The organism is Winogradskya consettensis, assembly GCF_018332715.1.
GTDB lineage: Bacteria > Actinomycetota > Actinomycetes > Mycobacteriales > Micromonosporaceae > Actinoplanes > Actinoplanes consettensis.
In genome coordinates this window covers 170,976-225,573 of record NZ_BOQP01000043.1, presented here as the reverse complement: position 1 = coordinate 225,573, position 54,598 = coordinate 170,976, and the positions used below count along the sequence as shown (strand labels likewise).

62 protein-coding genes (2 of these 62 only partly in view) are annotated in these 54,598 nt (G+C 70.4%); 29 read left to right on the top strand and 33 right to left on the bottom strand.

Going from position 1 to position 54,598, the window contains the following annotated elements; all coding sequences use genetic code 11:
- A protein-coding gene (locus Aco04nite_RS36030) for a hypothetical protein (RefSeq protein ID WP_438874971.1) crosses the window boundary here: on the top strand, positions 1–420 show its final stretch. The gene continues 444 nt to the left of window position 1, outside the view; 420 of the gene's 864 nt are visible here — the last part of the coding sequence; the start codon falls outside the window, past its left edge; it ends in the stop codon at positions 418–420.
- Here Aco04nite_RS36030 and Aco04nite_RS36025 read toward each other — a convergent pair.
- A complete protein-coding gene (locus Aco04nite_RS36025) occupies positions 389–883 on the bottom strand; it encodes a DUF3093 domain-containing protein (RefSeq protein ID WP_213001697.1) in 495 nt (164 codons plus the stop codon). The two genes, Aco04nite_RS36030 and Aco04nite_RS36025, sit on opposite strands and share 32 nt — an antisense overlap.
- 78 nt (positions 884–961) lie before the next feature.
- Here Aco04nite_RS36025 and dut point away from each other — a divergent pair, with 78 nt between their 5' ends.
- The 4 genes from dut (at position 962) to Aco04nite_RS36005 (ending at position 3,488) form a co-directional block, all read left to right on the top strand.
- On the top strand, positions 962–1,429 hold the full coding sequence (gene dut, locus Aco04nite_RS36020) for a dUTP diphosphatase (RefSeq protein WP_244876535.1): 468 nt from the start codon (positions 962–964) through the stop codon (positions 1,427–1,429).
- 20 nt (positions 1,430–1,449) lie between these two features.
- A complete protein-coding gene (locus tag Aco04nite_RS36015) occupies positions 1,450–2,169 on the top strand; it encodes a DUF3710 domain-containing protein (RefSeq protein WP_213001695.1) in 720 nt (239 codons plus the stop codon).
- Between the two features lie 117 nt (positions 2,170–2,286).
- Positions 2,287–2,667, top strand: coding sequence for an OB-fold nucleic acid binding domain-containing protein (locus Aco04nite_RS36010; protein ID WP_213001694.1), 381 nt, complete (start codon positions 2,287–2,289; stop codon positions 2,665–2,667).
- Complete coding sequence (locus Aco04nite_RS36005; RefSeq protein ID WP_213001693.1) at positions 2,664–3,488, top strand: DUF3159 domain-containing protein; 825 nt, start codon at positions 2,664–2,666, stop codon at positions 3,486–3,488. Before Aco04nite_RS36010 ends, Aco04nite_RS36005 begins: the two co-directional genes overlap by 4 nt.
- Positions 3,489–3,490: 2 nt before the next feature.
- Here the strand turns inward: Aco04nite_RS36005 and Aco04nite_RS36000 are convergent, their stop codons facing one another.
- Positions 3,491–4,171, bottom strand: a complete 681-nt coding sequence (locus Aco04nite_RS36000; protein ID WP_213001735.1) for a potassium channel family protein — start codon at positions 4,169–4,171, stop codon at positions 3,491–3,493.
- Positions 4,168–4,833, bottom strand: a complete 666-nt coding sequence (locus tag Aco04nite_RS35995; protein WP_213001692.1) for a potassium channel family protein — start codon at positions 4,831–4,833, stop codon at positions 4,168–4,170. Before Aco04nite_RS35995 ends, Aco04nite_RS36000 begins: the two co-directional genes overlap by 4 nt.
- Before the next feature lie 113 nt (positions 4,834–4,946).
- Here Aco04nite_RS35995 and Aco04nite_RS35990 point away from each other — a divergent pair, with 113 nt between their 5' ends.
- The 9 genes from Aco04nite_RS35990 (at position 4,947) to Aco04nite_RS35950 (ending at position 17,638) form a co-directional block, all read left to right on the top strand.
- Positions 4,947–6,998, top strand: a complete 2,052-nt coding sequence (locus Aco04nite_RS35990) for an APC family permease (protein ID WP_213001691.1) — start codon at positions 4,947–4,949, stop codon at positions 6,996–6,998.
- Positions 6,995–8,257, top strand: coding sequence for a class I SAM-dependent RNA methyltransferase (locus tag Aco04nite_RS35985; RefSeq protein WP_213001690.1), 1,263 nt, complete (start codon positions 6,995–6,997; stop codon positions 8,255–8,257). Before Aco04nite_RS35990 ends, Aco04nite_RS35985 begins: the two co-directional genes overlap by 4 nt.
- Positions 8,258–8,447: 190 nt before the next feature.
- A complete protein-coding gene (gene dxs, locus Aco04nite_RS35980; RefSeq protein ID WP_213001689.1) occupies positions 8,448–10,373 on the top strand; it encodes a 1-deoxy-D-xylulose-5-phosphate synthase in 1,926 nt (641 codons plus the stop codon).
- Between the two features lie 85 nt (positions 10,374–10,458).
- Positions 10,459–11,757 carry an outer membrane protein assembly factor BamB family protein gene (locus Aco04nite_RS35975; protein ID WP_213001688.1) on the top strand — a complete coding sequence of 433 codons (1,299 nt, stop codon included), beginning with the start codon at positions 10,459–10,461 and terminating at the stop codon, positions 11,755–11,757.
- A complete protein-coding gene (locus Aco04nite_RS35970; protein WP_244876534.1) occupies positions 11,733–13,076 on the top strand; it encodes an outer membrane protein assembly factor BamB family protein in 1,344 nt (447 codons plus the stop codon). The genes Aco04nite_RS35975 and Aco04nite_RS35970 overlap by 25 nt, the downstream gene beginning before the upstream one ends.
- 4 nt (positions 13,077–13,080) lie before the next feature.
- Positions 13,081–14,352 (top strand): AsmA family protein, encoded by a 1,272-nt coding sequence (locus Aco04nite_RS35965; RefSeq protein WP_213001687.1) that lies wholly within the window; start codon positions 13,081–13,083, stop codon positions 14,350–14,352.
- Entirely contained in the window at positions 14,349–15,644 is a 1,296-nt protein-coding gene (locus Aco04nite_RS35960) for a hypothetical protein (protein WP_213001686.1), read from the top strand. Before Aco04nite_RS35965 ends, Aco04nite_RS35960 begins: the two co-directional genes overlap by 4 nt.
- A gap of 87 nt (positions 15,645–15,731) precedes the next feature.
- Positions 15,732–16,412, top strand: a complete 681-nt coding sequence (locus Aco04nite_RS35955) for a response regulator transcription factor (RefSeq protein ID WP_213001685.1) — start codon at positions 15,732–15,734, stop codon at positions 16,410–16,412.
- Positions 16,409–17,638 (top strand): sensor histidine kinase, encoded by a 1,230-nt coding sequence (locus Aco04nite_RS35950; RefSeq protein ID WP_213001684.1) that lies wholly within the window; start codon positions 16,409–16,411, stop codon positions 17,636–17,638. The genes Aco04nite_RS35955 and Aco04nite_RS35950 overlap by 4 nt, the downstream gene beginning before the upstream one ends.
- A gap of 556 nt (positions 17,639–18,194) precedes the next feature.
- Here Aco04nite_RS35950 and Aco04nite_RS35945 read toward each other — a convergent pair.
- The 5 genes from Aco04nite_RS35945 to Aco04nite_RS35925 all read right to left on the bottom strand — a co-directional run bounded on the left by Aco04nite_RS35945 (position 18,195) and on the right by Aco04nite_RS35925 (position 24,408).
- The gene (locus tag Aco04nite_RS35945; RefSeq protein WP_213001683.1) at positions 18,195–18,944 is read right to left on the bottom strand and encodes a flagellar basal body-associated FliL family protein; all 750 of its coding nucleotides are present in this window, start codon (positions 18,942–18,944) and stop codon (positions 18,195–18,197) included.
- Between the two features lie 530 nt (positions 18,945–19,474).
- Positions 19,475–21,544 carry a 3-hydroxyacyl-CoA dehydrogenase NAD-binding domain-containing protein gene (locus Aco04nite_RS35940; RefSeq protein WP_213001682.1) on the bottom strand — a complete coding sequence of 690 codons (2,070 nt, stop codon included), beginning with the start codon at positions 21,542–21,544 and terminating at the stop codon, positions 19,475–19,477.
- Positions 21,541–22,737: a thiolase family protein gene (locus tag Aco04nite_RS35935; RefSeq protein ID WP_213001681.1), complete on the bottom strand. Its 1,197-nt coding sequence runs from the start codon at positions 22,735–22,737 to the stop codon at positions 21,541–21,543. Before Aco04nite_RS35935 ends, Aco04nite_RS35940 begins: the two co-directional genes overlap by 4 nt.
- Before the next feature lie 75 nt (positions 22,738–22,812).
- Positions 22,813–22,971 (bottom strand): hypothetical protein, encoded by a 159-nt coding sequence (locus tag Aco04nite_RS35930; RefSeq protein ID WP_213001680.1) that lies wholly within the window; start codon positions 22,969–22,971, stop codon positions 22,813–22,815.
- A gap of 117 nt (positions 22,972–23,088) precedes the next feature.
- Positions 23,089–24,408, bottom strand: coding sequence for an HRDC domain-containing protein (locus tag Aco04nite_RS35925; protein WP_213001679.1), 1,320 nt, complete (start codon positions 24,406–24,408; stop codon positions 23,089–23,091).
- Between the two features lie 170 nt (positions 24,409–24,578).
- On the opposite strand from Aco04nite_RS35925, the gene Aco04nite_RS35920 reads away from it, so the two are divergent.
- Together Aco04nite_RS35920 and Aco04nite_RS35915 are read left to right on the top strand one after the other, a co-directional pair.
- Positions 24,579–25,577 carry a S1C family serine protease gene (locus Aco04nite_RS35920; protein ID WP_213001678.1) on the top strand — a complete coding sequence of 333 codons (999 nt, stop codon included), beginning with the start codon at positions 24,579–24,581 and terminating at the stop codon, positions 25,575–25,577.
- Positions 25,555–26,292 carry an ElyC/SanA/YdcF family protein gene (locus Aco04nite_RS35915; RefSeq protein ID WP_213001677.1) on the top strand — a complete coding sequence of 246 codons (738 nt, stop codon included), beginning with the start codon at positions 25,555–25,557 and terminating at the stop codon, positions 26,290–26,292. The genes Aco04nite_RS35920 and Aco04nite_RS35915 overlap by 23 nt, the downstream gene beginning before the upstream one ends.
- Positions 26,293–26,363: 71 nt before the next feature.
- Here the strand turns inward: Aco04nite_RS35915 and Aco04nite_RS35910 are convergent, their stop codons facing one another.
- Positions 26,364–26,933, bottom strand: coding sequence for a DUF3000 domain-containing protein (locus tag Aco04nite_RS35910; RefSeq protein ID WP_213001676.1), 570 nt, complete (start codon positions 26,931–26,933; stop codon positions 26,364–26,366).
- 86 nt (positions 26,934–27,019) lie between these two features.
- Here Aco04nite_RS35910 and hemE point away from each other — a divergent pair, with 86 nt between their 5' ends.
- Positions 27,020–28,048: a uroporphyrinogen decarboxylase gene (gene hemE, locus Aco04nite_RS35905; RefSeq protein WP_438874970.1), complete on the top strand. Its 1,029-nt coding sequence runs from the start codon at positions 27,020–27,022 to the stop codon at positions 28,046–28,048.
- Here hemE and Aco04nite_RS35900 read toward each other — a convergent pair.
- The 4 genes from Aco04nite_RS35900 to Aco04nite_RS35885 all read right to left on the bottom strand — a co-directional run bounded on the left by Aco04nite_RS35900 (position 28,014) and on the right by Aco04nite_RS35885 (position 29,922).
- The gene (locus Aco04nite_RS35900) at positions 28,014–28,496 is read right to left on the bottom strand and encodes a dihydrofolate reductase (protein WP_213001674.1); all 483 of its coding nucleotides are present in this window, start codon (positions 28,494–28,496) and stop codon (positions 28,014–28,016) included. The two genes, hemE and Aco04nite_RS35900, sit on opposite strands and share 35 nt — an antisense overlap.
- Before the next feature lie 58 nt (positions 28,497–28,554).
- Positions 28,555–29,352 carry a thymidylate synthase gene (locus tag Aco04nite_RS35895; RefSeq protein ID WP_213001673.1) on the bottom strand — a complete coding sequence of 266 codons (798 nt, stop codon included), beginning with the start codon at positions 29,350–29,352 and terminating at the stop codon, positions 28,555–28,557.
- A gap of 70 nt (positions 29,353–29,422) precedes the next feature.
- The gene (locus tag Aco04nite_RS35890) at positions 29,423–29,671 is read right to left on the bottom strand and encodes a hypothetical protein (RefSeq protein ID WP_203838830.1); all 249 of its coding nucleotides are present in this window, start codon (positions 29,669–29,671) and stop codon (positions 29,423–29,425) included.
- A 44-nt stretch (positions 29,672–29,715) separates the two neighbouring features.
- On the bottom strand, positions 29,716–29,922 hold the full coding sequence (locus Aco04nite_RS35885; protein WP_203838831.1) for a DUF397 domain-containing protein: 207 nt from the start codon (positions 29,920–29,922) through the stop codon (positions 29,716–29,718).
- 267 nt (positions 29,923–30,189) lie between these two features.
- Between Aco04nite_RS35885 and Aco04nite_RS35880 the strand changes: the two genes are divergently transcribed.
- Positions 30,190–30,732, top strand: coding sequence for a polysaccharide deacetylase family protein (locus Aco04nite_RS35880; protein WP_213001672.1), 543 nt, complete (start codon positions 30,190–30,192; stop codon positions 30,730–30,732).
- On the opposite strand, the gene Aco04nite_RS35875 is transcribed toward Aco04nite_RS35880, so the two are convergent.
- On the bottom strand, positions 30,733–31,338 hold the full coding sequence (locus Aco04nite_RS35875; protein WP_213001671.1) for an NAD(P)H-dependent oxidoreductase: 606 nt from the start codon (positions 31,336–31,338) through the stop codon (positions 30,733–30,735).
- Between the two features lie 72 nt (positions 31,339–31,410).
- Positions 31,411–31,686: an isoamylase early set domain-containing protein gene (locus tag Aco04nite_RS35870; protein ID WP_213001670.1), complete on the bottom strand. Its 276-nt coding sequence runs from the start codon at positions 31,684–31,686 to the stop codon at positions 31,411–31,413.
- A gap of 77 nt (positions 31,687–31,763) precedes the next feature.
- On the opposite strand from Aco04nite_RS35870, the gene Aco04nite_RS35865 reads away from it, so the two are divergent.
- Positions 31,764–32,207: a GNAT family N-acetyltransferase gene (locus Aco04nite_RS35865; RefSeq protein ID WP_213001669.1), complete on the top strand. Its 444-nt coding sequence runs from the start codon at positions 31,764–31,766 to the stop codon at positions 32,205–32,207.
- Here the strand turns inward: Aco04nite_RS35865 and Aco04nite_RS35860 are convergent.
- The 4 genes from Aco04nite_RS35860 to hemG form a co-directional block, all read right to left on the bottom strand.
- Complete coding sequence (locus tag Aco04nite_RS35860) at positions 32,204–32,578, bottom strand: Hpt domain-containing protein (RefSeq protein WP_213001668.1); 375 nt, start codon at positions 32,576–32,578, stop codon at positions 32,204–32,206. The two genes, Aco04nite_RS35865 and Aco04nite_RS35860, sit on opposite strands and share 4 nt — an antisense overlap.
- The gene (locus Aco04nite_RS35855) at positions 32,572–32,985 is read right to left on the bottom strand and encodes a response regulator (RefSeq protein WP_213001667.1); all 414 of its coding nucleotides are present in this window, start codon (positions 32,983–32,985) and stop codon (positions 32,572–32,574) included. Before Aco04nite_RS35855 ends, Aco04nite_RS35860 begins: the two co-directional genes overlap by 7 nt.
- Positions 32,986–33,107: 122 nt before the next feature.
- The gene (gene hemQ / locus Aco04nite_RS35850) at positions 33,108–33,812 is read right to left on the bottom strand and encodes a hydrogen peroxide-dependent heme synthase (RefSeq protein WP_213001666.1); all 705 of its coding nucleotides are present in this window, start codon (positions 33,810–33,812) and stop codon (positions 33,108–33,110) included.
- The gene (hemG, locus tag Aco04nite_RS35845; RefSeq protein WP_213001733.1) at positions 33,809–35,215 is read right to left on the bottom strand and encodes a protoporphyrinogen oxidase; all 1,407 of its coding nucleotides are present in this window, start codon (positions 35,213–35,215) and stop codon (positions 33,809–33,811) included. Before hemG ends, hemQ begins: the two co-directional genes overlap by 4 nt.
- A 167-nt stretch (positions 35,216–35,382) precedes the next feature.
- Here hemG and Aco04nite_RS35840 point away from each other — a divergent pair, with 167 nt between their 5' ends.
- Entirely contained in the window at positions 35,383–35,565 is a 183-nt protein-coding gene (locus tag Aco04nite_RS35840) for a hypothetical protein (RefSeq protein ID WP_203838839.1), read from the top strand.
- Between the two features lie 7 nt (positions 35,566–35,572).
- On the opposite strand, the gene msrB is transcribed toward Aco04nite_RS35840, so the two are convergent.
- A complete protein-coding gene (gene msrB, locus Aco04nite_RS35835; protein ID WP_213001665.1) occupies positions 35,573–35,977 on the bottom strand; it encodes a peptide-methionine (R)-S-oxide reductase MsrB in 405 nt (134 codons plus the stop codon).
- Between the two features lie 167 nt (positions 35,978–36,144).
- On the opposite strand from msrB, the gene Aco04nite_RS35830 reads away from it, so the two are divergent.
- Positions 36,145–36,621, top strand: a complete 477-nt coding sequence (locus Aco04nite_RS35830) for an LPXTG cell wall anchor domain-containing protein (RefSeq protein WP_213001664.1) — start codon at positions 36,145–36,147, stop codon at positions 36,619–36,621.
- A gap of 67 nt (positions 36,622–36,688) precedes the next feature.
- Positions 36,689–37,717 carry a non-homologous end-joining DNA ligase gene (ligD, locus tag Aco04nite_RS35825; RefSeq protein ID WP_213001663.1) on the top strand — a complete coding sequence of 343 codons (1,029 nt, stop codon included), beginning with the start codon at positions 36,689–36,691 and terminating at the stop codon, positions 37,715–37,717.
- Here the strand turns inward: ligD and Aco04nite_RS35820 are convergent.
- Positions 37,704–38,159 (bottom strand): GNAT family N-acetyltransferase, encoded by a 456-nt coding sequence (locus tag Aco04nite_RS35820; protein ID WP_213001662.1) that lies wholly within the window; start codon positions 38,157–38,159, stop codon positions 37,704–37,706. The two genes, ligD and Aco04nite_RS35820, sit on opposite strands and share 14 nt — an antisense overlap.
- A 43-nt stretch (positions 38,160–38,202) precedes the next feature.
- Here Aco04nite_RS35820 and Aco04nite_RS35815 point away from each other — a divergent pair, with 43 nt between their 5' ends.
- Entirely contained in the window at positions 38,203–38,661 is a 459-nt protein-coding gene (locus Aco04nite_RS35815; RefSeq protein ID WP_213001661.1) for a potassium channel family protein, read from the top strand.
- Here Aco04nite_RS35815 and Aco04nite_RS35810 read toward each other — a convergent pair.
- Together Aco04nite_RS35810 and Aco04nite_RS35805 are read right to left on the bottom strand one after the other, a co-directional pair.
- Complete coding sequence (locus Aco04nite_RS35810; RefSeq protein WP_213001660.1) at positions 38,612–40,180, bottom strand: alpha/beta hydrolase; 1,569 nt, start codon at positions 40,178–40,180, stop codon at positions 38,612–38,614. The genes Aco04nite_RS35815 and Aco04nite_RS35810 overlap by 50 nt on opposite strands.
- 61 nt (positions 40,181–40,241) lie before the next feature.
- Positions 40,242–41,309: an ATP-dependent DNA ligase gene (locus Aco04nite_RS35805; RefSeq protein WP_213001659.1), complete on the bottom strand. Its 1,068-nt coding sequence runs from the start codon at positions 41,307–41,309 to the stop codon at positions 40,242–40,244.
- Positions 41,310–41,379: 70 nt separating this feature from the next.
- On the opposite strand from Aco04nite_RS35805, the gene Aco04nite_RS35800 reads away from it, so the two are divergent.
- From Aco04nite_RS35800 to Aco04nite_RS35790, 3 genes are all read left to right on the top strand, one after another.
- Entirely contained in the window at positions 41,380–42,315 is a 936-nt protein-coding gene (locus Aco04nite_RS35800; protein ID WP_213001658.1) for an SDR family NAD(P)-dependent oxidoreductase, read from the top strand.
- A gap of 77 nt (positions 42,316–42,392) precedes the next feature.
- Positions 42,393–43,247 (top strand): MerR family transcriptional regulator, encoded by an 855-nt coding sequence (locus tag Aco04nite_RS35795; RefSeq protein WP_213001657.1) that lies wholly within the window; start codon positions 42,393–42,395, stop codon positions 43,245–43,247.
- On the top strand, positions 43,247–44,113 hold the full coding sequence (locus tag Aco04nite_RS35790; RefSeq protein WP_213001656.1) for a transglutaminase-like domain-containing protein: 867 nt from the start codon (positions 43,247–43,249) through the stop codon (positions 44,111–44,113). The genes Aco04nite_RS35795 and Aco04nite_RS35790 overlap by 1 nt, the downstream gene beginning before the upstream one ends.
- 133 nt (positions 44,114–44,246) lie before the next feature.
- Here the strand turns inward: Aco04nite_RS35790 and Aco04nite_RS35785 are convergent, their stop codons facing one another.
- The 3 genes from Aco04nite_RS35785 to Aco04nite_RS35775 all read right to left on the bottom strand — a co-directional run bounded on the left by Aco04nite_RS35785 (position 44,247) and on the right by Aco04nite_RS35775 (position 46,395).
- On the bottom strand, positions 44,247–44,978 hold the full coding sequence (locus Aco04nite_RS35785; RefSeq protein WP_213001655.1) for a hypothetical protein: 732 nt from the start codon (positions 44,976–44,978) through the stop codon (positions 44,247–44,249).
- A complete protein-coding gene (locus tag Aco04nite_RS35780) occupies positions 44,972–45,577 on the bottom strand; it encodes a hypothetical protein (protein WP_213001654.1) in 606 nt (201 codons plus the stop codon). Before Aco04nite_RS35780 ends, Aco04nite_RS35785 begins: the two co-directional genes overlap by 7 nt.
- A 197-nt stretch (positions 45,578–45,774) precedes the next feature.
- Positions 45,775–46,395 carry a TetR/AcrR family transcriptional regulator gene (locus tag Aco04nite_RS35775; protein WP_244876532.1) on the bottom strand — a complete coding sequence of 207 codons (621 nt, stop codon included), beginning with the start codon at positions 46,393–46,395 and terminating at the stop codon, positions 45,775–45,777.
- Between the two features lie 268 nt (positions 46,396–46,663).
- Between Aco04nite_RS35775 and Aco04nite_RS35770 the strand changes: the two genes are divergently transcribed.
- Positions 46,664–47,767 (top strand): NADH:flavin oxidoreductase, encoded by a 1,104-nt coding sequence (locus Aco04nite_RS35770; protein WP_213001652.1) that lies wholly within the window; start codon positions 46,664–46,666, stop codon positions 47,765–47,767.
- Between the two features lie 396 nt (positions 47,768–48,163).
- On the opposite strand, the gene Aco04nite_RS35765 is transcribed toward Aco04nite_RS35770, so the two are convergent.
- From Aco04nite_RS35765 to Aco04nite_RS35745, 5 genes are all read right to left on the bottom strand, one after another.
- Positions 48,164–48,541 (bottom strand): DUF3037 domain-containing protein, encoded by a 378-nt coding sequence (locus Aco04nite_RS35765; RefSeq protein WP_213001651.1) that lies wholly within the window; start codon positions 48,539–48,541, stop codon positions 48,164–48,166.
- On the bottom strand, positions 48,538–49,284 hold the full coding sequence (locus tag Aco04nite_RS35760) for a HipA family kinase (RefSeq protein ID WP_213001650.1): 747 nt from the start codon (positions 49,282–49,284) through the stop codon (positions 48,538–48,540). The genes Aco04nite_RS35765 and Aco04nite_RS35760 overlap by 4 nt, the downstream gene beginning before the upstream one ends.
- 10 nt (positions 49,285–49,294) lie before the next feature.
- Positions 49,295–49,840 carry an ATP-binding transcription factor AbmR gene (gene abmR, locus Aco04nite_RS35755; RefSeq protein ID WP_213001649.1) on the bottom strand — a complete coding sequence of 182 codons (546 nt, stop codon included), beginning with the start codon at positions 49,838–49,840 and terminating at the stop codon, positions 49,295–49,297.
- 70 nt (positions 49,841–49,910) lie between these two features.
- Positions 49,911–51,395, bottom strand: coding sequence for a deoxyguanosinetriphosphate triphosphohydrolase family protein (locus Aco04nite_RS35750; RefSeq protein WP_213001648.1), 1,485 nt, complete (start codon positions 51,393–51,395; stop codon positions 49,911–49,913).
- Positions 51,396–51,429: 34 nt separating this feature from the next.
- On the bottom strand, positions 51,430–52,008 hold the full coding sequence (locus tag Aco04nite_RS35745) for an LURP-one-related family protein (protein ID WP_213001647.1): 579 nt from the start codon (positions 52,006–52,008) through the stop codon (positions 51,430–51,432).
- Positions 52,009–52,126: 118 nt separating this feature from the next.
- On the opposite strand from Aco04nite_RS35745, the gene Aco04nite_RS35740 reads away from it, so the two are divergent.
- Both Aco04nite_RS35740 and Aco04nite_RS35735 read left to right on the top strand, forming a co-directional pair.
- Positions 52,127–53,251 (top strand): MBL fold metallo-hydrolase, encoded by a 1,125-nt coding sequence (locus tag Aco04nite_RS35740; protein ID WP_213001646.1) that lies wholly within the window; start codon positions 52,127–52,129, stop codon positions 53,249–53,251.
- Positions 53,252–53,261: 10 nt separating this feature from the next.
- A complete protein-coding gene (locus Aco04nite_RS35735; RefSeq protein WP_213001645.1) occupies positions 53,262–54,053 on the top strand; it encodes a class I SAM-dependent methyltransferase in 792 nt (263 codons plus the stop codon).
- A 25-nt stretch (positions 54,054–54,078) separates the two neighbouring features.
- On the opposite strand, the gene Aco04nite_RS35730 is transcribed toward Aco04nite_RS35735, so the two are convergent.
- Together Aco04nite_RS35730 and Aco04nite_RS35725 are read right to left on the bottom strand one after the other, a co-directional pair.
- Entirely contained in the window at positions 54,079–54,273 is a 195-nt protein-coding gene (locus Aco04nite_RS35730; RefSeq protein WP_213001644.1) for a hypothetical protein, read from the bottom strand.
- A gap of 113 nt (positions 54,274–54,386) precedes the next feature.
- On the bottom strand, positions 54,387–54,598 hold the 3' end of the coding sequence (locus tag Aco04nite_RS35725; RefSeq protein WP_244876531.1) for a diacylglycerol/lipid kinase family protein. The gene runs 685 nt beyond the window's last position; only the last 212 of its 897 coding nucleotides appear in the window; its start codon lies beyond the right edge, outside the window; its stop codon occupies positions 54,387–54,389.

Below are 54,598 nucleotides of genomic sequence, written 5' to 3'. Positions count from 1 at the left end.
GCCTCCCTGGAGTGGGTCGCCGCTCCGACCCTGCTCTCCGCGCCGGTGCTGCTGGCAGCGGAGACCATCGCGGTGGTCGCCATCGAGCTCAAGCTGATCGGCGAACTGCACGAGGTGTACGCGCAGCCGGTCGAGGGCTCCGGCGGGCAGAAGGCGATGTCGCTGGTGCAGGCCTGGTCCGGGCAGCGTGGGGTCAACCCGCTGGTGCCGGGGGTCGGGGTGGCCTCGGTGCTCGGGACGGCGGCCCGGCAGGAGCTGCAGAAGACACTTTTACGGCGTTTCGGGCGCAACCTGACCACGATGGGCCCGATGCTGACCGGCGCGGCCGTGGCGAGTTACCTGAACCGCCGGGCGACCCGCTCGCTCGGCGAGAAGCTGATCAAGGACCTCAGGAAGAAGCAGCAGCGCGCTTTGCGGTGACCAGGGCGGTGGCGAGCTCGACGGGGTGCCGCGTGCTGATGACCCAGAACGGGGTCGGGTCGGCGGGATCGTCGAGGACCACCTGCACCGCGCCGCCGATCCACGGCCGCTGGATCACGAACGCCAGCGGGTGCGCGCCGACGCCCAGGACCTCGCGCTTGCCGTCCGCGTCCAGTGCCACCACCTCGGCGATGACGCCGATCGGCAGGCGCGCGTCGTCGACCTGGAGCTCGCCTGCGGTGACCGCGACGCGGATGCGACCGAGCCACCACGGGCCCAGCAGGGAGATCGGCAGGAGGATCGCGAAGGGGACCCAGGCGCGCAGCCCGTCGTACCCCATCCAGATCTCGGCCGCGAGCAGCCCGCCGACGCCCAGCGCGGTCGGCCACATCCACCACGGCGCGCGCAGCCGTTCGGCGTACCCGGCCGGGGCCGCCGTGCGTGTCGAAGGCTCGGGTGTCACGCTGGTGAGGGTACGGCGCGCCTCCGCTCCTGCCGACGGCAGGATGGCAGGGTGGGTGCCGCCCGATTCCGATCCGACGTGAGGAAATTCGTCTTGGAGATCCAGGTCCGCCTCCTGGACGCCGGCCTGCCGGTGCCCTCGTACGCGCACCCCGGCGACGCCGGCGCCGACCTGTATGCGGCCGAGTCCGTGCAGATCGCCCCCGGCGAGCGCACGCCCGTCCGCACGGGCCTGGCGATCGCGATCCCGGAGGGGTTCGTGGGCCTCGTGCACCCCCGCTCGGGGCTGGCGGCCAAGCTGGGTGTGACCGTGCTGAACGCGCCCGGTACGGTCGACGCCGGTTACCGGGGAGAGATCCTCGTCGTGCTCATCAACCACGATCTCGCGAACACGGTCAAGATCTCCCGCGGCGATCGCATCGCCCAGCTGGTGTTCCAGCGGGTCGAGCGGGCCGTGTTCCACGTCGTCGATGAGCTGCCCGGCACCGAGCGCGGGGCCGGCGGGCACGGTTCCACGGGCGGTCACGCCGCCCTGACGTCTGAATAGTTCCGGAAGGTGGCAAGCAGATGTTCTCCCGCAAGCGCGGAGTCCCGCGGCACGTACGCCCGGACGACGCGCCCCGACCCGCGGCGCTCGTCCAGAGCATGGGCGGGCTGCCGCCGGCGCCTGATTTCGGGCCGTGGGACAGCCGGCAGGCACCCGAGGGGGTCCAGCGACTGGACCTCGGCAGCCTGCTGATCCCGGCGATCGACGGTGTCGAGGTGCGGGTGCAAGCGAACCCGGACGGCGGCGTCGAGCAGATCGTGCTCGTGCACGAAAACAGCGCCCTGCAGCTGAACGTCTTCGCGGCGCCCCGCAGCGAGGGCATCTGGGACGAGGTGCGCGACGAGATCGCCGCCACGATCAAGACCGACGGGGTGCCGGCGCACGAGTTCGACGGCCCGTGGGGCGTGGAGCTGGCGGCCCGGGTCAACACCCCGGACGGGCCGGCGGACGTGCGGTTCGTGGGTGTGAACGGCCCGCGGTGGCTGCTGCGTGCGCTGTTCCAGGGCCCGGCGGCTGCCGACCCGAGGCACGAGGGCGTGCTGGGCGAGTGCCTGCGCGGCGTCGTGGTGGTCCGTGACGACGAGGCCCGCCCGGTCCGGGAGCCGCTCCCGCTGCGGCTGCCGCAGGAGATGGCGGCTGCCGCCGAGGAGGCCCACGCGGGTCACGACCACTCACACGAGGGGCACGACCACTCACACGAGGGCCACGACCACGGCCCGAACGGCCGGCACATCCACTGATCTGATCGAATTCGCGCCCGGGTGACGTCGATCACCCGGGCGTGCCGGGCGTACGGTGGATGCGCGGGCCCAACCGGCTGCGTATCCAGGCTTGCCGACGATGAGGTGTCACGGGCCATGACTACCGAAGAGCGCACCCACGGACTGCGCCGGTTCTTCGAACGGCTGACCGCCTCCGAGGAGGAGCTGGACGCCGAGGAGCTGCAGCGCGACAGCCGCAAGTGCGGGGCGGTTCCGGCCACCCAGTGCCACCGCGGCCAGGTCGTCTCGGTCTCCGGGCGGCTGCGGACCGTGGCATACACTCCCCGGACCAACCTGCCGACGCTGGAGGCGGATCTCTACGACGGCAGCGACGTGGTCACGCTGGTCTTCCTGGGCCGGCGTTCGATCGTCGGCATCGAGCCGGGCCGCCAGCTCACCGCGCGGGGCCGGATCGCGATCCGCGACGAACGCAAGGTCATCTACAACCCGTACTACGAGCTGGAGGCGCCCCGGTGACACCCGGCCATGAACCCCAACACGCGGCTGCTGAGACGGCCGGCGAGCGGGTAGCCGCGGAAGTTGTCGAGGAAGTCGTCGACGAGCTCGACCTGCACCCGGTGAGCGAGCACCTCGCGAGAGGGCACTCGGAGAGCGGGCCGGCGAAGGCCGACGACGAGCTGCCCTCGATGAGCGAGCAGATCTCCGAGCAGCTGGGCGGGGTGCGCGGGCTCATCGAGTCGAGCGTCCCGGTGCTGGCGTTCGTGCTGCTCAACGTGCTGCTCGGCGACATCGGGCTCGGGCTGGAGAAGAAGACCGCGCTCTACTGGGCGATCGGCGGCAGCGTCGGCTCGGCGCTGGCGATCGGCGCGTACAGGCTCAGCCGCAAACAGCCGGTCCGGCACGCGGTCAACGGCATCTTCGGCATCGCGGTCGGCGCCTACCTCGCCTACCGCACGGGCGACGCCAAGAATTTCTACCTGCCGGGCATTCTGCTCACCCTCGGCCAGGTGGTCCTGCTGATCGGTTCGGTCGTGGTCCGCAGACCGATCATCGGGTACGTCTGGGGCGTACTCGCCAACGGCGGTAAGCACGACTGGTTCCACAACAGCAGGCTGTTCCGTACGTTCCAGTGGCTGACCCTGGTCTGGGCGGTCTCGCTGTTCGTCCGCGCGGGCGTCCAGGGCTGGCTCTACCTCGCCGACGAGGCCAACGCGATCGGCATCGTCCGCATCCTGATCAGCTGGCCCATCTACGCGGCCACCTTCGCCTACACCGCCTGGGCCGTCCACCGCGTGACCGCCGCCCAGGCCCTCGAAGCAGGGGTCAAGGAAAGCTGAGGTCAGCCGAGGTCCGCGGCCTTCCCGAGAACGACCGCCCGGACCTCGTCCTCCACCTCCGCGGTGCAGATGAAGATGAGTTCGTCGGCGGCTTCGAGCGGGTCGTCCGGGGTGGGTACCAGTACCCGCTTGCCGCGCAGGATCGCCACCAGGGCGGAGTCGTGGGGCAGCGGGACTGACCGCACCGGCTCGCCCACGTAGGGGGCGTCGGACGGCAGGGTGATCTCGACGAGGTTGGCCTGGCCCTGGCGGAACGTCATCAGCCGGACCAGGTCGCCGACCGTCACGGCCTCCTCGACCAGCGCGGCCATCAGGCGTGGCTTGCTGACCGAGACGTCGACGCCCCACTGCTCGGTGAAGAGCCATTCGTTCTCGGCGCGGTTGACGCGGGCGACGACCCGGTTGACCGCGAACTCGGTCTTCGCCAGCAGCGAGCAGACCAGGTTGGCCTTGTCGTCGCCGGTGGCCGCGATGACCACGTCGCAGCCGGCCACGTCGGCCTCTTCGAGACTGCTGACCTCGCAGGCGTCGGCGAGGATCCACTCGGCCTCGGGGACGCGCTCGGGGCGCAGCTGGGCGGGGGCACGCTCGATGAGCATGACCTGGTGGCCGTTGCCGATGAGCTCCTGGGCGATGGACCGGCCCACGTTGCCGGCGCCCGCGATGGCGATCCGCATGGTCAGTGACCTCCGAGCCCGGCGCTGCCGGCGGCCGCCAGCACACCCTCGACGATGTCGTCGGTGACCACGAAGAAGACCTGGTCACCGTCCTGCAGCACGGTGTTCGGGGTGGCGAGCGAGCCGATGCCGAAGCGTACGAGGTAGGCGACCCGGGCGCCGGTGCTGTCCTCCAGCGACTTGGTGGTCTGGCCGACCCAGTCGCGGTGCAGCGGGGCCTCGACGATGGAGACGGCGCTGGTCGGGTCGCGGAAGACCTCGACCGTTCCCTCCGGGATCAGGTGGCGCACCATCCGGTCGGCGGCCCAGCGGATCGTCGCCACGGTGGGGATGCCGAGCCGCTCGTAGACCTGGGCGCGGCGGGCGTCGTAGATGCGGGCCACCACGCGGGCCACGCCGAAATTCTCCCGGGCCAGCCGGGCAGAGATGATGTTGGAGTTGTCGCCGCTGGACACCGCGGCGAAGGCGTCGGCGCGCTCGATGCCGGCCTCGCGCAGCACGTCGCGGTCGAAGCCGATACCGGTGATCGTCGCGCCGCCGAACTCGGCGCCGAGCCGGCGGAAGGCGTCGGCATTGCGGTCGATGATCGCGACCGAATGGCCGCGAGCGTCGAGCTTGTGCGCGAGCGTCGAGCCGAGCCGCCCGCAGCCCATGATCACCACGTGCACTTTTACGCGCCTCTCCGAAACGGGGCTGACACGCAGAGCGTGCCATGCCCGCGCGACCGCCGCTGGCCGGGGCGCCCGGCGGCGTGGCGCGGGCAGCCGTACGCTTTGGCCTTGTGGCGAGTTCGACGTCCTTAGCCAAGCGGCTGTTACTCGGCCGGCCCTTCCGCTCCGACAAGCTGGCGCACACGCTCCTGCCGAAGCGGATCGCGCTGCCCGTGTTCGCCTCCGATGCGCTGTCGAGCGTGGCCTACGCCCCTGACGAGATCCTCCTGACCCTCTCGATCGCCGGCGCGACGGCGTTCACCATCTCGCCGTGGATCACGCTGGCGGTCGCCGTCGTGATGGTCACGGTGGTCGCGAGCTACCGGCAGAACGTGCACGCCTATCCCTCCGGCGGCGGCGACTACGAGGTGGCGACGGTCAACCTCGGGCCGCGGTTCGGGGTGGCGGTGGCCAGCGCGCTGCTGGTCGACTACATCCTGACCGTGGCGGTATCGGTCAGCGCGGGGGTCAGCAACCTCGGGTCCGTGGTGCCGTTCGTCGCCGAGCACAAGATCGGTATCGCGATCGCCGCGGTTGCCATCCTGACCGCACTCAACCTACGGGGGCTGCGGGAGTCGGGCACGGCGTTCGCGATCCCGACGTACGCCTTCATCATCGTCATCGTCGGCATGATCGTCACCGGTCTGATCCGGGTCTTCGTGCTCGGCCAGGATCTCCGCGCACCCAGCGCCGGGCTGGTGATCAGCGCCGAGGAACACCATCTGACCAGCTTCGCGTTCGTCTTCCTGATGCTGCGCACGTTCTCGTCCGGCTGCGCGGCGCTGACCGGTGTCGAGGCCATCTCCAACGGCGTCCCGGCGTTCAAGCCGCCGAAGAGCAAGAACGCCGCCACCACGTTGCTGCTGCTCGGCAGTCTCGCGATCACGATGCTGGTCGGCATGGTGCTGCTGGCCCGGGTCACGCACCTGCAGTTCGTCGAGGACGCGTCGCAGATCATCGGCGGGCCGCCCGACTACGTGCAGAAGACGGTCACCGCGCAGCTCGGTGAGACGGTCTTCGGCCAGGGCTCGGCGCTCGTCTACCTGGTCGGTGCGGTCACCGCCCTGATCCTTTTCCTGGCCGCGAACACCGCGTTCAACGGCTTCCCGGTGCTCGGCTCGATCCTCGCCCAGGACCGTTACCTGCCGCGCCAGCTGCACACCCGCGGTGACCGGCTCGCGTTCAGCAACGGCATCCTGTTCCTCGCCGTCGCCGCGATCGTGCTGATCGTCGCGTTCGACGCCCAGGTCACCCGGCTGATCCAGCTCTACATCGTGGGCGTCTTCGTCTCCTTCACGCTGTCGCAGGCGGGCATGATCCGGCACTGGAACAGGCTCCTGCGCACCCAGCGAGATCCGCTCAAACGTCGGCAGATGTACCGCTCCCGCACGATCAACACGGTGGGCATGGCGCTGACGGGTGCGGTGCTGGTCGTCGTACTCATCACGAAGTTCCTGCTCGGTGCCTGGATCGCGATCGCCGCGATGATCTTCATCTACCTGCTCATGCTGGGCATCCGCAAGCACTACACGCGGGTCGCCGAGGAGCTGGAGCCCACCGAGGAACGGTTCGTGCTGCCGTCGCGCAACCACGCCGTGGTGCTGGTCAGCAAGGTCCACCAGCCGACGCTGCGGGCGCTCGCATACGCGCAGGCCACCCGTCCGGACTCGCTCACCGCCGTAACGGTGAACGTGGACGACAAGGACACCCGCAAGATCCAGGCGGAGTGGGAGCGCCGGCAGATCCCGGTGCAGCTCACCGTCGTCGACTCGCCCTACCGTGAGATCTCCCGCCCGATCATCGACTTCGTGAAGGGCGTGCGCCGCGGCTCACCCCGCGACGTGGTGACGGTCTTCGTCCCCGAGTACGTCGTCGGCCGCTGGTGGGAGAACCTCCTGCACAACCAGAGCGCGCTGCGGATCAAGGCCCGGCTGCTCTTCGAGCCCGGCGTCATGGTCACCAGCGTCCCGTGGCAGCTGCGCTCCAGCCAGGACCGCGACCTCGACCGCTACGACCGCGGCCTGAGCTCGGCCCCCCGCCGCGGCCCCCGCACCCGCCTGCCCGCACCCGCCACCACCGCCGCGCCCGATTCGGCCGCGGAACCCGAGGAGCCCCAAAAGTGACCGTAGAGACCGTGGAACTCGTCGAGGGCGACCTGGTGGAGCTGACCGTGGGCGCGCCCGCGCACGGCGGTCACTGCGTCGCTCGGCTCGGTGGCGAGCACGGCCGGGTCGTTTTCGTGCGGCACGCGCTGCCCGGTGAGAAGGTCACGGCCGAGATCACCGAGCTGCACAAGAGTTGGGTACGAGCCGACGCGATCACGGTGCACGAGGCCTCCGCCGACCGGGTCGAGCCGCCCTGCCCGTGGTCCGGCCCCGGCAAGTGCGGCGGCTGCGACCTGCAGCATGTCGCCCCCGCGGCGCAGCTCGGCTGGAAGACCGAGGTGGTGCACAACCTGCTCGCCCGGATGGCCGGCCTGAGCGAGATCGAGATCAAGGATCTAGGTGTACGCGTGGAGCCGCTGCCCGGTGGCCCGCTCGGCTGGCGCTCCCGCGTGCGGTACGCCGTCGACGCCGCCGACCGCCCCGGCCTGCTCAAACACCGCTCCCACGAGGTCGTGCCGGTGGACCGCTGCCGGATCGCCCACCCCGGCATCCAGGCCCTGGACATCACCACGCGTACCTGGCCGGAGGCGTCGTCGATCGAGACCGTCGCCTCCACCGGGGGCGACGTGGTCGTCATCCCGCGCGCGACCGTCGGCAGCGCCGGTGACCTGCTCGACGAGGTGAACAGCGCGCCCGAGGCGGGCTCCGTCGAGGTGCGCGAGCTGGCCGCCGGCCGCGAATGGCACGTCCCCGCCGACGGCTTCTGGCAGATCCACCCGTCCGCCGCCGACACCCTCGTCGGTGCCGTGCTGGAGCTGCTCGACCCGCAGCCGGGCGAGACGTCCTGGGACCTCTACGGCGGCGCCGGGCTGTTCGCAGCCGCGCTGAACGCCCGCACCGGTGCACGCACCACCGTCGTGGAATCGAGCCCGATCGGCGTCGTCGCCGCACGGCGCAACCTCGCCGACCTGGTCGGCACGGAGGTCATCGCGGCCAAGGTCGAGATCGCGCTCGCCCGCCGCCGCCCCGCCGGCCCGGTCGACCTGATCGTCCTCGACCCGCCCCGCACGGGCGCCGGGGCGAAGGTCGTCCGCGCGATGGTGGACGCCTCGCCGCGCGCGATCGCATATGTCGCGTGCGACCCGGCGGCGCTGGCCCGGGATCTCAAGACGTTCGCGGGGCTGGGCTGGAAGGTCGTGCAGCTGCGGGCGTACGACTGCTTCCCCATGACCCAGCACGTGGAGTGCGTGGCCCTGCTGACCCCCGTCACCTCATGAGGCGGGCACGCCTGCGGGCATAGGCGCCGGTGCCGGCCACGCCCAGCACGCCGACGTCAGCGCCGTGGCCAGGATCGCGCTGGCAGATACGGTTCGGATGCCCGTTTTGCTGTGGAGGTTTTGTGGAGGACCCCGGTATGGCCGGTCGTGCCGGATGCGGGCGAGCTTCGCGCCGATAGACTGTGCCCCTATGAGCGAGCGCAGTGATCAGACGACGACCGGCATCCTCGGCGGCATCAGGACGCCCGGCGACCTCAAGCGTTTGAGCTCTGAGCAGCTCACCCTGCTTGCCGCGGAGATCCGTGACTTCCTGGTCGCGAAGGTCTCCCGCACCGGCGGGCACCTCGGCCCCAACCTGGGCGTGGTCGAGACGACCCTCGCGCTGCACCGGGTCTTCGACTCGCCGCGCGACCGGGTGCTGTTCGACACCGGCCACCAGGCTTACGTGCACAAGATCGTGACCGGCCGGCAGGACGGCTTCGACCAGCTCCGCCAGCGCGGGGGGCTGTCGGGCTACCCGAGCCGGGCCGAGAGCGAGCACGACCTGGTCGAGAATTCGCACGCCTCCACCGCCCTGTCGTATGCCGACGGCCTCTCGAAGGCGTTCACGCTGCGCCGCGAGGACCGGCACGTGGTCGCGGTCGTCGGTGACGGCGCGCTGACCGGTGGCATGTGCTGGGAGGCGCTCAACAACATCGCCGCGGCGAAGAACAAGCTCGTCATCGTCGTGAACGACAACGGCCGGTCCTACGCGCCGACCATCGGCGGGCTCGCCGACCACCTCTCCACGCTGCGCCTCAACCCGGGCTACGAGCGGGTGCTCGACCTGGTGAAGAACGCGCTCGGCTCGACCCCGGTGGTGGGCAAGCCGGCGTTCGAGGTGCTGCACGCGGTCAAGAAGGGCATCAAGGACGCGGTCAGCCCGCAGCCGATGTTCGAGGACCTCGGCATCAAGTACATCGGCCCGATCGACGGGCACGACATCGAGGCCATGGAGTCGGCGCTGCGCCGGGCCAAGGGCTTCAACGCGCCGGTCATCGTGCACGCGGTGACCCGCAAGGGCTTCGGTTACCGGCCCGCGGAGGACGACGAGGCCGACAACTTCCACGGTCCGGGCGCGTTCGACCCCGAGACCGGGGCGCTGACCGCCAAGCCGTCCGTCAAGTGGACCAACGTCTTCGCCGAGGAGCTCGTCAAGCTGGCGGGGGAGCGCCCCGACATCGTGGGCATCACCGCCGCGATGGCCGAGCCGACCGGCATCGCCGCGCTGGCCAAGAAGTATCCCGAGCGGGTCTACGACGTGGGCATCGCCGAGCAGCACGCCGCGACCTCGGCGGCCGGGCTGGCCATGGGTGGGCTGCACCCGATCGTCGCCGTCTACGCGACCTTCCTCAACCGCGCTTTCGACCAGGTGCTCCTCGACGTCGCCATGCACGAGCTGCCGGTGACATTCGTGCTCGACCGGGCGGGCATCACCGGCCCCGACGGTCCGAGCCACTACGGCATCTGGGACATGAGCGTCTTCGGGGTCGTGCCGGGTCTGCGCATCGCCGCCCCGCGCGACGCCGCCACGCTGCGCGAAGAATTGCGCGAGGCTGTCGCCGTGGACAACGGCCCGACGATCGTGCGGTTCCCGACCGGCTCGGTCAACGCCGACCTCCCGGCGCTGCGCCGCGTCGGCCCGGTCGACGTGCTGCGCGAGGACGACCGCAAGGACGTGCTGATCGTCGCGGTGGGTGCGTTCGGCAAGCTGGGCATGGAGGTCGCCGAGCGGGTCGCCGAGCAGGGTTACGGCGTGACCGTTGTCGACCCGCGCTGGGTGCGCCCGGCCCCGGTCGAGCTCGCCGCGCTGGCCGCCGGGCACCGCCTCGTGGTCACCGTCGAGGACGGCGTCCGGGCCGGTGGCGTGGGCGAGGCCGTGGCGAGCATGCTGCGTGACAACGGCGTCGACGTGCCGCTGCGTGACCTGGGCGTGCCGGCCGGCTTCCACCCGCACGGCTCCCGCGCGGAGATCCTGGCCGCGCTCGGGCTGACCGCCCAGGACGTCGCCCGGGATGTCACCGAATGGGTCTCGCGCATCCAGGCGTCCGATTCGGAGCCCCAGCCCGCGAAATAACCGGCTCGCCAACCAACTGGGCCCGCGAAATAACTGGCCCCCGCTCGCCGGGCGTTTTCGTTATCCAGCCGTTACCTTTGAGGGTATGGCGGCGGAGACGTTCGGCGGCGCGACGGTGGTCATCGATCTGGGCACTGCCCGCGGCGAGCCGGCGGAATACGTGTCGCCGACCCGCTCGACCATGCCCCGCTGGCTGTGGCCGGTCGCGGCCGCGGTGCTGGTCCTGCTCGCCGCCACCGCCTCGGCCGGTCCGCCCCGGCCCGCCCTGACGGCGCTGCTCACGATCCAGGTCGGGCCCGCGGATCCGTATGCGATGACCGACGACGGCACCCTGCTCGCCCAGACCCAGGGCACCCTGGCCTCGTTCGACCTGGCCGACGGCGCCAAGCTCTGGCAGGCCGGCACCGAGACGCCCACCTACCGGCTCACCATCGGCGGCGGCCTGCTGCTGCTCCGCTCGCTGACCAGCGCCACCCGGGCCGTCTCGCTGCAGGACGGCAGCGTGCGCTGGCGCCGCGCGGACAGCGTCACCACCGTGGCGGGCTCGCCCACGCTGCTCGCCGTCACCCCGGTCAAGAGCTTCACCTCGGTCGGCCGGCGGGTGCAGCGCGCGATCGACGCGGTTGATCCCGCCACCGGGCAGACCCGCTGGGAGGTCCCGGTGCCCTCCACCGCCGTGCTGCTCGGCGTGCCCGGGCCGGCCGACGACGGCGCCCGCATGCTCCTGGTGCACGACGACCGCACCGCCACGCTGCACGACCTGGTCACCGGCGAGAAGCTCGCCGCCGGCCCGCTGCCGCCCGCCGACTACGGTCCGGACAACCCCGTCGTCTCCGGGGGCCTGATCCTGCTGCGCCACCCCACCCCGGCCGGGCGCATGGTCTCGGCCTTCGACCCCCTCACCCTGCAGCTCCGCTGGACCCGCCCGGCCGGCTTCGCCTTCGAGATCACCACCTGCGGCCGGTACTCGTGCCTGACCGGCCCCGACGGCGTCCGCGCGATCGACCCGCGGGACGGCACGGAGCAGTGGTTCCAGCCGGAGTGGCGCGGCGTCGACCAGCGCGGCAGCCTGCTCGTCGCGTTCGGGACGCCCGCCGGCGAGAACGATCCGATCGGGCTCGTCGACCCGGCGACCGGCAAGGTTCTCACCGGTCTGCACGGGTGGCGGCTGGTCGGCGGGGACGGCGGCGACCACCTGCTGGTGACCCGTCCCGCTGAGGCCGGTCGTACCATGGTCGCGGTCGCCGCCCCCGGCGACGCGCAACCCCGGATCCTCGCGGCACTTCCGGCCGGCACCGCGGACTGTCAGTCGGCCCCGGGCCGGCTCGCGTGCCGGTCCACCTCGGGCGATCTGGCGGTGTGGGCGTACCAGCGGAAAGGCTGACCGTGGCGCTGATCGAGCTGAGCACCGAAGCCCCCGCTCAGCCCGTCGGCGGCCCGCCCCCGGCGTACGTTTATCGTCGCCTCGGCCTGTTTCTGAGCGTCCTGCTCGTCCTCGCCCTCGGCGGTGCGGCCCGTCCCGAGTCGATGCTGCTGCGGCACACCGGGCACATCCCGCTCGGCGACGCCGACTTCGTGATCGGCGACGGCCGGCTCTACGCCGCGGACTTCGCCGTCGACCCACCCGTGATCACCGCCTGGTCCGCCGCGACCGGCCGCCGGCTGTGGCGGGTCCAGGGTCCTGCGGGCAGCACCGAGGGCTACTACTCGCTCTCCGCCGGGGTGCCGGGGCTGCTCATGGTCAACGTGGCCCGCTCGACCACGGTGCTCGACGGCGGCACCGGAGCCCTGCGCTGGCGGTCACCGACCCCGCTGCAGGCGCTTGCCGCCGGCCAGGGGCTGGTCACCAGCGAGAGTTTCCGGGCCGGCACCGAGTACGACCCCGAGTCCGGCGAACCGGGCCGGCTCTACGGCACGACGAGCCAGACCCTGCACACCGAACCCGCCCTGAGCACCTCGCTCGAGGGCGTCGAGCTCGCCACCGGCCGGCACCTGTGGTCGGTCACGGTGCCCGGCTCGGTCGCCACCGTCTGGACCGGCACCGCCGTGGTGGTCTTCTCGGCCGACCGGGTCACCGTGCGCTCGCCGTCGACCGGGGAGGTGCTGCGGGAACGGGCCGTCGCGGACAGCGGGGCGTGGCCGATGTGGGGTGAGGTCGCCGGGGACACCGTGCTGGTGCATCACGGTGCGTTCGGGGAGGGGGGAGAGGTCGTCGCGTACGCCCTCGACACGCTCGACGAACGCTGGCAGCAGAATCAGCCCGACTCGCAGGGCAGCTCGTCGACCTGCGTGGGGCTGCCCTGCCGCAAGACGCGTACCGACCTGACAGTGCTGGACCCGCGCACCGGCACCGCGCTGTGGAGCGCGGGCAACGACCTCGACCTGGTCGCGTTCGGCAACGACGCGATCCTCGAACTGCGCTCGCTCTCGACGCCGCAGCGGGTCGTCGACCGTGGCACCGGCCGGGTCCGGGTCGAGCTCGGCACCTGGTCGAGCTTCGTCGACCTCGCGGACTCCCGCGGATATCTGCTCATGCGGCCCGAGCCCGGCGCGGGTCTGGTGCTCGGCCTGCTCCGGCGCGGCGCACCCGCGATCCAGCTGCTCGGACGGATCCCCCGGGCAGCCGCCGCGTGCGAGCGCGACGAGAAGTACCTGGCCTGCCGCGTCGGGGGCAGCGCCGAGGTCTATCAATACCTAGGGTAAGGGCGTGAGCGACGCTCTGATCGATCTCGGTACCGTTCGCGAACCCCCTACGGACAAGCGCCTCCGACTGCCCCGGGCAACGTTCGTCGTCGCCGTGGTGGCGCTGGCCGGCCTGCTCGGCGGCGCGGCGCCCAGCTTCGGCGAGCCGGCGGTCACGAACGTGCCGGCCCGGCTCGGCGACAGTACGTTCATCGATCGCAGTCTTCCCCGGTTGTATGCCGTCGACCCGTCCGAACAGCAGTACCGCTGGGTCAGCACGTACGGGCTGCCCGGCGGCGAGCTGATCACGCGGACCCGGATGGTCGCCTCCGGCACGGTCCAGTCGGTGGCCACCGCGGGCGAGCTCCTGCTGGTGTCCTACCGGGAGAACGACTCTCAAGTGGTGTCCACCGTCGCCACCCGGCTGGGCGCGCAGACGGAATCCTGGCGGGTCCCCGCCCAGGTCTTCTCATTCTCCGCCGCAGCCGGGACCGCGCTGACGCGTGCCGAGGACGGCACCTGGTCCGGCCTGGACCTGGCCACCGGGCAGCGCCGGTGGACGGTCGCCGAGCCGCCCCAGGGATTCACGTTCCTGGCCGGGGAGTACCGGCTGATCCAGGCCACGACCGACGGCAAGGTCAAGATCATCGATACAGCCGACGGTACGGTCGTCACGAGCGCGAACCTGCCGGATACGCAGAGCTGGCCGAGCCTCGGGATCTCGCTCATGCCCGTCGGCGATCTTCTGCTGGCGGGTGGCCCGGATTCCGTCACCGCGTACGCGATGCGAGACCTGACCCAGCGCTGGACCGCCGCCTTCGACCTGCAGCAGCGTTTCGTGCTGCCCGATTGCGCCGGTGGTCTCTGCGTCGTCGGCTTCGAGGGCGGCCTGGAGGTCCACAACGCCGCGACCGGCGCACCGCGCTGGCGCCAGCCGGGCTGGGCCACCGTCACCCCGGCCGGGTCCGCGCTGATCGTCAGCGGCAACGACGGCTCCGGTGCCTACAACGCGACGTACCCGCTCGCCATCCTCGACGGCGCGACCGGCAAGCGGCTCGCGGACTTCGGCCGGTGGCGACTGACCGGGGCGATCCGGGCCGACGGCACCGCGATCGTGACGCACCTGACCGGTGACGTGCTCAACATCGGCCTGCTCGAGCCGGCGTCGCGCGCCCTTCGCGTGCTCGGCGCGGCCGGCGGCATCTCCGGGGACTGCGACGCCACCGCGGACGTCCTGATCTGCCGCCGCGTCGACGCCTCGATCGCGATCTGGTCAGTGCCTAAGCTGACCCGGTGACCGACGCGGTGATCGATCTCGACCGGCTGCACGATCCCTCCGACGAACACCCTGAACCCGGGATCCGCCGCTTCCGGAAACCCCGCTTGCCGTTCCTCGCGGTCTCGATCCTGTTGCTCGTGCTGCTCGGCGGGTCAGCACGCCTCCCGGCCGAGCGGGTCCCGACGATCGTGGCGGTACGGGTCGGCGAGTCCATCTATCTCGACCCCCACCGGCTGCACGTGGTCAGCCCGCCCAGCGCCGCCAGCCGGGTGGTCACCACGTACTCGCTGCCCGGCGGTGAACTGCTCGCGCGGACCCCGATCGGCGACATCGGCCAGCTCGGCATAGTCAGCCTGGTCGCCTCGGCCGGTGACACGCTGCTGGTGTCGTACCAGCCGGTCTACCCCGACCCGCCGACCACCGTGGGGATCCGGCTGGGCGCCGCGCAGCCGTCGTGGGAGGTGCCGGCCCAGCTCGTGAGCGCTTCCGCGGACGCCGGGCTCGGGCTGCTCGGCTCCGGCGACTACCGGGACTGGTCCGCCGTCGACCTGGCCACCGGCAAACTCCGATGGTCGCTGGGGACGCCGGAGGACGGGGATCTGACGAGGTTGGGGAACGGCTTCCCGCGCCGGATGGTGACGGCAGCCCCCGACGGGCACGTCGAGCTGCACGACGGGGTCAGCGGTGCGCTGCTGCGCGCCGTCGACCTGCCCGCGGACCCGGCCTGGAACCAGCAGGGGATCACCGTCTGGGCCGGCGACGAGGCGATGCTGATCGAGGGGGAGGGCGGGCTCACTGCGTACGGTATGAACGATCTGACCGCGCGCTGGACCGTCCCGATCGATCTCACCGACGACAGCTACGTGGAGCCCGACTGTGCGGGCAGCATCTGCGTGTTCGGCCTCGCCGACGGCCTGAAGGCCCTCGACCCCGCCACCGGTGCGGTCCGCTGGAGCAGCGACCGATGGAGCACAGCGACAGCGATCGGATCCGCCCTGATGGTCCGGGGCACCGAGGTCGGCGATGCCGTCCCCGGCCGGTTCCCACTCGCTGTCGTCGACCCCGCCACCGGCAAGGTGCTGGCCGACTACGGCAGATGGCAGCCGTACGGTCCGGTGCGCCCCGACGGCACGGTGGTCGTGCTACGCCAGGTGGGGACCGTCGTCAACTATGGCCTCCTGGACCCCGCCGTACCGGCCCTGCGCCTGCTCGGCACCGCCACCGGCATCTCCGGCGACTGCAACGCCACCATCGACTTCCTGGTGTGCCGCCGCCTGGATGCCTCCGTCGCCATCTGGGACATTCGGTGACCGGCCGGTAGCCTGCACTTACAGCCCCTTTACGCGATGCCGGGGAAGCTGGTGCGCGGGGGCTGAACAACTCGGAAGGACCCGCGGGTGCGCGTGCTGGTTGTGGAAGACGAGCGGAACATGTGCGACGCGATCGCTCGGGGGCTGCGTCGCAAGGGCATGGCGGTCGACGTCGCCTATGACGGGCTGACCGGCCACGAGATGGCTTATGTCACGAGGTACGACGTTGTCGTGCTGGACCGCGACCTGCCGGGCATGCACGGGGACGAGATCTGCGCCGCCCTGGTCGAGTCGGGTGCGCTCACCCGGGTTCTGATGCTCACCGCCAGCGTCACGGTCGCCGACCGCGTCGAGGGCCTGCAGCTCGGCGCCGACGACTACCTGCCCAAGCCGTTCGCGTTCGAGGAGCTGGTGGCGCGGGTCCAGGCGCTCGGCCGGCGCGCGACCCCGGTGGCCCCGCCGGTGCTCACCGTCGGTGACCTGGTCCTCGACCAGACCCGCCGGGTGGTGACCCGCGGCGGCACCCCGATCGATCTGACGAACAAGGAGTTCGGCGTCCTCGAGGAGCTGCTCAAGGCCCGCGGCGGCGTGGTGTCGAGCGAGGAGCTGCTCGAACGCGTCTGGGACGCCAACACCGACCCGTTCACGACGACGGTCCGCGTGACGGTGATGACCCTGCGCAAGAAGGTCGGCGACCCGCCCCTCATCGAGACGGTTGTCGGCTCCGGCTACCGGGTTCCCGAGCCGGTCGTGGTCACCCCGTCATGACCGTCTACGCGTCCAAGCGGGAACGGCTGCGGTTGCGGCCGACCCTGCGGCTCCGGCTGACCCTGCTCAACGGCATCCTGCTCGTCGGCGCCGGGGCGATCCTGGTGCTGCTGGCGTGGCTGCTGGTCGGCGACGCGCTGCGCCCCGGCGACGAGCTTGCCGCCGGCACCCAGGTGGTGCTCTCCGACGGCACCCGCCTCGACGCGCTGACCTGGCAGCAGAACCTCGTCGGCTCCGCCTCCCAGGAACTGCTGGTCAAGGGTCTGATCGCGCTCGTCGCCATCGGCATCATCGGCATCGCCGGCGCCTACGCGGTGGCCGGCCGCGCCCTGCGCCCCCTGCACAACGTCACCGCCACCGCCCGCCGCCTCGGCGAGGAAACCCTCGACGAGCGCATCCGCTACTCCGGCGCCGATGACGAGGTCGCCGAGCTGGCCCGCACCTTCGACGCCATGCTCGACCGGCTCGCGGGCGCCTTCGAATCCCAGAAACGCTTCGTCGCCAACGCGTCCCACGAGCTGCGAACCCCGCTGGCGGTCATGCGTACCGAAATCGACGTCACCCTGAGCGACGACGAAGCCGACGTCGCCGAATACCGCCGCATGGCCAAGGTCGTCCGCAACGCCTCCGAACGAGCCAACGGCCTGGTCGACGCCCTCCTCGTCCTGGCCCGCAGCGAAGCCCAGTCCGGCCGCCGCCTGGTCCGCAAAATGCCCGCCGACCTCGCCACCAGCGTCTACAACGCCCTCTCCGCGGTCAAAGCCGAGGCCGAACGGATGAAACTCGACGTCACCACCGACCTCGAAGCCGCCAACGTCGTGGGCGACCCCAGCCTCCTCGACCGCCTCGCCGGCAACCTCATCGAGAACGCGATCCGCTACAACCACCTGATGGGCAAACTCTGGCTACGCACCTCCAGCGTGAACGGCCGGGCCATGCTGGTGGTCGGCAACACCGGCTTCGAGGTCGACCAGGTGGACGTCCCCGGCCTGTTCGAGCCCTTCCGCCGCGGCGGCTGGGAGCGAACCGGCTCGCGCGGCTCGGGCCTCGGCCTCTCCATCGTCCGCGCCGTCTGCGACGCCCACGGCGGCACGGTCTCAGCAGTCGCCCAGCCAGGCGGCGGCCTCGAAGTAACCGTCAGCCTGCCCGCCGCGGACACCACCCCGGTGGTCGCTGCCACCGCAACAGTGCCCCGCGCCAAGGGCCTCGGCGTGGCGCCCAGCTAGAAGGTCTGGGGGGTCTGCGGGCCACCCTCGGCGCCCAGGACCGGAGGATCGGTCGGAGCCCAAGTCAGCAGCGTCACGATCGGTCACCTCAGCCCAAGGGCATGTGTCCTGCGCTGAACAATATTTGCCCCGCCCTTGACGGAAGACGCCAGCACACATTGTGGTGTTAGGTCATTCGACGCAATATTCGGTGGACTTCACGCCTCTGATGGACCACGTCCAGCCGGTTGCTCCGATAGGCAACACGTGCTGAAACCGACTGCATGCCTACCAGAACCGCGACGTCGACGCGGTCGCCGACGACGCTGCGTGTTGTCCGCGGTGTGGACCACGCGCCGATGATCCTTCTGAGCATGAAAGCCCGCCGTATGTTGCGCTGGAGGCTGAGGTGCCGCAACTTGTGATGGCGGCGGCTGTCAAATGCGGGGAATCGTTGTTCAGCGCAGGACACATACCTTGTGGCTGAGGTGACCTACCGTGACGGTCGCGGCTATCGGGAAGAAAACGGGGCGCCGCCTCCGTGTGGAGGAGCGGCGCCCCGGAATCGTGGTTCGGGTTACTTCTTCTTTTCGACCTGGGCCCGGAGCTTCGGGAATTCGGCCTTGGCGGAGCTCATGGACTTGAAGTACCAGATGACCCAGCCGATGCTGCCGTCGTCGGCCCAGCCGCACATGATGAGGTCGGCGCCGCCGGCGTCGCCCTTGCCGCATTTTGCGGAGCCGCCGAGGGCGCCGGGGGAGGCGTCGACGATGCCGGTGAGCTTGAGGCCGCCGATGCCGGCGCCGAGGAAGGTGTTGTCGAGTTCCTTCTCGGGGTCGGCGATCGGGGCTGCTGCTGCCGCGACGATGACGATGTCCTGCTTGGTGGGGGTGCCGTAGAGCGCGCCGACCGTGTCCGTGGCGTCCGGGACCTCTTTGAGGCCCTGTTCCAGCTGGTCGGCGGCGCCGGCGAACTGGGGGTCGGTCAGCTTGGGACGGCCGCCGAGGGTTTTGGGCTCGGTCACGGTGATGTTGGAATCCGCGGCGGGCTCGGTGGTGGGGGTCGTCTCGCCGGGGGTGGCACCCGGTTCGGTGGTCGGGGCCGCCGAGGCGATCGCGTCGACGACGTCCTGGCCCTTGTCACGCAGGAGCAGGAAGCCGGCGGTGCCGCCGCCCACGCAGAGGACGAGGACCACGGCGATCGAGATCAGGACGATCGGGAGCGCCTTGGACTTCTTCTTCGGCGGGGTCTGGAACGGCTGGCCGGGCTGCGGGAACCCGGGCTGCTGCTGGGTGTAGTCCGCGGCCGGCGGGTAGCCGGGCGGCACCGAACCGGGCTGGTCCGGGTTGGGCTGCCCGTAGGACGGCTGCTGAGCGCCATAAGGCGGCTGAGCCCCAGTGGGCTGGGCACCGTAAGGCGGCTGAGCCCCATAGGGCTGCTGCGACTCGCTATACGGCGGCTGAGCACCGTAAGGCCCGCCAGAGGACGGCGGCTGAGCGCCATAGGGCCCGCCGGAGGACGGCGGCTGAGCGCCATAGGGCCCGCCCGAGGACGGGGGCTGAGCGCCATAGGGGCCGCCCGAGGTCGGCGGCTGGGAACCGTAAGGTCCGCCCGAGCCGGGCTGGTTGTAGGGCTCGCCCGGGTAAGGCGGCTGGTTGGGCGGCTGGGACATCCACGCTCCATCGGGTCAGGCTGCGGCCCTGGCGAGCTTAGCCGTCCTGAGCGGCCCGTGTGATCCCCTGTTACGCGATCATGACAGTCCGAACGGATGGGACAACGATGCCCCCGCGCCGTGGGGACGCGAGGGCATCGATGGTCTTCAGCGCCGCGAAGCAGGATTCGCCGGCGACGCGGGGATCAGGAGGGCAGGCTGGCCACGCCCTGCGGCAGGAAGCGCTTGCCGGTGACCCGCTCGGCGGTGCCGCTGCGGTCGAGGTACGGCGTGACGCCGCCCAGGTGGAACGGCCAGCCCGCGCCGAGGATCATGCACAGGTCGATGTCCTGCGCCTCGGCGACGACGCCCTCGTCGAGCATCAGGCGGATCTCCTGGGCGAGTGCGTCCAGCGCCTTCTGGCGTACCTCATCGGCTGTCAGGGGAGCGGAACCGCCGTCGACGAGCTTGACCACCTCGGGGTTGATCTCGTCGTCGACCATCAGGGGCAGGCCGGCGTCGACGATCTTGCGCAGGTTGGGGCTGTCGCCGAAGCGGTCCGGGAACGCCTCGTGCAGCGACTCGCCCACGTGCAGGGCCACGGCAGGGCCGACGAGCTGGAGCAGGGCGATCGGGCGCATGGGCAGGCCCAGCGGGTCGAGCGCGATGTCGACGACCTCGAGCGGGGTGCCGGCGTCGATCGCGTTGAAGACCTCGCTGGTGAAGCGGGTCAGCAGACGGTTGACCACGAACGCCGGGGCGTCCTTGACCAGCACCGACGACTTGCGCAGGTCCTTGCCGACCGCGAACGCCGTGGCAAGGGTCACGTCATCGGTCCGCTCGCCCTTGATGATCTCCAGCAGCGGGAGGACGGCGACCGGGTTGAAGAAGTGGAAGCCGACGACGCGTTCGGGGTGTTCGAGGCCGGCTGCCATCTCGGTCACCGACAGCGAGGAGGTGTTCGTCGCCAGGATCGCCTCGGGGGTGACGATCTTCTCCAGCTCGGCCCAGATCTGCTTCTTGAGCTCGAGGTTCTCGAAGACCGCCTCGATCACGAAGTCGGCGTCGGCGAAGACGGACTTGTCGACCGAACCGCTGACCAGGCCGCGCAGCTTGGCTGCGGTGCCCTCGTCCATCCGGCCCTTGGACTGCATCTTGGCGATCTGGCCGTGGACGTACTCGACGCCCTTGTCGACGCGGGTCTGGTCGAGGTCGGTGAGGACCACCGGCACCTCGAGCCGCCGGGCGAAGAGCAACGCGAGCTGGGAGGCCATGAGACCGGCACCGACGATGCCGACCTTGGTGACCTTCCGGGCCAACCCCTTGTCGGGTACGCCCACCGGGCGCTTCGCCCGCCGCTGCACGAGATCGAACGCGTACAGGCTGGCGCGGGACTCGTCACCCATGATCAGGTCGGCGAGCGCCTCGGTCTCGGCCGCGGTGCCGTCCTCGAACGTCGCGTCCTTGGCGAGAGCGAGCAGCTCGAGCGCCTTGTTGGCCGAGGGGACAGCGCCGTGCAGCCGCTCGTCGAGCTGCTGCTTCGCGAAGAAGAGCACGCCGTCCCACATGTCCCGGTCAACCTCGGGACGCTCGACCGTCACGGTGCCCTGGACCACGCCGGCCGCCCATTCGAGCGAGCGCTCCAGGAAGTCGGCCGGCTCGAACAGCACGTCGGCGACGCCCAGCTCGGCGGCCTGCTTCGGGCGGAGGACCTTCTGGGTGAGCGGGTTCTGCAGGATGATCTGCGCTGCTCCGGGCGTACCGATCAGGTTGGGAAGCAGTTGACTGCCGCCCCAGCCAGGCACCAGACCGATCGCGACCTCGGGGAGGCCGAGTGCCGCCGCGCCGGCGGAGACCGTGCGGTAGTGGCAGTGCAGAGAGACCTCGAGGCCACCGCCGAGAGCCGCGCCGTTGATGAACGCGAACGTCGGGATGCTCGAGTTCTTGAGCCGGGCGAAGACTCGGTGGCCCAGCTCGCCGAGGGCGAGGGCCTGCTCCTTCTCGGTGATGAACGGCATGCCCGTGATGTCGGCGCCGACACAGAAGATGTACGGCTTACCGGTCAGCGCGATGAACGCCGGCTCCGCCTCGGTGGCCTTGGTGATCGCCTCGTCGAGCGACGCCAGCCCGGCCGGCCCGAAGCTGTTGGGCTTCTTGTGGTCGAAGCCGTTGTCGAGGGTGATCAACGCGGCGGGCTTGTCCAGCCCGGGCACCTTGACCAGGCGTACGAGCGCCTTGGTCACGACCTCGTTGGGGTAGTCCGGGAGCGCCGTCACTTGTCGTTTCCTTCCCAGTGGGGGTTCTCCCAGATGACCGTTCCGCCCATGCCGATGCCGATGCACATGGCGTTGATGCCGTAGCGGACCTCGGGGTGCTCCTCGAAGTGCCGCGCCAGCTGCGTCATCAGCCGCACGCCCGAGGACGCGAGCGGGTGACCGATGGCGATCGCGCCGCCCCACGGGTTGACGCGGGGGTCGTCGTCGGCGATGCCGTAGTGGTCGAGGAACGCGAGCACCTGCACGGCGAACGCCTCGTTCAGCTCGAACAGGCCGATGTCGTCGATGGTGAGCCCGGCCAGGCGCAGCGCCTTCTCCGTCGACGGGATCGGGCCGTAACCCATGATCTCCGGCTCGACGCCGACGAAGCCGTACGACACGAGCCGCATCGCGATGGGCAGGCCCAGCTCGCGAGCGGTCTCCTCGTCGGCCAGCAGCGCCGCGGTCGCACCGTCGTTGAGGCCGGCCGCGTTGCCCGCGGTGACCTTGCCGTGCGGGCGGAACGGAGTCTTGAGGGTGGCGAGCTTCTCCAGGGAGGTCTCGCGGGGCGCCTCGTCGGTCGTGGCGAGACCCCAGCCCTGCTCGGCGCTGCGGATCGCGACGGGCACCAGGTCGGGCTGGAGCTTGCCGTTCGCGTACGCCTTGGCCGTCTTCTCCTGCGAGGCCAGACCGTACGCGTCGACGCGCTCCTTGGTGATCCCGGGGAGCCGGTCGTGCAGGTTCTCGGCGGTGCTGCCCATGACCAGCGCGGACGGGTCGACGAGCTTCTCCGCGAGGATCCGCGGGTTGGGGTCGACGCCCTCGCCCATCGGGTGGCGGCCCATGTGCTCGACACCGCCGGCGATGGCGACGTCGTACGCCCCCATCGCGATGCCGCCGGCGACGTTGGTCACCGCGGTCATGGCACCGGCGCACATGCGGTCGATGGAATAGCCGGGCACGGTCTTGGGCAGGCCGGACAGCAGAGCGGCGGTACGGCCGATGGTCAGGCCCTGGTCGCCGATCTGGGTCGTGGCCGCGATCGCGACCTCGTCGACCTTCTCGGGCGGGAGCTGCGGGTTGCGGCGCATCAGCTCACGGATGCATCGGATCACCAGATCGTCGGCGCGGGTCTCGGCATACATGCCGCCCGCCTTGCCGAACGGGGTGCGGACGCCGTCTACGAAGACGACCTCGCGGCTTACTCGGGGCACAACAAGCCTCCTTGCAGGCGTGAACCCAGGGCTCTAGACACGGTTATGTTACTCGCCGGTAAGTAGCTCGACCAGTCAGTGTGGGAAGGCGCGTGGAGTGTGGGGCGAGATCTCCTCGCGGAACTCCTCGATCCGTAGGCTGACGTGTCCCGTGTTCGTCGTGCCCTCGAGCCGGTCCAGATAGAGGTTACGCCTGGCCAGGGCGTCCAGACGGACAGTGAAATAGATCAACATCAGGGGTTGATGAAGAGCTCGCTGCCGGCCGTACGGGTGGTGAATTGCACGTCACCGAAAGCCCCACGGGTCAGCACCGACCCTGCTCCCTCGAGCGCGGCAGCAGGGGCGGTCTGATCACTCCGCGGCGGGCGGGGCGTCGGGCAGGACCGCCGCGATCTGCTCCGCGAGCAGGACGACCTGCCAGTTGCGGGCGCCGAAGCCGAGCAGGACCTCGCCGACCGCCTCCGGGGTGACCTCGTTCGGCGGGGCCCAGGCCAGCCGGCGGATGAAGTCCGGGCTGATCAGGTTCTCCGGGGGCAGGGTGTGCGACTCGGCGATGGCGATCACGACCTGCCGGCAGCGCTGCAGCCGGGCGGCGGCGACCGGGTCGCGTTCGGCCCAGCGGTGCGGTGGGGGCGGGCCCTCGACCGGCTGGTTCACGGGCAGCTCGTCGTCGCCCAGGGCGCGGGCGGTGTCCAGGGCGTCGAGCCAGACGCGGGCCAGGCGGCGTACCGATCGGCCGCCGAAGCCCGGCAGGGTGAGCAGCGTGCGCTCGTCCTTGGGGTCCAGCTCGGCGGCGGCGATGATCGCGGAGTCCGGCAGAACGCGGCCCGGGGCCGAGTCGCGGCGGGAGGCGACGCCGTCACGGGCGTACCAGAGGGCACGGACCCGGGACTGGGCGCGGGCGCCGCGGACTCGGTGTATTCCCGACGTGCGTCGCCACGGGTCCGGGCGGCTGCGCGGCGGGCGGTCGGCGCTCGCGACCAGCGCGGCGAACTCCTCGGCCGCCCACTCCGCCTTGCCCTGCCGCTCCAGCTCGGCGGCGAGCAGGTCGCGCAGGTCGGTCAGAAGTTCGACATCGAGCGCGGCGTACGTCAGCCACGACTCGGGCAGCGGCCGGGTCGACCAGTCCGCGGCCGAGTGGTGCTTCTCCAGCGAGAAGCCCAGCAGCTGCTCGGTGAGCGCGGCGAGCCCGACCCGCTCGAACCCGGCCAGGCGCGCGGCCAGTTCGGTGTCGAAGAGCCGGCGCGGCTTCATGCCGATCTCCGCCAGGCAGGCCAGGTCCTGGCTCGCGGCGTGCAGCACCCACTCGGTGTCGGCCAGAGCCTCGTCGAGGGTGCTGAGGTCGCTCAGCGGCATCGGGTCGACGAGCACCGTGCCCGAACCCTCGCGGCGTAGTTGTACGAGGTACGCGCGCTGGGTGTAGCGGTAGCCGGACGCCCGTTCGGCGTCGACGGCAACGGGGCCGGAGCCGGCGGCCATCCTGGCCACGACCTCGGCCAACTCGGCGCTGGACTCCACCGGACGGGGCGTTCCGTCGCGGGGCGCGGTCAGCGGGACAGCGGTGCGGGCAGGCTCGGGACCGCCAGACGTTAGGTCGGGCGGCACGTCGTGCGGTCCGTCTTGTGCAAGGTCCGGCGTGTCCCGACGGTGCAGGGGTGCGTCGTCGGTCACTCCGTAACCGTACGGGGGTACCCACCCCCGCGTGTGCAGCCGGGTACCGGCGCGTCGGCGCTCGATCCACTTGTTGCCTGAATCCGCGCCGAAAAAGGCCCGTCCGGACCCGTCCGGACGAGGGTTTTTTCTCGTACTACCCCCCGAAGCCTCTAGTACTCGGGAGTTTCATGACCACCGCCTATGACCCCTACGGGGTGCCGGGTCAGCGCCGGGCGCCGCACGATCCGTTGCTGAGCTTGCCCGACCACCCGTCGGGCGAGTGGGCGGCGACCTCCTATCCGCCGCAGCCGATGCCGGACATCGACATGGGTCCGCCGCGGGTGGGTCATCCACGCCCGGCGCGTCGCGACTCCGGGCCGTACCTCGTGTCGCCGTCGGGTGGGGCGCCGTTCCCGGTCGTCTCCGAGCCGATCGAGGGCCGCCGCCGCAGCCGGGTGATCCCGGTCCTGCTGGCGCTGCTGCTGCTCGGTGGCGGGGGATTCCTGGCGTGGCGGATGGAGCAGGCCGACGCCCGGCTGGGTGACCAGCTGTCCGCCTCGCAGGTACGCCAGACCGAGCTCGCGGACCGCGCCGAGAAGCTGGAGACCCAGCTCGCCGGCGTCTTCGACCCCGAGGCCATCTCGTCGTCGGTGCTGCCGAGCGTCTTCCGGGTCCGGGCCGGCAACTTCACGGGTACGGCGTTCGCGGTCGGCGATCCCGCGGACAAGCAGACCAACCTGCTGACGAACTATCACGTGGTCGAGTCGGTGTGGGAGGCCGGAACCAAGAAGGTCTTCCTCGAACGCGGCAAGGACGAGCTCACCGCCACGATCGTCAAGGTCTCCAAGGCCAAGGACATCGCGTTGCTGCGGACGGACAAGGAGATCGCCGGGCTGGCGGTCGCCAAGGAAACCGTGAAGCCGGGCCAGCAGGTCGTGGTCGTCGGCACGCCGCTCGGGCTCGAGGACACGGTCACCACGGGCGTGGTCAGCGCCTACCGGCCGGACGACTCGGACGGGCCCTCGATCCAGTTCGACGCCCCGATCAACCCGGGTAACTCGGGCGGGCCGGTCGTGAACAGCGCGGACCAGGTCATCGGGCTCGCCACGGCGAAAGCACGCGATGCCGAGGGCATCGGCCTGGCCGTACCGATAAAAACAGCTTGTGACACTTTCAAGGTCTGCTGATCAACTGAACACGCTGGCCGGGTTTCTCGGCCGGCGCGACGTCCCCGCGCTCACCGAGCGCGCCGACATCCTGATCCTGTTCGGGGGCTGCCCGCCGGAGGGCTGGGATCTCGCTGCCCGGGCCTGGCTCGACGGGATCGCCGGGAAGTTCCTGCTGGTCGGGGGCGCGGGGCACACGACGCCGATGCTCCAGCGCTTTCCGCGGCTCGCCGGGTTCGACATCGAGGCCGACATGATGGCCGCCTACCTCGCGGCCGAGCACGGCATCACGGACGTGCTGCTGGAGCGGGAGTCGACGAACTCCGGCAACAACATCACGTTCGCCGAGCGGACGATCCGGGCCTGGGCCGGCGGGCCGCCGGAATCCATGATCCTGATCCAGGACGCGTCCATGCAGCAGCGGATGGACGCGGTCGTGCGCGCGAAATGGACCTACGGCACGCCCCAGGTGATCAACTTCGCCGGCACCAGCCCGAGGGTCGAGGTCCGCGACGGCAAGCTCGCCTACTCGGGTACGCCGCACTGGGGCGCCTGGGACGTCGACCACTGGATCACCCTGCTGATGGGCGAGATCCCACGCCTGGCGGACACCCCGGACGGCTACGGCCCCCGGGGCCGCGACTTCCTCGCCCACGTCGACATCCCCGCCGACGTCCTCGCGGCCTTCGAGGAACTCCGCAAGACCTACGACGTGCGCCCGGCCCTGGGGGCGTAGGGGCACGAAGTTGCGCTGAAACCGGCGCTGCCGCAACATCCTGCCTGGAGGCGGGGCCTGAAGGCGGAGCGCTAGGCGGTTGAGGCTCGCTGGCGGTTCAGGGATGTCACGCCGGGCGGGGGCAGGCCCGCGGTGGAGGCGAGCATCGTGCACCAGCCCTGGAGGTGGGCGCCGAGGTCGTCGGAGGTGGGCGTCCAGGAGGCGCGGATCTCCAGGTCGGCGGTGGGCAGGGGGCCTGCCAGCTCACCGAAGCGGGTCGACGCGGTCTGGGTGATTGTGCCACCGATCGCTGTGTACGCGGCCGCGTGCTGATCGAGCCCGTCGGTGAGCCAGGTCCAGGCGACGGCGGGCAGCAGGGGATCGCCGGCCAGGTCGGACTCCAGCTCGGCGGTGATGAGCGTCACGAGCCGCAGATTGCCCCGCCAGGCCTCGTGGCCGTCCGGGTCGTGCAGCAGGATCAGCCGGCCGCTCGCGACCTCTTCGCCGTCGCGCAGGACGGTGGCGCTGAGCGCGAAACCGTACGGTGCGAGCCGTTGAGGTGCGGCGATCTCTTCGAGGAGGATCTCCTCGCGCGGGGCAGCGGCCCGCAACCCTGCCACAGCGCGGGTGAACGCCTCGGGTGCAGCGGACGTAGGCGCCATGCAAGGAAGGGTATGCCGATCACTGCCTCGTGTCCGCGCGCGGCGCGCCGCATGCTCCCGTTCACTCACGTGGCACGATGTCGCGGGTGAGCAACTCTCCCGCCGACTCCGCCCTCGTCCGCGCCGCACGCGGGCTGGAAGTGCCCCGCACCCCCGTCTGGTTCATGCGTCAGGCCGGCCGTTCGCTGCCGGAGTACCGCAAGATCCGGCAGGGCGTCGCCATGCTGGAGTCCTGCCGCCGGCCGGAGCTGGTCACCGAGATCACCCTGCAGCCGGTCCGCCGCCACGGCGTCGACGCTGCCATCCTGTTCAGCGACATCGTGGTCCCGCTCGCGGCGGCCGGCGTCGACCTCGACATCGTCCCCGGCACCGGCCCGGTCATCGCCGAGCCGATCCGCACGGCGGCCGCGGTCGAGGCTCTGCGCCCGCTCGAAGCCACCGATGTGAGCTACGTCGCCGAGTCGATCCGGCTGCTGCTGCCCGAGCTGGGCGCCACGCCGCTGATCGGGTTCGCCGGCGCGCCCTTCACGCTGGCGAGTTATCTCATCGAGGGTGGGCCCTCACGCACGTACCTCAGGACCAAAGCCATGATGTACGGCGACCCGGAGCTCTGGCACCGGCTCTGCTCCCGTCTGGCCGACATCACGCTGACGTTCCTGCGGGTCCAGATCGAGGCGGGCGTCAGCGCCGTCCAGCTCTTCGACTCGTGGGCGGGTGCGCTCTCCGAGGCGGACTACCGCGAGTACGTCATGCCGCACTCCGCCCGGGTCCTGAGCGGCCTCGCCGAGGCGGGCGTCCCGCGTATCCACTTCGGCGTCGGCACGGGTGTCCTGCTCGAGGCGATGGGCGAGGCGGGCGCGGACGTCGTCGGCGTCGACTGGCGTACCCCGCTGGACCGTGCCGTGAGCGTCGTCGGCCCGGCCCGGTCCCTGCAGGGCAACCTGGACCCGGCGATCCTGTTCGCGCCGTGGGAGGTCGTCGAGCGCGAGACCCGGCGGGTGCTGGCACAGGGGAAAGCGGCTCGCGGTCACATCTTCAACCTGGGTCACGGCGTCATGCCGGAGACCGACCCGGACGTGCTCACGCGCCTGGTCGAGCTGGTCCACTCCGTCTGAGGTCCTCGACCACGTAGGCATCCGTCTGCTCGGCCTTCTCCAGCTGCCACTCGGGGCCGAGCTCGGGCGCCCAGGTGTCACCGTCGACAGCCAGATCGATCCTGGTACGCACGATGTGGTCGGCGTGCGGCAGCAGGGCGGCGTAGATCTCCGCGCCGCCCATCACCCAGAATTCGTCCTGCTCGCCCAGCAGCTCGTCGATCGAGGACAGCACTTCGGCGCCGGGCGCGGACCAGCCCGGGCGGCGGCTGAGAACGACGTTGCGGCGCCCGGGAAGGGGCCGGACCCTCTCGGGCAGCGACTCCCACGTGCCGCGGCCCATCACGACCGTGGCGCCCATCGTGCGCTCACGGAAGACCTTCTGCTCACCGGGGATCCGCCACGGAATCTCGCCCGCGTTCCCGATGACCCTGTTCTGCGCCTCGGCCCAGATCATATGAATGGTCATGCAGGCACCGTCGCCCGGAGTGGAAGACGGCGCGGTCCGCCAAGTTCGGTGTGGTCGGTCATACCGCGACCGGCGCCCGCAGAGCCGGGTGGTGCTGGTAGCCCTCGAGCGCGAAGTCTTCGTACTTGTAGTCGAAGAGCGAGGGCGCCGGGGCGAGCTTGAGGGCCGGGAAGTCGTACGCCTCCCGGCTGAGCTGCTCGCGGACCTGCTCGACGTGGTTGGAGTAGACGTGGCAGTCGCCGCCGACCCAGATGAAATCGCCGGGGATCAGCCCGGTCTGTGCGGCGATCATGTGCGTGAGCAGCGCATAGCTGGCGATGTTGAACGGCACGCCGAGGAACATGTCGGCGCTGCGCTGATAGAGCTGGCAGCTCAGCCGGCCGTCGGCCACGTAGAACTGGAACATGGCGTGGCACGGGGCGAGGGCCATCTCGCTCAGCTGGGCGACGTTCCAGGCGGAGACGATCATGCGCCGGGAGTCCGGGTCGCGCTTCAGCGTGGCCAGCAGGTCGGTGATCTGGTCGGCGTGACCGCCGTCCGGGGTGGGCCAGGAGCGCCACTGCTTGCCGTAGACCGGGCCGAGCTCGCCGTTGTCGTCGGCCCACTCGTCCCAGATGGAGACGCCCTGTTCGCGCAGCCAGGCGACGTTGCTGTCGCCGCGCAGGAACCAGAGCAGCTCGACCGCGACCGACTTGAAGTGCACGCGCTTGGTCGTGACCAGCGGGAAGCCCTGGGACAGGTCGTAGCGCAGCCGCTCGCCGAAGAGGCTGACCGTTCCCGTGCCGGTGCGGTCCGCTTTGGGGACCCCGGTCTCAAGGACCCGGCGTAGCAACTCTTCGTACTGGGTGTCGGCCATGGCCGACACGTTAACGCGCCGCGCCGTGCCGCCCGTGGTTGTTACCGGTCGGCGCGGCGCGGGTCACACGTCATCGGGACCAGGCGTCGCTCATCGCCGAGATCTGTTGGTTGAGCTGTGCCAGGTCGCGGTTGGGCTCTTCCTTCTCCGCCGGTTCGGCGTGAAAGCCGAGCTGTGTGCCGAGCTGCTGCCATCGGTCGAACAGGATGGCTTCGATCAGTACGTTCTTGACCTCGTCGTGGGCCTCCTGAAGCTCCTTGACGGCAGCCTCGTAGCGCTCCACCTTCTTCAGCAGCTCAGAACCCTCGTAATTGCTCATGTCCCAACCGTAACGGGAGATGAAGGTTGTTCGGGTTGATATCGCTACAGGTCGAACTCGCCGTCTTTGGCCCCACCCACGAAGGCATCCCATTCGGCGGGCGTGAAGAAGAGCACATCGCCCTCCGGGCGCCGTGAATCACGCACGGCCACCCCATTGTCCAGCAGGGCGACCTCGACGGCCGCTTCCTCGGACTTTGCACTGCGGCGCCACACTGCGCCGCTCAGATCTGCCTCGAACTTCTTCACCACGGCGCACAGTCTGCCATCAGCTGCGGAATACGTCCCCGAAAGGATGACGTACTCTGGCGTGTGCTCGTTTCTACCGATCTTCGACTAAAAGCTTGGACCAAGTCTCTCCGTAGGCCTTTGTCGCTTTTCGGGGCCGCGGCGTTACTGCTCGCCTCGGGGGCGGCTGCTCCGGCGGCCCCGAGGAGACCGGCAGCGAAAGCGACGGTGCAGGCCGCGAGAACGTATGGTCCGGCGGTTCCGAAGCAGCAGCATCGCGCGACAAGGACGGTGGCGCTGACGTTCGACGACGGGCCGTCCCGCTACACCCCGCAGATCCTCGCCGTGCTGCGCCGCCACCACGTGCACGCCACGTTCTGCATGCTTGGTGACGAGGCCCGGCGCTACCCCGAGCTCGCCCGCCAGGTCGTTGCCGAGGGGCATCAGCTCTGCAACCACAGCCGCGATCACGCCAACCTGCAGAAGGCGTCGCCCGCCAAGGTCCGCGCGGAGGTCACCAAGGCGCAGAAACAGATCAAGAAGACCACCGGGGTGACGCCCAAGATCTTCCGCTTTCCCTACGGCGCGTCGGACAGCCAGGCCCGAAAGATCGTCCATGGGTACGGGCTCCGCGCACTCGGCTGGGATGTCGACCCCGAGGACTGGACCCGCCCGTCGGCCAGGAAGATCACCACCCGGATCACCGCGCACGTCAAGAACGGTTCCGTGGTCCTGATGCACGACGGCGGCGGGGACCGGAGTCACACCGCCGCCTCGCTCGAAGCCACCATCACCCGGCTCCAAGCCCGTGGATACACGTTCGTCCTCGCCTGATCAGGCGGCGAGCTTGGCACCGATCGTGACGATGCGCTGGGCCAGGTGGTCCAGCGCCGCTGTCGTGGCGTCGCTCAGCGGGTCGTCGTTGGTGGCGCCCGTGACGTGCGAGACGCCGTAGGGGTTGCCGTCGGCGAACTTCAGCGGGTCGGTGTAGCCGGGCGGCACGATGACGCCGCCGAAGTGGTAGATCGAGTTGTAGAGCGCCAGCAGGGTCGACTCCTGGCCGCCGTGCGCGGTCTGGCTGGCGGTGAAGCCGGCGTAGGCCTTGTTCGCGAGCAGGCCCTGGCCCCACTGGGCGCCGAGCGTGTCGAGGAACTGCTTGAGCTGGCTCGCCACGTTGCCGTAGCGGGTCGGGGTGCCGAGCAGCACCGCGTTCGCCCACACGATGTCGTCCGCGGTCGCCTTGGGCTCGTTCTTGGTGCGATCGAAGTGCTGGCTCCAGGCCGTGTTGGAGGCGATGGCCTCCTCGGGCGCGAGCTCGGCGACCTGGCGCAGCCTTACCTCGGCACCGGCCTTCTCGCCGGCCTGCTGGAGTCGCTCCGCCATGCCGTGGATCGTTCCGGTGGACGAGTAGTAGATGATCGCCAGTTTCACGTTCGCCACGAGAGCCCCTTCCGTAGTTGTTTGCACCGTCAACTAACGGTAGTTCGTTCCCGGGGAGGGCGAGGTGAAACTCTAGAGAAGCAACTCACTGCCGTGCGGCCCGACACCGTCGGCCTGCTCGTCGTCCAGCCAGACGCCGTCCGAGGCCAGGTAGCGGAACTTGTGGTGGCCCGGTGCGAGGTGCAACGTGATGGTGCGGGTGCCGTCCCGGCGCACCTTCAGCTCGTGCAGCCCCGGCTTCCAGTCGTTGAACGTGCCCACCACGCTCACCGTCCCGGCGGGTGCGTCTCTGGGCAGGCAGAACGTCACCCGGGTCTTGTTGCCGAACAGCTTGCTTCGCTTGATCATCTTCGCTCCCAAGGCTCCGGCCTCCGGTCAGAACAACGCCCGAGGATACGGGAAGTCACGCCCTTTAGAATTTTGAGATGCACCCCGAGCCCCATGACGAGATCCGTGCGGCGTCCTTTCGCGATCTCGGTGTCGTCACCCTCTACGCGATCCTGAAGCTGCGCGTCGACGTGTTCGTCGTCGAGCAGAAGTGCGCCTATCCCGATCTGGACGGCCGCGACGCCGAGCCGGGCACCCGGCACGTGTGGATCGAGCGCGGCGGCGAGATCCTGGCCTGCCTGCGGATCCTGGACGACGGCGAGGTCGAGCGGATCGGGCGTGTCGTGACGGCGCCGTCCGCGCGCGGGGGCGGGTATGCGAGTCGGCTCATCGAGCACGCGCTCGAGATCATCGGCAGCCGGCCCGGTGTCCTGGAGGCGCAAGCGCATCTGGCCGGCTTCTACGCGCGGTTCGGCTTCGAGACCGTGGGCGCTGAGTACCTCGAGGACGGCATTCCGCACGTACCCATGAAGCGCTCTTAAAGCTCTTCCGCCAGGCCCGTGCAGATCGGCTCGATCCGCTGGTAGGTGGCGCGGATCCGGTCCAGGGTGGATTGCGGGTCCGGCAGGTCGCCGGCCCGGGCGGTGTCCTCCAGGTCGGCGAGGAGCGTGCTCATGGCCTGGATGCCGAGGTTGGCCGCCGAGCCCTTGAGAGCGTGCGCCTGATCCCGCACCTGCTGGGTGTCGCCCGCGTCCAGCGCTTCGGCAAGGCCGTCGATGGCCGCCGGCGTCTTCGCAACGTACGAGGTGAGCAGCCGGACCATCAGCTTCCGTTCCGGTTCCGACGGCGCGGGTCCGCAGATCTCGTCGAGCCGCGCCTGGATACCGGCGCGGTCGGCCGCGGCGTCTACCAATCGTCCGGGGCGTCGACGGGACGCGGGAGCAGGCTCTGCACGGTGCTCGCCAGGACGTCCGGGCTGACCGGCTTCTCCAGGTACGGCGCGCCGCCCTGGACGATGCCGGAGCTGAGCGCCACGTGCCGGGGAATGCCGCTCACGTAGACGATCTTCATCCGCGGGTAGACCGTACTGACCCAGCGGGCCAGGCCGCCGGTGGTGTCGCCGGGCAGCGAGAGGTCGGCGATGAGTACGTCGATCTTGCCGGCCCGCTGCTTGCAGATGTCGGTGGCGGCGTCGGTGCCGGCCGCGGACAGCACCTCGAAACCCCGGCGCTCCAGCGAGTAGGACATGACGTCACGCACGTCGGCGTCGTCCTCGACGATCAGGACGACGGGCAGTGAACCGCTTGATGGCTTAGTCATCGCGGGCCCGACGCTAATCGGGCCCGCGGCTGCCGGGGCTCAAACCATGACTTTGTAGCCCTTTAAGGTGATTAGGGCAGGGCCTCTCTCAGGGCCGGGCCTTTCTCAGGGCGGGGCTTTTCTCAGGGCAGAGCTGCCACGATCTCGGTGACCGAGCGGCGGCGTCCGGTGTAGAACGGCACCTCCTCGCGGACGTGCCGGCGGGCGGTCGAGGCGCGCAGGTCACGCATCAGGTCGACGATGCGGTGCAGCTCGTCCGCCTCGAACGCCAGGATCCACTCGTAGTCGCCGAGCGCGAAAGACGCGACCGTGTTGGCCCGGACGTCGGGGTAGCCGCGCGCCATCTTGCCGTGCTCGGCGAGCATGAAGCGGCGCTCCTCGTCGGGCAGGATGTACCACTCGTAGGAGCGGACGAACGGGTACACGCTGATGTAGGGCCGCGGGGTCTCGTCGGCGAGGAATGCCGGCAGGTGGCTCCGGTTGAACTCGGCCGGGCGGTGCAGCGCCATCTGCGACCAGACAGGGGTGAGGTGCCGGCCCAGCGCCGTGCGGCGGAACAATCCGTAGGCGTCCTGCAGCGCGTCGGAGGTGCTCGCGTGCCACCAGATCATGATGTCGGCGTCGGCGCGCAGCCCGGACACGTCGTAGGTCCCGCGGACCGTGACGTCCTTGCCGCCGAGCTGCTCGAACAGCGCGTCGACCTCGCCTGCGAGCTCGTCGCGCAACGCGGGCAGCGGCGTCGTGGCGCGGAAGACCGACCACATGGTGTAGCGGATCGTGGCGTTGAGCTCGTTGATCCGGGCGGCATTGCTTTGGGGCTCGCTCATCGCTTCTCCAGGTATTTCAGGACGTCGTCGGCGGCCTTCTCGCCGCTGGCCACGCAGGCCGGCACCCCGACGCCGTCGAAGGCGGCGCCGGCCAGCGCGAGGCCGGGGTGGTCGTTGAGGGCCGCGCGGGCGAGGGCGACCCGGTCGAGGTGGCCGGGTGCGTACTGGGGGAGTCCGCCGCCCCAGCGCTGCACCCACGAGGCCGTCGGCTGCGGGAGCTCCGTGTCGAGGAGGTTGCCCAGCTCGGCGTGCGCGGTGGCGGCGAGCACGGAGTCGTCGTACCGGAGCCGCTCCTGCTCGCCGTCGCGGCCCAGCGAGACCCGGACGATCACCGGACCGTCCCCGGTGGCCAGATGCGACCACTTGCGAGTGAAGAACGTGGCTGCCTTGACCAGCGTGCCCTCTTCCGGCGGCACCAGAAAGCCGGAGAGCTCGGGCAGCTCGGTGCCGGGCGGCAGCGCGAACGCGGCCAGAGCGACACTGGCGTAGCCGAGCACCTCGATCTCGGCGGCCGCGGAGAGATCGACCCCGGCCAGCATGCGCGCGGCGGGGCTCGCGGGCACGGCCAGCACCACGGCGTCGACGTCGTCGGTCTGCGACATCGGCACCGGGCCCAGCAGCAGCCGCCAGCCGTGCGCGGTGCGCTGCAGCTCGCGGACCGGCAGGCCCAGGCTGATCCGGGCGCCACTGGCCGCGGCGGCAGCGCCGATCAGGCTGCTCATGCCGCCGGCGAGCGAGGCGAAGATCGGGCGGCCCGGCGCCCTGACGGACGCTGCCTGAGCGGCGCGGACGGCGCCGGCCAGGGTGTGCTCGGTACGCGCGGTGCGAGCCAGCGCGGGCATGGTGGTGGCGAGCGACAACCGGTCGGCGCGTCCCGCGTAGACACCGCCGAGCATGGGGTCGACGAGCCGGTCGGCGACCTCGGCGCCGTAACGGGTCCGGACCAGCTCGCCGACGGCGATGTCCTCACCCTCGGCGAGCAGTGGGTGGCCCTCGTCGCGGTCGGCATCGGCGGTCGGTGTCGCCACCGCGCCCAGGGTGCTCAGGTCGCCGGGGACGCCGACGAGCGTGCCGGCGGGGACCCGCTCCAGCTTGCCGCCGATCGCCAGCGCCGCCGGGATGGCCGCGGGGTGCACGAGGGAGTCGCCGAGCCCGAGGCGGCGGGCGAACCGGATCGCGGCGGACTCACCGCCGTCGGGGGAACTCATCAGCATCGACTCGGCGCCGCGCTCGACCTGGGTGCCCGCGATGTCGCCGGTGCGCAGTTTCCCGCCGAGCCGGCCGGACTGCTCGTACACGATGATCTCGGTGCCGGCGGGCGCCCGGTCGCGGATCCGCACCGCGGCAGCCAAACCTGCAACGCCGCCGCCGATGACAGCAACTCGCTTGCGAACACCGTGCAATTGCCCCACCGCCTTCAACCGAACTGAAGCGTTCTCCACACTGTCAGGTTGGCTCGTGCCCCGGTGACCGGGGTCCTTCGATGTGAGCGGCACAGCACTCACCTTGCCCGGCGAAACGATCGGCGGGGCAGGGCCGAAGGTCCCGGGTGTGCGATTACGCTGAGGTTATGGACTATCAGGTTTCCGTGACAGTCGAGCAGCTGGCCGAGTGGTACGTGCGTCTCAAGGGCATCGCGGACGCCCACCACGGGCATCCGACGGGGGAACACCTCAAGGACCTCGCGCAGGAGGTCTACGAGATGGTCCCCTCGGAGTGGTGGGCCACCCAGCCCGACGCGGTCAGATCCTGACCGTCGCCTATTTGGCGTCCAGCTTGATCGACAGGCTGTTCACGCAGTGCCGCGTGTTCTTCGGCGTCATCATCTCGCCCTTGAACACGTGGCCCAGGTGGCTGTCGCAGCGGGCGCAGCGAATCTCCGTGCGCACCATGCCGCCGCTGTGGTCGTCGATCTCCTTGACGGCTCCCGGGATGGCGTCGTCGAACGACGGCCAGCCGCAGTGGGAGTCGAACTTCGTGTCGCTCGGGTAGAGGTCGGCGCCGCACGCGCGGCACTCGTACATTCCCTCGGTCTTGGTGTTCACATACTCGCCGGACCAGGGCCGCTCCGTGCCCGCGAGGCGCAGGACGCGGAACTCGTCAGGAGTCAGGCGGACCCGCCACTCGTCGTCGGTGGTAGGGATCGTTGTCTTGTCAGTCGCCATGCATCAAAGGTACTTCGCGCCGCACTGGTAGTGCGCCGTCGCGCGTACCCACCGCCGTTGAATCCTCTGTCCGCTCTTCCCCGTGGGTCCAATGCGTGCAAAACGGACCTCAAGCGCTAAACTTCACCGGACCAATGGCACAAAACGCGACAGAACGGATTCTTCTGATGAGTTTCACGCGCCGGTTGGCCGCGGGTCTCCCCGTGGCCGGCGTCACCGCCTTCGCCGCCCTGGCTCTCACCGGAGCGCCCGCCGTTGCGGGCGACCAGGCCGCCGTCCGGGCCGCCCAGCCGGCGGTCATGCAGACGCCGTGCGCCGCCGGCGACCGGGACGACGACTGTGGGTACGCCAGCACCGCACCGGGTGCCACCGAGCCCACCCGCGGCGGCGCGGGCTACGGCAGCACCGCGCCGACCACGGCACCGACGCCGACCGCCAGCGTGGACACCGTCCCGCCGGGCGGCGAGCTCCCGACGACGTCCCCCGCGGCGACCCCGAGCTCACCCACCCCGGGTGGCGTCAGCCCGGCCGGCACCCTGCCGCTCACCGGTGCGCCGATGGGCCTCACCGTCGCCGTCGGCGCAGTCCTGATCGCCGGTGGCGTGGGCGCGGTCTACGCCAGCCGTCGCCGCCGGTCCGCCTGATCATCCGTAGCAGTACGACACGGCCGCTCTTCTGTCATGGAAGGGCGGCCGTCGTTATGGTCAGCGGATGGCAGCTTCCCGATCGCCCGCCGAAGAGATCGAGGTCGCGGGGCGCACCGTGCGCCTCAGCAGCCCCGACAAGGTCTGCTTCCCCGCCATGGGCTACACCAAGCGGGACGTCTTCGAGTACTACCTCGCCGTCGGCGACGGCATCATGCGGGCCCTGAAGGACCGGCCCACCACGCTGCAACGGTTCCCCGACGGGCTCGCGGGGGAGACGTTCTTCCAGAAACGCATCCCCACCCGCGGGGTACCACCCTGGGTGCGGACGGCGACGATCGCGTTCCCGAGCGGGCGTACGGCCGACGAGCTGTGCCCGGCCGACCTGGCGCACGTGGCCTGGGCCGCGCAGATGGGCACGATCGTCTTCCACCCCTGGCCGGTCCGGGGAGCAGCCCCCGACAACCCCGACGAGCTGCGCATCGACATCGACCCGCAGCCGGGCAACACGTTCGCCGACGTCGTCAGCACCGCCGGGGTGATCAACGAGGTGCTCGGCGACCTCGGCTGGGCCGGCTACCCGAAGACGTCCGGCGGTCGCGGCGTACACGTGTATGTGCGGATCCGGCCCGACTGGTCGTTCGTGCAGGTGCGCCGGGCGGCCATCGCGCTGGCCCGGGAGGTCGAGCGGCGCAGCCCCGACAGGATCACCACGTCCTGGTGGAAGGAGGAGCGCGGCGAGCGGGTGTTCCTCGACTACAACCAGATGGCCCGGGACCGGACGATCGCCTGCGCGTACTCGCTGCGGGCCAACGAGCGGGCCACGGTGTCGACGCCGGTCACGTGGGCCGAGCTGACCGAGGTGGAACCGGACGACTTCGATCTGCGTACGGTGCCGAAGCGGTTCGCCGAGGTGGGTGACCCGCACGCCGGCATCGACGACGTGGCGCACGACATCACGCCACTGCTGGAGTGGTCCGACCGTGACGCGGCGGCGGGCCAGGGTGACCTGCCCTACCCGCCCGACCACCCCAAGATGCCCGGCGAGCCGAAACGCGTCCAGCCCTCCAAGGACCGGGATCTCAGGAAAGACTGATTTTGAAGCCTTCGTGGGTCGCCCGGAAGCCCAGCCCGGCGTAGAAACGGTGCGCGTCCGTGCGGAGCTTGTCGGTGGTCAGCTGGGCTATGCCGCAACCGCGCTCCCGGCCGCGATCGAGCGACCACCGCATCATCGCCCGGCCCACGCCCCGCCCGCGCTGGTCGCCGCGGACCCGGACGGACTCGATCGTCATCCGCTCGGCGCCGCGGCGGCTCAGCGACGGGGTGAACGTCAGCTGGCAGGTGCCCACGATCTCGCCGCCGGACTCCACCACGATCAGGTCGTTGCGCGGGTCGGCGTCGATCGCCTCGAACGCCGCCCAGTAGGCCGCGTCGCTCTGCTCGGTTTCCCGGGCGCTGCCGATCACATCGTCGGCCAGCAGCGTCAAGATGGCCGGGAGGTCTGCTCGGGTAGCCGTCCGGAAGGTCAGTTCATCCACAAGGCCAGGATCCCAGAGCCCCTGCCCGGTGCACGATGACCCCATGCGGATAGTGCTCGCGCCGTTCCGCGGCGTCTACCGGGGACTGGTCTGGCTGGCGAACTCGCCTAGGACGCTGATCCTGTCGTACCTGCTGCTCATCATGATCTGTGGTGTTCTGTACCACTTCTTCGAGGACGACGCCTCGTTCGGCGACGCGATGTGGTGGGCCGTCGTCACCGCCTCGACGGTCGGTTACGGCGACATATCGCCGGAGACGTGGCAGGGCCGCGTGATGGCGGCCCTGCTCATCTCGATCATGGTGCTCATCGTGGTGCCGCTGATCACTGCGCACTTCGCCAGCAAGCTCATCGTCGATACGGACGCGTTCCAGCACGACGAGCAGGAGGAGCTGAAGAACAACCTGCGCCGGGTCCGTCAGCTGCTGGAGGAGCTGGCGGAGCGCGAGGGGATCACTTCGCCGGGCAGCGCAGACCCTCCTGCGGCACCTGGAGATCGATGAGGTAGCTATCGACCGCCTGGACGATGCACTTGGTGCTCGGGTACGCGGTGTGGCCCTCGCCCTCCCAGGTCAGCACGTGCCCGGTGCCCAGCATCGAGGCCAGATGGGCGGTGTTCTCGTAGGGCGTTGCCGGGTCGCCGGTGGTGCCCACGACCACGATCGGCGGGGCGCCGTTGGCTGCACCCGTCGGGTAGGGGTCGTGCTTGCCGGGCCAGAACGCGCAGCCCATCATGCCGATCGCCATGGACGCGCCGAAGAGCGGATATTTCGTACGCCACTCGCCCTGCAGCTGGCGGATCTTGTCGACGGTGAGGTTCTCGGAGGTGTCCGCGCAGTTCACCGCGTAGTTGGCGTCGAACAGGTTGGAGTAGCTGCCGTTCGTCTTGCGGTCCGCATATTGATCGGCGAGGTCGAAGACGCCGTCCGGGTCGCCGCCCTGCAGGCTCTCGATCGCGCGGGCGAGCTGGAGCCAGCCGGTCTCGGTGTAGAGCGACGAGATCACCGACAGGAACACCCAGCCCGAGGTGGCCTTGCGGCCGTCGCTGCCCGTGAGTGGTGACGCCTGCGCCTTGGCCAGCGCGTCGGTGACCGCCTTACGCGGGTCGGCCGAGATCGGGCAGCGCGCCGCGTTGGCCTTGCACCACGCGGTGAAGTTGGTGAACGCCCGCTCGAAGCCCTTGGCCTGGGTCTCGGCGGAGGCGATCCCGTCCTGCTCCGGGTCGATCGCGCCGTCCAGCACCAGGGCGCGGATCTTGTCGGGGTAGAGCTGGGCGTAGGTCGCGCCGAGCAGCGTGCCGTACGAGAAGCCGAGATAGGTCATCTTCGCGTCGCCGACGGCGGTGCGCAGTGCGTCCATGTCGTGCGCGGCCTGTTCGGTGCTGAAATTCGCGAGCTGGTCGCCGTACTTCTGACCGCAGGCGGCGCCGATCTTCTTGTTCAGATCGACGGCCTGCTGGAAAGCCGCGGCCGACTTCGGGTCGGGCTCCATCGCGAACGAGGCGTCCTGATCGGCGTCGCTGATGCACTTGACCGGGCTGGAGCGCCCGACGCCGCGCGGGTCGAAACCGATGATGTCGAACTTGTCCGTGATCTCGGTGGGCAGGCCGCCGAGGGTCTGGCCGTACGACAGGTAGACGGCCGTGTCGATGCCGGAACCGCCGGGGCCACCGGGGTTGATCAGCAGTGACCCGACGCGGGCGGTCTGCGTGTCGGACCGAATCCGGATCATGGCGACGTCGTACGTCTTCCCGCTCTGCGGGTTGTTCCAGTCCTGGGGAACGGCGACCGAGGCGCAGTCGTACGTCATGCCGCTGGCACCGCGGCCGACGAGCTCCTGCGGCACCTCGGGGCACGAGGTCCACTGGGCCTGCGTGCCGGGCACCGCGGCGGGCGCGCTGCCTCCGGGGGTGGCGGGGGCGGCACTGTCATCCTCGGGCGCGAAGACCGGCAGCGTGCAGCCGGCAGTCGCGATGACCGCGGCGGCCAGGGCAGCCAGAACCAGGCGGGGGGTACGCGGCATTTTTCCTCGCATCTCGGCGGTGTCCGCTCACGAGGCTACGCGGTGGTCGCCGCAAGCCCGGTCATCGGCTTGTCAGAACGTCCGCCAGCTGGAACCGCACCGGACGTTCGAGCTGCTCGTACGTGCAGGAGGCCGGCTCGCGATCGGGCCGCCAGCGCTCGAACTGGGCGGTGTGCCGGAACCGGAGGCCCTCCATGTAGTCGTAGCGCACCTCCACCACCCGTTCCGGGCGTAACGGCGTGAAGGAGAGGTCTTTGCCGTTGTTCCACCGGCTCACTTCATTCTTGCGCGGCGTACGCTCACCCGACTCGTGCGCCGCCCAGTTCCACGGGTGCCCCTCGAACGGCGTGACCAGGTGCTGGAGCTCCTCGAACAGCTCCTCGCGTACCTTCATCGGGAAGGCGCCGATCACCCCGACCGAGACCAGCACATCGCGCTCGTCGTAGAGCCCGAGCAGCAGCGACCCGATCCGGTTCTCCGCCGACTTGTGCACGCGGTATCCGGCGACCACGCAGTCCGCCGTACGTTTGTGCTTGATCTTGGCCATGACCCGCTTGTCCGGCTCGTAGCCGAGATCCTTGCCCTTGGCGATCAGCCCGTCCAGCCCGGCACCCTCGAACTCCTCGAACCACCGCCGCGCGGTCGCCAGATCATCGGTAGCGGGCGTGACGTAGACCGGCGGTTTCGCGTCGGCCAGCGCCGCCTCCAGCCGGGCCCGCCGCTCGGCGAACGGCCGCGTGGTCAGGTCCTCGTCGCCGAGCGCCAGCAGATCGAAGGCGACGAACCCGGCGGGCGTCTGCTCCGACAGCAGCTTGACCCGGCTCGCCGCGGGATGGATCCGCTGCTGCAGCGCCTCGAAGTCGAGCATGTTGCGCTCGGTGTCGGCCACGATCACCTCGCCGTCGATCACCGCCCGCTCCGGGAAGTTCGCCAGCACGGCCTGGACGACCTCGGGGAAATACCGGGTCATCGGCTTCTCGTTGCGGCTTCCGATCTCCACCTCGTCGCCGTCGCGGAAGATGATCGACCGGAAACCGTCCCATTTCGGCTCGTAGAGCTGCCCCGCCGGGATGTCGGTGACCGGCTTCGCGAGCATCGGCTTGACAGGCGGGTTGATCGGCAGGTCCATGCCGACAGTCTCCCTTTTTGTTCTCGAAAAGAAAGCGTTCATCGGCCACCACGCCGGGTAACCGTGGTCCATGACGTCACGTGTGGTGGTTCTGACCGGTGGTTCGAGCGGGATCGGCCGGGCCGCCGCGCTGGCGTTCGCTGCCCGCGGTGACAAGGTGGTGCTCGCCGCGCGCGGCCTCGCCGACCTGGAGAAAGTTGCGGCTGCCTGCGGCGGCGCGGCGCTGGTCGTGCCCACGGACATAGCCGTGCGCGCGGAGGTCGAGGACCTCGCCGACGCGGCGGTCGACCAGTTCGGCCGGATCGACGTCTGGGTCGACACCGCGGCCGTCATGGCGTACGGACGCTTCGAAGACCTCCCACCGCACGTCTTCGACCGGACCGTGACCACCGACCTGCTCGGCTCGGCCAACGTCGCCCGGGCCGCCCTGCGCATCTTCCGCGCCCAGGGCCGCGGCACCCTCATCCTGACGGGCTCGCTGCTCGGCCACGTGACCGTCCCCAACATGTCCGCCTACGTGACGTCGAAATGGGGCCAGCGCGGCCTGGCCCGCACCCTGCACCAGGAAACGATGGACGCCCCGGACATCCACGTCTGCCAGCTGGCCCCGGGCAGCGTCGACACACCCATCTACACCAGCGCGGCCAACTACGCGGGCTTCGTGGGCCGCCCGCCCCCGCCCGTCGACACCGCCACCCGCATGGGCGCCGCCATCGTCAGCCTCGCCGACCGCCCACGGCGCTCCATCTCCGTCGGCGCCACGAACAGGCTCATCGAATTCGGCTTCACCGCCCTCCCGCCGGTCTACGACAGGCTGGTCGGGCCCCTGATGACCCGGGTCGCCCTGTCCCGCCGCACCACACCCCCGACCGCGGGCAACGTCCTGGGCCCGGCCACCCGCACCGAAGGCGGCCCCCTGCGCCTCGGCCGGGTCGCGGTGGGCGCGGCCGCTGCCGTCGGCGCCTCGGCCGTAGTTCTTCTGGGCCGCCGCGTTTTCCGGGCCTGACTCCTCCCTTTCCTGGGCTTGACTCCTCTCTTTTCCGGGCTTGACTCTTCCCTTGGGGGAGGGTTAAGACTCGGTTCATGACCAGCGACCTGCGGGGGTTGACGATCTCGGAGTTCGGCCGGCGGGCTGGGCTCTCCGTCAAGGCACTGCGTCTCTACGAGGCCTCCGGACTGTTGCCGCCGGCTGAGATCGACCCCCAAACCGGCTATCGACGGTACGCGTTGAGCCAGCTCGACCGGGCCCGCCGCATCAGCCTGTTACGCCGCAACGACATGCCCCTGTCCATCGTGGCGGAGGTGCTCGTCGGCACGCCCACGGAAGCCGCCGACCGCCTCGACCGCTGGTGGGCGGCACAGGAGCAGGCGATCGCGGCCCGCCGCAGCAGTGTCGGGTGGCTCCGGGCACAGCTGCTCGCCACGGACCAGCTCGCCACGGATCCGCTGCTCGCCACTGACCAGGTGGAGCCGGGCTATCCGGTCCGCCTCCGCGAGGTCACCGCCGTGAAGCTGGCCTCGGTGCGCTACGAGACCGACCAGGCGGGCCTGATGGAGACGATCGAGCGGGGCGAGGCCGAGGTCCGCGCGGTGCTCGACGCCGCGGGTGCCGCAACAACGACCGAGCACTGGGTGATCTACCACAGCTTCGTCACCCCGGAGACCGCTGCACCGGTCGAGATCTGTGTGCCGTTCCGGGGCACGGCCGAGCCCGCCGACGACGTGGTGATCCGGATCGAACCGGCCCACACGCAGGCGTATGCGACGGTCGCCCGGGACGACTGCTTCTACCCGCGGATCATGCGGGCCTACGCGGCGGTCGAGTCGTTCGTCGTGGAGGCGAGTGCACCGCCTCGCGAGATCTACCTCGGTGCCTGGCACGAGATCGCCGGCACGGATCCCTTCGTCCACGTCGCCCAGCCGATCGAGGTGCCCTGATGGACTACACCCGCCAGACCGCCTACTCCGACCCGCGCGAGTTCACCGCCCTGCTCGCCGAGCTGCCGTCCGACGTGCCGTCCCTGGCCGCCGCGATCCGCAACCTCGTCGTGCACTATCGGGCGTCCGAGATCGCGTTCTCCGACGAGCGGCTCCGGGAGATCGACAGCCGCTGGGTCGACCGGCTCCTCGCCCACGACCAGGAGCGGTTCCCCGGCTCCCTGCTCGCACCCCGCCCCGAGCAGGACCGCATCGCCGGCTGTTGCCGCGACTTCACCCTGCTCAGCGTCGCCGCCCTACGCGTGCACGGCGTCCCCGCCCGCAGCCGGGTGGGCTTTGCCGACTATCTCGAGCCCGGCTTCCACAGCGACCATGTGATCACCGAGTGGTGGGACGGCACCCGCTGGCACGCCGTGGACGTCGAGTTCGATCCGGAGTGGGGGATGCCGGTCGATCCGCTCGACGTGCCGCTCGGACCCGGTGGCCTCAGGCCGGCCTCGCAGGTCTGGACGGCATACCGCCGGGGCGACATCGACGTGAACAAGTGCGGGGTGGGCGGCGCGGAGAACCCGTTACGGGGTGCCTGGTTCGTCCGCAACTATGTGCTCAACGAGATCGCCCACCGCTATGGCGACGAGTTGCTGCTGTGGGACACGTTCGGCGTGCAGTCCCTGGAGCTGGACGGCGACCTCACCCTGATCGACGAGGTCGCGGCCCTGGTGACCGCCGCCGACGCGGGGGATGCCTCGGCCGAACAGCGTCTCGAGCACCGCTACCGCAACGACCCCCGGCTCCACCCCGGCCCGACGGTCACCAGCTACTCGCCCCGGACCGAGGAGGCGGCCGAGCTGGTCCTCGCACGTTGATGGTGGCTTTGCTGGCCCGGCTCTTCTCGCCCGGCTTTGCTGGCCTGGCCTTCCTCGACCGCCGGCGTCTTTCGCCGGCAGGGTGGGCCGGCGGGCCGCCCGCCACCTGCGTGCGGTGACGGGCGGCGCCTTTCTACAGTTTGGCGGCGTCGGCGACGGCCAGTTCGAGGACCCGCGTGTAGGCGGATTCCGTCCAGCCCTGCTCGTCGAATTCCAGCCAGATGAGCTTGTCGCTCGTGACGGCCAGGAATGCCGTGATGGGGGTGTTGATGTCCTGGCTGTCGATCTCGGTGCGGTAGGCCGTGAACGGAAGGCCCCGCACCGGCTTGGCGCATTGGGCGGCGGCCTGGACGACCGGGTGCTTGGCCGCCTGGTTGTTGCCCTCGAGGGTCAGCGCGAGTTCGCGGACCTCCAGGGGGGTGACGACCTGGCCGGCCGGTTTGGCGTCCGAACCGCGGACCGTGGCCGTGTAGGAGCGCTCGACGCCCGTCGTACCGAAGATGGCGTCGGACTGCTCCGGTTTGGCGGAGATCCAGGGGAACGAGCCGGTGCAGTCGACCGGCTGCGGGGTGGTCAGCGGCGGGCCCAGCGCCGCGCAGGCGGCGGCGTCGTAGGACGCGGCGGCGTAGCCGTTGACGATGCTGGTGGTGGTCGGCCAGATCTGCTCGACCGTCAACAGCCCCGTTTTCGGCTCGTCGAGATCAGTGCGGCAGGTGGCCTTGCCGCCGGCCGCCGATCCTCCCGTCGAAGCTGACGATGCCGCCGTCGGCTTGTCCGCGATCGGATCCGAGTCGCTGGTGCAGGCCGTCAAACCTGTCAGCAGCCCGGCGACCAGCAGCCCGCGGGCGAGAGTGTCCTTTAACAAGCGATGGCCTTTGCCTTGTACTCGAACGTGCTCGAAGCGTAGGTCGTCGAGCAGGAGGCAGCGCCCTCGGCGGGGACGGCGAACGAGATCGCGGTTCCCTTGACGGGCGTGATGACCGTGCCGTTGCTGTTGCACTTGTTGCCGGTCCAGCCGCCGTTGAACTTCTTCTCGCCGTGGAAGAACGCGTACTTGCCGGCACTGACGGTCACCGTGACCGACTCGGTGCTGCTCTTGGTGGCCTCACCGGAGAGGGCCAGCTCGACGCCGACCGCCTCGCTGAACTCACCCATCACGGCGTTCGCGCTGACCGTCGTGGTCGAGCTGTAGCTGACCGACGCCTTGATGGTGGCCACCTTGCTGACGGACTTGGTCTGCGAGCCGGAACCGCCGGCGGGAATCGAGAAGTACTGGGCGTGCGTGATCGTCCGGGTCGACGACTTGCTCGTGATTTTGAGGTCCGTGGTGTTCGGCTCGCAGATGACAACAGCCTGCGGGGAGAGGTCGGAAGCCTGGGCGGGAGCGGCCGCGATGGCGCTGCCGGCAACCGAGAGGAAGACGGCCGCGAGCCCGAAGGCGCTGCGGCGGTGGTTGAGCTGCATGTGTAGTGCTCCAGTCCTGTCATGAGAGGCAGGAAAGCCCCGTGATCGCTGTTGATGATCAACAGTCACCGGGCGCATGGCAATCGTTACAGTGAACAAACCTTACCGATTGGCCCTGGCCGACTATTCCCGCTGCCCGCCAACGCTGATTTCCCAGCTCAGGCAGGGTTCGGGACAACGCCGGCCGGATTCCTGTGCTACTGCGGCAGGGGGTCGGAGTGGGTGGCGCGGAGGCCGTCCAGGGAGATGCGGACCAGGCGGTTCCAGGCGGTGCGATCGCGGGGGCGGCCGCTCTGCTGGGTGACGCGGACGGCGCAGCTGAGGGATTGGAGCATCAGGAGCAGGTCGTCGCGGGTGACGCCGGGGCGCAGCAGGCCGGCGGCGCGGGCGAGGAGTTCGTCGATGATTTCGCCGAGCACCACCGCCTCGGCCGATGGGCGCGACCAGCCGGCGGCGACGGAATCCATGATGGCGTGCTGTTTCGCGCAGCCACGGAGGGCCTGGTCGAAGAAGTCGGTGAGCGCTGTCCACGGGTCGGCGGTGGCCGCGGCGGTGCGGATCGTGGCTGACCAGATGGTGAACTGCTCGTGCAGCACCTCGGCGATCAGGTCTTCCTTCGCCGGGAAGTGGCGGTAGAGCGTGCCCATGCCCACTCCGGCCCGGCGGGCGATCTCGCGGACGTCGACCGTGCCCCCGTGCTCGTCGAGCGCACCCCGGGCCGCCTCGACGATCGCCGCCCGGTTGCGAACCGCATCCCGCCGCAACGGCCGCACCTCACCTCGCGGCGAAACCCCGCTCGGGGCATCGACGGGCCGCATCGAGGCCTCCCCCCGGGGCATCGGCAGGTCGCGTCGAGACCTCGGCCGGGGCGCCGGCGGGTCGCGTCGAGACCTCGGCAGGGGCATCGGCGGGTCGCGTCGAGACCTCGGCAGGGGCATCGGCGGGCCGCGGTGAGGCCGAGGTGGGTGCGTCGGCCTGGGCGGTCATGGGGGCGAGTCTATCGCCACATATCCGGCGGGCCGGGTGCGTGCTACGTTTTTTCGGAGCACGTGCTCCGCTTCCGTTATGCCGTGAAAGGGATCGCCCGTGAACCCGCTCTTCCGCCCGTATGACCTGGCCGGCCTGGCCCTCGCCAACCGGATCGTCATGGCTCCGATGACGCGGCAGTTCTCGCCGGGCGGGGTGCCCGGTCAGGACGTCGTCGACTACTACACCCGGCGGGCCGCGGGTGGGGTCGGGCTGATCGTCACCGAGGGCACCTACGTCGAGCACCCGTCGGCCGGCACCAGCACGAGAGTGCCGCGTTTCTACGGCGAGGACGCACTGGCCGGGTGGAAGCGGGTGGTCGACGGGGTGCACGCCGCGGGTGGTCGCATCATGCCGCAGCTCTGGCACGTCGGCGCCACGCGCAAGGCGGGTCGCGGGCCCGTCCCGGAGGCGCCGGTGACCGGTCCGTCGGGGCTCGACCTGGACGGCGCCGAGCTGCCCGGGCCCGATGCCGTGCTCAGCCTCTCCGACGTCGACGACATCATCGGCGCCTTCGCCGGCGCGGCCAAGGCTGCACGGGCGGCCGGCTTCGACGGCGTCGAGCTGCACGGCGCGCACGGCTACCTGATCGACCAGTTCCTGTGGGAGCGCACCAACCGCCGCACGGACGAGTACGGCGGCGACCCCGTCTCGCGGGCCAAGTTCGCGGCCGAGGTGACCGCCGCCGTGCGGGCAGCCGTCGGGCCGGACTTCCCGATCGTCTTCCGGATGTCGCAGTGGAAGAGCGGGGCCTACGACGCCCAGCTCGCCGAGGACCCGGAGACGCTCGAGCGGGTGCTCACCCCGTTGATCGAGGCGGGCGCTGACGCGTTCCACGCCTCGCAGCGCCGGTTCTGGCAGCCCGAGTTCGAGGGCTCGGAGCTCAACCTCGCCGGCTGGATCAAGAAGCTCACCGGCCACCCCGTGATCACGGTCGGCTCGGTCGGCCTCGACGTCGTTTTCACCGACTCGCTCGCCGGCCATGGCCAGCCCTCCCGCACCGAGATCCAGCCGCTGCTGGAGCGGCTCGAGCGCGACGAGTTCGACCTGGTCGCCATCGGGCGTTCACTGATCGCCGACCCCGAGTGGTCCAACAAGGTGCGCGACGGCCGCTTCGACGAGATCAAGGCGTACGAGAACGGGATGTTGAAAGAGCTGTACTGAGGGCGCGTTCCACAGCGGGGCGTGATCGCGGACGAGGCGCAGGGTGAGGCTGCCACGAGTGGCCTCCCCGCGCGGTATTGAATATTGCGCTGCCCGCCAGCGCCGCGCAGCTTTGTGCGGTGACTCCTGTCAAACGCGCATTTTTACGTCTCCGCCCAAGACATATAAGGCTTTCTGGCCTCACACCGCGTCGCTACGCGGCTGCCCAAAGTGAGTTGCTGCGGTCGCGCAAGCGCGCCTTGCGGAGGACCCCACTCGCGGGAGGCGCGCCAGTGGAAGCGCGATTGCGGGAGGCGCCTGCGGAGAGCCGCACCCGCTGGAGGCGCGCTCGTGGGGGAGGCGCGCTCGTGGGGGAGGCGCGCTCGTGGGGGAGGCGCGCTCGCGGGGGAGGCGCGGTTAGCGGACGAGGAGCTCGACCAGGCGGTCGAGCTCCGCGGCGGGGTTTTCGGCGAGGCCCATGTGGACCGGGCCGGCCTGCAGGATGGTGCTGCGGGGGGCGACCATCCAGCGGAAGCGTTCGCCCTGTTTCATCTGGCGGGCTGCGCCGCTGTCGGTGCCGCCCGCGCAGGTGATCTCCCAGGAGTTGAGCGCTGCCCGGATGCTGTCCAGGTCGGCGTTGGGGTCGAGGGCGAGCAGGCGGGGCTCGTGCAGGTGGGTGCGGGCGGCGAGGAAGTCGAGGCGGTGGCTGTAGAGGACGACGCCGACGTTGATCAGTTCGCCGCGCTCGACGCGGGGGACGGCGCGGATGATCGCGTACTCGTAGGGGGCCTTCACGCGGGCACCCAGGCGTCGGGGGCGGCGGCGCGGGCGAGAAGGTGTTCCCGGTAGGCCGAACGGGCCGCGGACGGGGAGTCGAAGTCGAACTCGGCCAGCCACTCGTCAGGCACCAGGGCGAGCACGTCGTCGAGCACTTCCCCGGTCAGCTGCGGGACGACAAAATCACGAGCTGAGGGCAGGGCCGTCGCGTACGGCTTGAGCACATGGTCGTCCCACTTGTAGGGCCGGTGGACGACAGCCGCGGCGCGGGGCCAGTTGTGGTGGAAGTACAGCGTGGCGCCGTGGTCGATGAGCCAGAGGTCGCCGTGCCAGATGAGCAGGTTAGGGTTTCGCCAGCTACGGTCGACGTTCTCGACGAAGGCGTCGAAGACCAGCACCCGGGAGGCCAGCTCGGCGTCGACCGGGTGCGCGACCGGGTCGTACCCGAGGGAGCCCGGCAGGTAGTCCATGCCGAGGTTGGCGCCGGCGCTGGCCTTGATCAGCTCCTGGACCTCCTCGTCGGGCTCGGCCCGGGCGACGACCGGGTCGAGCTCGACGACGACGAGCTCGGGGACGGGCAGGCCGAGACGGCGGGCCAGCTCCCCGGAGATGACCTCGGCGACCAGGGCTTTGGGGCCCTGGCCCGCGCCGCGGAACTTCACGACGTAGGTGCCGAGGTTCTCCGCTTCGACGATGCCGGGCAGCGACCCGCCCTCGCGCAGGGGCGTGACATAGCGGGTGGCAACGACATCGGGTAGCACGGGGACAACCCTACTGAGGACCCTTTCGGCGCAGATCCTCGACCTTGGTCATGGCGTCCCGCAGCTCCGTGAGCCACTCGTCGGTGTGCTCGCCGACGAGGCGGACACACCAGGCCAGGGCCTCGGAGCGGCTGCGGGCCACCCCGGCGTCGACCAGCGTGTCGAGCACCTGCCGCTCCGGCTGGCGCAGGCGGGTCATCACCGGCGCCGACAGGTGCGTGAAGAGCTCCTGGCTGTCGCCGCAGCGCACACCCCAGCTCACCTTGCGCTGGTAGCGGTGCTCGACCTGGAGCGCGACCTTGATCCGGTCCTCGCGGGTGTCCTCGCGGAACTGGTGGATCCGGCCGGCCTGGGCGGCCGCCTTGTCGGCGTCGGTGGCGTCGGCGCCGAGCTCGGGGGTGGGCACGCGGCCCCAGATCAGGATCTCGTCGCGGTCGACGATGACCTCGGCGGGCTCGGTGAACCACCCGTCGGGGGCGGCGCCGGTGATCCAGGCGGCGGCGTCATCGGCGGGTGGCGGTTCGGTCCGGGTTCCGGACGGTGGGCGGAAACGCATGGTTGTACCTCCCGGTGCTGTAGCTGATTACATGCTTACACCGTTGCAGGCGTTGCACCACCACATCCGCTCAGAGCACAAAAGCATCGGTCCAGAGCTGACGGGTACGCCCGGAGAGCGCCTCCATCAACGCCACCGCCTGGCTGTCCGTCAGCGCTGCCACGTAATCGATCACCGCTCGCCCGCGAGCCCGCGAGATCCGGTCCGGTGTCCCCTCGGGCAGCTCGTCCTCGGCCAGCTCCACGAGGTCCCGGATGCGCCGTGGGAGCCGCTCGACCTCGTCAGGGTCGGCGAGCCACGCCAGCAACGCCTCAACCAGCGACGCGAGCAGCCGCGCCTGACCACGCTGGTGCAGCGCCAGGTCGGGGCGGGCCAGCACGAAGCGGTTCTGCACGAACTTGAGCACCTGCACCTCGTGCCACTGCGCCGGGGCGAGCAGCACGTGACCCGAGCGCACCGCCGGCGTCCCGGTCACCTCGATCGAGTCGACCAGCCGCTTCGTCCACGTCGCCGAGAACGCCGCGACCTGGGATTCCGCCTCGAACGAGCCGTCGAAGGGTGCGCTGAGGAGACCGTCGACGAGCTCAGCTCGTACCTGCTCGATTGCCGCCGCGAAGGCATCGTCATCGGCCACCCACCCGTCCTTGCGGTGCAGCTGGCGGCGGAGCATCTCGATCGCCGTGCCGGAGCGGCGCTGGTCGAGGTCCTCGTCGGCGAGGCCCGAGTAGGAGGTGCGCTGCCAGGCCATCAGCTCGGCGGCGACCGCGCCCTGCTGCAGGACGCCGACCCGGTGCACGTCCTCGAGGTCGTGGATCGCGTACGCGATGTCGTCGGCCGTGTCCATCACCGAGGCCTCGGGGGTCTGCTGCCAGTCCGCGACCCTGCCGCCGAACGGGAGCCGGGCCTCGACCATGTCGCCGACCTCGGTCGTGTACGCGCCGAACTTCAGCGAACCGCCGTCCGGATCGTCGGCCGGCGCGGCGGCTCCCCGCGGCGGCGGGTCCATGAGGCGCGGGTGCGGCGCGGGGTGCGTACGCCTGGTCCAGGGGTATTTGAGGATCGCGGCGCGGGTGGCGGCAGTGAGATTGAGCCCGATGGTGGCCTGGCCGCGGATCTCCGTGCTGGTCACGATGCGATACGACTGGGCGTTGCCCTCGAACCCGTCGCGCAGCCGCAGCCGCTGGCGGGCCAGGTTGTCCAGCACCCGCTCGCCGAGATGGCCGAACGGCGGGTGGCCCAGGTCGTGCGCGAGCGCGGCGGCCTCCACGACGTCCGGGTCGCAGCCGCCGAGCTTTTCGAGCTCGTCGGCGTACCGGCGCAGCAGGTTTTCCGCGATCGCCCGCGCGACCGACGCGACCTTGAGACTGTGGGTGAGGCGGTTGTGCACCAGCAGTCCGGCGCCGCCGGGGCTGATCACCTGGGTGACCCCGCCGAGCCGGGCGAAGAACGGCGAGCTCACGATCCGGTCCCGGTCGACGCGGAACGGGCTGGTGGCGAGGTCGCCGGGGGCGACGAGACCATCACCGAAGAGGCGCCGGGCGCGCGGATCATCCATGCGCCCGACGCTATTACATGAACTCAGCGGGAGGTCATCGAGACTGGAGAGCGTCCAGGGCGACGGCCATCGCGGCGACCAGCCGGCGGTCCAGCGCGGGGTCGTGGATGGTCACGACGTAACGGTCGCGCAGGCCCCACTTCTTGACCACGCTGAACGCCGGGCGGTCACCCAGCAGGAAGTCGAAGTGGTACGGCAGCCACGACAGCGAGTCGACAAAACGGCGCAGGATCGCGACCGTGAGGTTCGTCTCCCGGCCGACCATCTCGCCATGCCCGGGCTGCTCCAGGTGCCACGTGGAGCGCAGCAGCGATTCCTTGAAGTTCTTGCGGAACAGACCGATAGGTGTCCCCGCGGCGTCGGTGACGTCGTAGGTCGCACCCAGATCCATGACCTGGCGTGCCTTGAAGCCCAGGACGGGAGTGGTCTTCTTGTCGTCGGTGTAGAGGGTGACCTGCTCCTTGAAGGCCATCCGCTTCTGCTGGGCGAAGGCCAGGATGCCGGCCTCCGAACCGTCCGGAGCGACGGCGTGGACCTCATATTGGTTGACCATCAGGCGCACACGCTGGCGCACGATGAGTTGCTGCTGGGTCTGAAGGGTGTCGACAGTCACGGGGCGCAGTGTGACATACCTCCCGTTGCTGAGATGTCCCACAGCAGCGCGGTGGCGCAGTGCCGCCGGGGCGGACAGACTTGAAACCCGGGACAGAATTGACACGGAGGAACCGCGCATGACGAAAGAGGCAAACGGCCGTCGGCGGCGGGCAGGTGGATGGGTCGCCCTCGCGCTGGGCGCCGCGGCGGTGTGGGCCGCCCACGACATCCCGCTCCAGATGGGCTCCCGCAAGATCGGCAAGCGTGCCGACGGACAGCGTGGCGAGCGTTACCGCAGCTCCCCGCAGTTCTCCGAGGGCAAGTTCCGCAACACGCTGCCCGCGACCGAGATGGCGCCGGCATCGATGTCGCGGGTGCTCGCCGCGACCCTGACGAACCGCGACCGGCGCCACCCCGGCTCCCCGATCCCGGTGATCACCCCGGAGACAGGTGGCGACGGCCTCTACGTCACCTGGTACGGCCACTCGTCCGCACTGATCGAGATCGAGGGTCGCCGCGTCCTGATCGACCCGGTGTGGAGTGAGCGCTGCTCGCCGTCGCGCCTGCAGGGCCCCAAGCGCCTGCACGAGCCGCCGGTCGCGCTGCGGGAGCTGCCCCCGATCGACGCCGTGGTGATCTCCCACGACCACTACGACCACCTCGACATGGAGAGCATCCGCAACCTGGTCGACCTGCAGGCCGCGCCGTTCCTGGTGCCGCTGGGCATCGGTGCGCACCTGGAGCGCTGGGGCGTGCCCGCCACCCGGATCATCGAGCTGGACTGGGACGAGCGCGCCACCGTCGCCGGCATCGAGTTCATCGCAACGGCAGCCCGGCACTTCTCCGGCCGCGGCTTCACCCGCGACGAGACGCTGTGGGCGTCCTGGGTGATCAAGGGCCCGAACCGCAGCGCCTTCTACTCCGGTGACACCGGCTACTTCCCGGGCTTCGCCGAGATCGGCGAGCAGCACGGCCCGTTCGACGTGACCCTGGTGCAGGTCGGGGCGTACGGCGACGCGTGGCCCGACATCCACATGCAGCCCGAGGACGGCGTCGCGACCCACGTCGACGTCCAGGGTGGCCTGATGATCCCGGTGCACTGGGCGACCTTCAACCTCGCCCTGCACGACTGGCCCGAGCCGGCCGACCGCGCCTGGGCCGAGGCGAAGGCGCGCGGCGTCAACCTCGCGATCCCGCGCCCGGGGGAACGCGTCGACGTCGACAACCCGCCAGCGGTCGACGGCTGGTGGCAGCAGCTCTAGGTTTAGCGGTATGCCGCCTTTCGATGAACTGCTCTACGCCGGAAGCGCGGTGCACTACCCGAGCGGCCGCATGCCGTACCCGTCCGCCCTGGCCGACGCCCTCCGGGGCGAGCTGGGGCTGGACGGGAGCGGCCGGCTGCTCGACGTCGGCTGCGGCCCCGGGCCCCTGACCACCCTGCTGGCGCCGCTGTTCGCGGAGGCGACAGGAATCGACGCCGACGCCGACATGATCGGGGTGGCTCGTGCCGCGGCGCCCGCAATCTCCTGGCGTCGCCTGCACGCGGAGGAGTTGCCGGCCGATCTGGGAACGTTCCGGGTGGTCACCTTCGCCCAGTCGTTCCATTGGATGGACCGCGAGCTGGTGGCCAGGCGGGTCCGCCCGATGATCGAGCCGGGCGGCGCCTGGGTGCACGTCTCCGCCGCCACCCATCGCGGGCTGCCGGGCTCCGCAGTGCCCTGGGACCGGATGGACGCGCTGGTCGCGGCGTATCTCGGGCCGGTGCGCCGGGCCGGGCGGGGTCTGCTGCCGGACGGAACCCCGGGCGGCGAGGAAGAGATCATGCGGGCTGCTGGTTACCGGGGGCCCGCGCGGTTGCCGATCACCGGTGGCGACGTGTTCAACCGGACCGCTGACGACATCGTCTCGTCGGTCTTCTCGCTGTCCTCGTCGGCGCCGCATCTGTTCGCCGAGCGGCTCGGCGACTTCGAGGCCGAGCTGCGTGGCATCCTGCGGCAGGCCTCGCCGTCCGGCCTCTTTGCCGAACGGCGAGGTGCAGTTGAAGCGGTGGTGTGGCGGCCTTGAAGCTCGGGCCTGTGTCTGACCGGCCCTAGCTCGCGGCGTCCAGGGCGGCCACTACGAAGATGGCGAGGAAGAAGAGCCCGCCGAGCAGCATCGGCCGGACGTGGCCCAGGTAGATCTTGTGCTTCGCGTGCACGCTGCGCCTCGTTGCGCCTGCGTGGGTGCGACTCACCCGATAGCCGATCACGATCACTGCGGCCGCGGTCAGAACCGTGGCGCTCACTGCGGCATTCTGGTGGTACGGCATTGCGAACCCCCTGGAGATGCGGAGCGGTGTGCCGGACGCTCTCAGTGTGGAGGCCCGGTACGCCAGCTGACCAGGTGATTTAAGTGCATTTAAGAGGACTTATCGCCCGTACGCTGGCGGGGCACACAAACTTTTACCGCCCCGGGAGCCACGGAGACCCGGATTTTCTTCACCGCGTCACGGGCGCCGCCGTCCAGCTCGTACGTCAGCGGCTCCCGCAGTTTGACGTCGATCCTCCGGGCCCGCGTCATGTGCACGAACGGCGACTCGTCCGAGCGCCCGACCGCCATCTGCCCCATCG

Coding starts and splice junctions, on each gene's coding strand:
- Aco04nite_RS35795 (WP_213001657.1), top strand. CDS start 42,393: ATGACCAGCGACCTGCGGGGGTTGACGATCTCGGAGTTCGGCCGGCGG.
- Aco04nite_RS35840 (WP_203838839.1), top strand. CDS start 35,383: ATGGACTATCAGGTTTCCGTGACAGTCGAGCAGCTGGCCGAGTGGTAC.
- Aco04nite_RS35890 (WP_203838830.1), bottom strand. CDS start 29,671: ATGAGCAATTACGAGGGTTCTGAGCTGCTGAAGAAGGTGGAGCGCTAC.
- Aco04nite_RS35975 (WP_213001688.1), top strand. CDS start 10,459: ATGGCGGCGGAGACGTTCGGCGGCGCGACGGTGGTCATCGATCTGGGC.
- Aco04nite_RS35910 (WP_213001676.1), bottom strand. CDS start 26,933: ATGGCGCCTACGTCCGCTGCACCCGAGGCGTTCACCCGCGCTGTGGCA.
- Aco04nite_RS35950 (WP_213001684.1), top strand. CDS start 16,409: ATGACCGTCTACGCGTCCAAGCGGGAACGGCTGCGGTTGCGGCCGACC.
- msrB (WP_213001665.1), bottom strand. CDS start 35,977: ATGGCGACTGACAAGACAACGATCCCTACCACCGACGACGAGTGGCGG.
- Aco04nite_RS35830 (WP_213001664.1), top strand. CDS start 36,145: ATGAGTTTCACGCGCCGGTTGGCCGCGGGTCTCCCCGTGGCCGGCGTC.
- Aco04nite_RS35735 (WP_213001645.1), top strand. CDS start 53,262: ATGCCGCCTTTCGATGAACTGCTCTACGCCGGAAGCGCGGTGCACTAC.
- ligD (WP_213001663.1), top strand. CDS start 36,689: ATGGCAGCTTCCCGATCGCCCGCCGAAGAGATCGAGGTCGCGGGGCGC.
- Aco04nite_RS36015 (WP_213001695.1), top strand. CDS start 1,450: ATGTTCTCCCGCAAGCGCGGAGTCCCGCGGCACGTACGCCCGGACGAC.
- Aco04nite_RS35740 (WP_213001646.1), top strand. CDS start 52,127: ATGACGAAAGAGGCAAACGGCCGTCGGCGGCGGGCAGGTGGATGGGTC.
- Aco04nite_RS35810 (WP_213001660.1), bottom strand. CDS start 40,180: ATGCCGCGTACCCCCCGCCTGGTTCTGGCTGCCCTGGCCGCCGCGGTC.
- Aco04nite_RS35900 (WP_213001674.1), bottom strand. CDS start 28,496: ATGACCATTCATATGATCTGGGCCGAGGCGCAGAACAGGGTCATCGGG.
- Aco04nite_RS35805 (WP_213001659.1), bottom strand. CDS start 41,309: ATGGACCTGCCGATCAACCCGCCTGTCAAGCCGATGCTCGCGAAGCCG.
- Aco04nite_RS35855 (WP_213001667.1), bottom strand. CDS start 32,985: ATGACTAAGCCATCAAGCGGTTCACTGCCCGTCGTCCTGATCGTCGAG.
- Aco04nite_RS35895 (WP_213001673.1), bottom strand. CDS start 29,352: ATGGCCGACACCCAGTACGAAGAGTTGCTACGCCGGGTCCTTGAGACC.
- hemQ (WP_213001666.1), bottom strand. CDS start 33,812: ATGAGCGAGCCCCAAAGCAATGCCGCCCGGATCAACGAGCTCAACGCC.
- dxs (WP_213001689.1), top strand. CDS start 8,448: ATGAGCGAGCGCAGTGATCAGACGACGACCGGCATCCTCGGCGGCATC.
- Aco04nite_RS35920 (WP_213001678.1), top strand. CDS start 24,579: ATGACCACCGCCTATGACCCCTACGGGGTGCCGGGTCAGCGCCGGGCG.
- Aco04nite_RS35865 (WP_213001669.1), top strand. CDS start 31,764: ATGCACCCCGAGCCCCATGACGAGATCCGTGCGGCGTCCTTTCGCGAT.
- Aco04nite_RS35870 (WP_213001670.1), bottom strand. CDS start 31,686: ATGATCAAGCGAAGCAAGCTGTTCGGCAACAAGACCCGGGTGACGTTC.
- Aco04nite_RS35800 (WP_213001658.1), top strand. CDS start 41,380: ATGACGTCACGTGTGGTGGTTCTGACCGGTGGTTCGAGCGGGATCGGC.
- Aco04nite_RS35790 (WP_213001656.1), top strand. CDS start 43,247: ATGGACTACACCCGCCAGACCGCCTACTCCGACCCGCGCGAGTTCACC.
- Aco04nite_RS35750 (WP_213001648.1), bottom strand. CDS start 51,395: ATGGATGATCCGCGCGCCCGGCGCCTCTTCGGTGATGGTCTCGTCGCC.
- Aco04nite_RS36010 (WP_213001694.1), top strand. CDS start 2,287: ATGACTACCGAAGAGCGCACCCACGGACTGCGCCGGTTCTTCGAACGG.
- abmR (WP_213001649.1), bottom strand. CDS start 49,840: ATGCGTTTCCGCCCACCGTCCGGAACCCGGACCGAACCGCCACCCGCC.
- Aco04nite_RS35775 (WP_244876532.1), bottom strand. CDS start 46,395: ATGCGGCCCGTCGATGCCCCGAGCGGGGTTTCGCCGCGAGGTGAGGTG.
- Aco04nite_RS35815 (WP_213001661.1), top strand. CDS start 38,203: ATGCGGATAGTGCTCGCGCCGTTCCGCGGCGTCTACCGGGGACTGGTC.
- Aco04nite_RS35930 (WP_213001680.1), bottom strand. CDS start 22,971: ATGTTGATCTATTTCACTGTCCGTCTGGACGCCCTGGCCAGGCGTAAC.
- Aco04nite_RS35780 (WP_213001654.1), bottom strand. CDS start 45,577: ATGCAGCTCAACCACCGCCGCAGCGCCTTCGGGCTCGCGGCCGTCTTC.